The organism is Schaedlerella sp., assembly GCF_056796775.1.
This window is the reverse complement of record NZ_JBQIKP010000034.1, coordinates 1-54,185: the sequence shown is the minus strand read 5'-3', so window position 1 is coordinate 54,185 and position 54,185 is coordinate 1. Positions and strand designations below refer to the sequence as shown.

Below are 54,185 nucleotides of genomic sequence, written 5' to 3'. Positions count from 1 at the left end.
TCGCCCAACTGCTCGCTGTTTTTGAAATGGACATAGGCACGATACCCAGCCGGGTCAAACCCATTCCATTCTGTCAGGGCAGCTTTAGAGATAATGATAGCACAGGCATTCGCTTCTTTTTCATTTACGCTTTCCATAATGCCGGTAACGACATAATCGCCATGAAAACTCTCTGTATCTAAAGTCACAGTGTCCCCAATTCTGGCATTGTTTCCATAGGTGGAAAGAAAGTATTCGCTTACAACAACTTCATTTGCTTTTTCAGGAACCCGGCCCTCTAATAACTCCATCTGCGCCTTGGTAATCTCCATCATTTGCGCGTCACAATACACATAGGACGCATGATAGCCCTGTTCCGAAAGTTCCTCACCGAGCATATAGTAGCCGCCTACGCGCTCAAACTCCGGCAGTCCTTTCAGGGTTTCAATGTCGTTTTCCTCTACGCCCATCCAAACCGCCTCATAAGTATCGACAACCTGATTGCGCTGCATTTGTATCAGAGAAGTAGACACAATTCCCGTAAAACAGATCAGAAACGCCGCCAGCGCAACGGCGATCACCACCATCAGATTCCGGCGCTTCTCGCTTTGTAAACTTTTCTTTGCCAGCTTCTTTGTAATGGCGCTGGTATCATTTTCAAAAGGCCATGTCATAGCCTGCCACCTCCTTATTCCACAATCTTGCCATCCTCAATGCGGATAATCCGATCTGCAAGGCGGGCAATGTCATTGTTGTGGGTAATCATTACGACAGTTTGCCGGAACTCCGCGCTGGTGCGTTTGATAAGCCCCAGCACCTCGGCGCTGGTCTTGCTGTCAAGGTTGCCGGTCGGCTCGTCGGCCAGCACGATAGCCGGTTTGGTAATCAGGGCGCGGGCAATCGCCACACGCTGCTGCTGGCCGCCGGAGAGATTGTTCGGCATATTTTTCAGTTTATCTTCCAGCCCCAGCAGGTGAACGATCTCGTCCAAAAACTTCTGATCCACCGTGTCCCCGTCCAATTCCACCGGCAGGACGATGTTCTCATACACATTCAGGATGGGAACAAGGTTATAGTTCTGGAAGATAAAGCCGATGTTGCGGCGGCGGAAGATGGTGAGCTGTTCGTCGTTCTTCTTTGCCAGTTCTTCGCCTCGGACAATCACGGTTCCGCTGGTGGGAGTGTCCAGCCCGCCCATCATGTGAAGCAGGGTAGACTTGCCACTGCCGGAGGTTCCCACAACGGCCACAAATTCGCCCTCGTCTACGGAGAAGTTCACGCCGTCAAGGGCGCGGGTAATGTTCGGCTCTGCACCGTAATGCTTTTTTAGGTCAATCGTCTGTAAAATGCTCATATTCAAAACTCCTTTCAAGGCTTTCTGCCTGTTGATAAGGGTATTGTAAAACCCAAATGTCCGCGAAATGTTACAGCGGCCCAAAAAATTCATTGAAAATCGGGGTGAAATGTTACAACGCTCGGACATTTCAGCCGAAAACCTGCCACTGGCAGCTTTATCGGCACACTACTGCGAAAATTTTTATGACAATTCCCGTATTTGATCTACCAGAGATTGTTTTTTTATCTGCCGAATTGCCAAATACGAGAAAAGCATTTGGACGACAAGCATCAGTATAAAATAACTGAACATTTCAACTGTCGGAAAATGATAGCTTACGTTTCCAAAAATACTCATTGCACTAAAGACGGCGCAGAGAAGATACCCGATAAGAGTTCCGCATGATATGGAAAGAAGCAGCACCCCTAATGTATAGAACAAGCCCTCTATCAATAACGTTTTTGAAAGCTGTTTACTGCTCAAACCAACCGCTTGCAAAACACCCAATTCTCGCTTCCGTGTCAAGATGTTTGTTATCAGTGTGTTTAGCAGATTGATAATGCCAAAAACCCCGATAAACATAACAAAAATGTAAACTGGCATACGATAATTCCATAGTTTTTCGTTGTATGCCTCTACCCAATCATTCAAGGTACTAACATAGAAGCTGGAAGTCGGTGGAATTATCTTTTGGATTTCATCTTTTGCAGCTGCCCATTTACTGTCATCTGTATCTACAATAAATTGATAATCGAGGTTTTCAACAGGAACGATTTTTGACAGCATTTCTAAAGGAATAAATAGCGTATCATATCCGCCATACGGGATATTAGCGTCCACAATTCCCATTACTTTTACTACCAATGTTTGTCCGCCAGCTTCAATCAGAAGTTCGTCCCCAATCGCTGCATCCCACCCAAAAGTTTCTTTCCACTGTGGGCCATTTTCAATAATAATGCCATTATTATTCAGTAGTTCCTGCAAATCCGCTGTACCATCAATCAAATATTCTTCAAGCAATTTTTGAGAGCCTGGCATATATGCGTCTGAAACAATCGGTTCAATATCTCCCGTTGGCATACGAACATTCAAAACGGTGCCTTGGTATTCTTTTATTTCTTCCACACCATCTATGTCCAAAATGGATTCTCTAAAATCTTCTGTGAGCAGATTCGATTTTTGGAGTTCTGAATATTGTTCGCTGTTATGTGCCTGCGGCCCGTAATCGCCTAATTCAAGGCGAATTTCTCCGTAAGGAAAACTCCTACGCGCCATCGCTAAAGGATCAATGGAATTAAAATATGCAGAGCTTGCCATCAGCAAAATTCCACATACCCCTAACGACAGGAGCGTTAAAGCGGTTTTCTTTCTGTTCCTTGCAAAATTAAGGAAAGCTAAATTTTTCGCGGATAGAGAACGATGTAACACTTTTGTACTGTTGGACATTACATCATTATTGCCCGCCATATAACGGACTGCTTCAATAGGCGTAACGTGAGCAGCAATTTTGGCTGGCTTAATTACAGCAATCATAACGCATAGATACACAAACAGAGCTGTAACAGCGGCAATTACAAATACCATTAAAGTGTTCCAGCCTTGTGGGACAAGGACATATCCCGCTATTGCACCGGCTAATATTCCAATCGGAATACCAATTCTGGAAAGATGGAATCCCTCTCTAAAAACGATTTTTTTCATCTGTTTTCCAGTTGCCCCTATTGTCCGCAGTTTCCCATATTCTTTTGTTTTTCTGGCTATGGACACATAGAACAGACTGTAAATAACAAGGGTACAAGACAAAGCGATAATAATACTGATAAATGCTATTACAGCGATATATTGACTGCTTCTCTGTTCAATGAGAGAAAAATAATATGTTGAAAACTGCATTTGCTCCGGCTGTATTTCCAATTCTCTGCACAATGTTGATAATTCAGCTTGTATAGCGGCCTTAGACCAACCATCAGATTCATTCAAACGGATATAAGCGGAGTATGCCGGTTCGCTGATCTTGTTTTCAATATAGGACTGTGACACGAATACGGAATAATTTGAATTTTCGACAGGCAAAATACCACATAAGGTATAATCTTTTTCTCCATCTCCCAGATTTAACGATATCGTATCGCCTATGGATTTGGACAATCCAGCTCTGTCAAGAAACGCCTTTGTGATAGCAATTTCATTTGTAGATTTGGGCAATTCTCCCTCTAAATCAGGATATTTTGCTAATTTCATCAGCGTTTCGTCCATTGAACGAACGGTTAATTTGTAGTCCCCATAAGATACTAAACCCAATAAATGACTTACACCCACTTGAATCCTATCGTCATTTACTAATTTCGTAATGGTATCATTATCGACTTCATTGATAATTGCCTGATAACGCCCAGCCGCATCATTTAATGATTTTCGCTGCGAAGCAAAAAAATACAAGGTCGTTGTCATTATCAAACAGGCAGCTAAGGCAATCGTAATGATAATGAGGATGTTTCTGCTTTTATCTGCTTTTAAGTTTCGTTTTGCCAACTTTTTTGTAATGGCGCTTGTATCGTTTTCAAAAGGCCATGTCATAGTTGTATCACCTCCATATTTGATAAGGCTATTGTAAAACCCAAATGTCCGCGAAATGTTACAGCGGCCAAAAAATTTCATTGAAAATCGGGGTGAAATGTTACAAAGCTCGGACATTTCAAAAAAATTTCCACCTGTACGGTTGCAATCCGAAGTCACATTTTTATGCAATTTATTGCAATGAAAATGCGACTGCGGATTAGCATCCAACCGTACAGATGGAAAAATTTCTATTTATCCTTATTATTTTCTTGTTTCTTTTTATCCCGATATTTCCGTATGAGTTTATTACGGATAGGAACAACAACACCGATCAAAAGCACTACTGCTAAAATTGTGAAATCCATACAATCACCTCACATTTCTTTCTTCTTCATAATCCGAATGGACAAGATGATGGAAACCGTATACATCACGACAATAGCAAAAACTGCAAGGAAAACGAGAAGGATCGGGGAAGATTCAATGACTGAAATAATTGAGTTTCCGATAGCCGGCATTTTAGAGAGAAGAAGTAAAGTCACCAAAAAACCGGCCACTGGGATATACATAAATACCCGGCCTTTGATTGAACCGTACTTGTAATATCCCGGAATCTGGAACACCGTATAGAGTGCAAATAAGAATACTCCTGCAATAGCGGCAGTCACAATGTCAAATACACCAACTGTTTCACCCAGCACTTTCAAGACAAGCGGCTGTACAATCAAAGAAATAATCAGGGAAAGAAGCCCCATTGCAAGGACGAAAACATATCGTCCGATTACAAGCTCGCTTTTACGAACAGGTAAAATACCAAACAGACGATCCATGCTGTTTTTTTCTGTGATGGAAAAGGGATATCCCGTTGTCATGGCAATAAAGCACATAGCGAATGATACCCCTGTCAGCAAAGAACGGTTGATTGCAGCAAACACAATCGGCAGGAGCAGGGTAAAGCAAATTGTCTTAAAATATGGTTTTACCAATGCAATATCTAATTTTGTGGATTTCAAAATATTACTCATAATCGTCACCTTTCTTGCTTGTAAATACTACAATTTCATCAATAGTGGCAGGCTCAACGGTCATGTTTGAAAAACCGCTAATATCTTCAGTTTTCATCAGAGCTTCAAATCCCGTAGGGAATGTACGAATACCAGCCGCCTTATTTTTCAGATCATCGGACAGTTCTTCGATTCCACCTTTTACAATGCGGAATATATCTACAAAATCATCTTTGCTACCAGTAAAGAACAGCTCGCCATAACTGATGTAGGTAATATAATCGGCTGCGCGCTCCAAATCGCCTGTGATATGGGTGGAGAACAAAACACTATGCTCGCCATCTTCAATATACTCTGAAAGAATTTTCAAAAGTTCATCTCTGGAAACCGGATCAAGTCCACTGGTAGGCTCGTCGAGAATCAGCAGTTTAGCGTCGTATGAAAATGCACAGGCAAGCATTAACTTCATCTGCATACCTTTGGAAAGCTCTTTTACCTTTTTGGTGGGTGCAATGTGAAATTTCCGCAACATATCCGCAAATTTCTGCCTGCTCCAATTTGGATAAAATACCGAAATGGATTTTTCAACCTGCGACACTTTCCAATCATCACTGAAATAATTTGTATCGAAAACAACGCCCAGCTCTGATTTTACTTTTTGTTCTTCTGTGATATGATCCAGCCCCATCACTTTGACTGTGCCGCCGGTGCGCCCCAGCATATTCAAAATCAGTTTGATTGTCGTCGTTTTGCCAGAACCATTCGGACCGATCAAGCCCATAATATAGCCCTTTGGCAAAGTAAAGCTGATATTGTGAAGCTGAAAGGAATCAAAAGATTTTGAAAGGTTCGTTACCTCTAAATAATTAGTCATCTGTTTTTACCTCCGTTAAAATGTCCAAAAGCCGATGTAATTCCTCTGTGGATAGATTTGCCATTTTTGCTGCTTTTATTGCTTCGGTAAGATTGTTTTCTACTTTGCAAATAAGCTGCTCCTTAATCAGTTCTGAACCAGACCCCATTACGAAACATCCGCGTCCCTGCACATTTTTAACAAAGCCTTCTTGTTCTAATTCTGTGTATGCCTTTGTCACTGTTAAGACACTGATTTTTAAGTCTTTGGCAAGTGTTCTAAGAGAGGGCAAAGTTTCTTCGGCTTGAAGCTCGCCAGATAAAATAGCCGCCTTGATCTGCTGTTTAATCTGCTCGTATATGGGGACGCCAGATACATTTGAAATAATCAGTTTCATTGCTGTATCCTCCGTGTGTTTTAAGTGTTATACTGTTATGCATAATAGTATAACACAAAGAAAAAATAATGTCAATGAATGGATGTTTGTATTGTCAAGGTTCAAGAAAATATAACGGAAATAAAATACTACTTTACATCAAATTTCATTACATCCTCATAATCTGACATGAAATGTACAATGATATAGGGTGATATGAGAAGGAACCAAGATGAAAGAAGGTTTGACTTTCATGGCCTCGGGACGGCACTCAAACGAGCCAGAGAAGAAAAGGGCTGGACACAAGCCTACGTTGCGGAATTCGTAGACCGTGACTCCCGTACCGTTATGAATATTGAGAACAAAGGTCAGTATCTCAGCTTCGACCTTTATGTCATTTAACAACTTGTTCGGGTTTCATCACGGCAAATTTAAAAAGCAAGATTTGTTCTATATTGGCTTTTCGCGCAAATTCGGTTTTTGTTGCTCCGGGACAAAGCAAAGTGATTTTTATTCCTGTATGTCTGTATTCTCCATAAAGTGCCCTTGATTTTGCCAGCATATTGTTTTATCATAGTGTACATGGAATCAATCTCCTTTGCTCTGGTAGGACTTTTAGCCGCTGCCGATTATTGATTATATGTGCATTATAGTGCGTTAGCAAGGAGATTGGCTCTTTTTTGGTTGTGGTCGAAGATCTGCGCTATGAATTGCCTGGAAAATGATGTGAAGCTGGTTTATGAGATTGTTGAAGGACAAAGGATATAAGCAGGTATCCCTGTCCGTACAGAAAGCAAATTATGCTGTAAAAATGTATAGAAAAGCCGGGTTTGAAGCAGTGGATGAAAAGGAAGAGGAATACATCATGGCCTGCCGATTGCAGGGGAGAGACTTATGGTGATACAAGAAATCGACAAAGTAAAATTCAGGCTCAGAACACCTCGTGATCTCACATGGATCAAAAAGTACGGAACCGTATTTTCTGTGATTGACACGACTGGTTCAGGATGCATCTGTTTTGGTGTGGAAGATGAAAATGACAGGTATTTCATCAAAGTGGCAGGCGTGGATACTGTGGATGCGGAAATCTCGCCGGAGGAGTCGGTGGAAATCCTGAAAAATGCCGCAGGCCTGTATCAGACCTTAAAGCATCCCAGCCTGGCAGAGCTGATCGAGCATTATCCGGTTTCTGACTATTATGCGGTAGTGTTTCGATGGGCTGAGGGCGGCTGCCTGTTCGATTACTGGAATTTTGAGAAATACGGCAGGAACCCGGGGCTGACCAGCCCTGCGGAGAGGTTCAAAGGCCTGCCGTCCGAGCGGAAGCTTTCTGCGGTAGAATGCCTTTTCTCTTTTTTGGAAACCGTTGCGGCTAACCAATATGTGGCTGTGGATTTTTACGATGGGAGTCTGATCTATGATTTTGAGACAGACAAGATGACAATCTGTGATATTGATCTGTTCCGGAAGCAGCCTGCCCGCAATGATATGGGAGAGGCATACTGGGGGACAAAAAGACTGAAAGCTCCGGAAGAGTATATCCTGGGGGCCGTGATTGATGAGACGACCAATGTATTTACATTAGGGGCGCTGATCTTCGATTTCTTTGGAAAGTATACCCGGGAGGAAATTGAAAGGAGATATACGGAAAATCGATTTCTGCCATGCGATGCAGAAAATTGGACATTGGACAGAGACTTATATATCTCGGTGCGAAAGGCTGTTGAGCCTGACAGGACAAAAAGGTACAAGACGATCTCTGATTTCCGAAGAGCATTTATACGGCAGGAATGACAGAGATACGAGATTGAGTATGATCTACATTTTTATATTCGGCAAGGCACCATTTGAAGCAGGGACTGCGGGAATAAAAAAATTCCTTTGATTTCCTTTCTTTGATTATCATTCAGAACAAAAATGCCGAAATATCATAAGAAGGCATCAGCCTTTTCAACAAAAAAGGTATTTACCATACCGGAAAGGAGATGACATTATGGCAGTTGGTTCAGTATCCAGTTATAGTCCTATGTTTAACTATCAGGGCTGGGTTGACAATGCAAACTCTCGGACAGAAGCTTTGTCGGAGCAGATTGGTTACGATCCTGCAGAGAGTACGGATAAGACATCAAGTTCCAGCAGTACTTCAAGCACAAATAAGACATCCAGCAGCTACAGCAACAGCAGCGCTGCTACGAGCGCGTCTTCATTTTTGCTGAATTATAAGCAGTCCCTTATGGATCTGGAGTCCGCTTCTCAGAAGCTGCAGGTTGGCGCCAAGGACAATGTGTTCTCAAAGTATGAGAGTGCTGTTTCGGCATTATCCAAAGCAGGAACCGAGGACGAGAGAAAAGCAGCGCAGGCAAAGGTGGATAAGGCACAGGAAGATATCATATCCGCAATCACTGATTTCGCGGATAAGTACAACAATACAATATCTTTCCTTGAGAGCAATTCAAACCGCAGTGCGGGCGCAGCGCGTCAGCTGGAATCTCTGAAGAGATCCCTTCCGACCGAAAATGCAATGAAAAAAGCACTGGGAATGAGCCTCAGTACCACCGGCAGGCTCCAGGTGGATAAGGACGAATTAAAGAAGTCGCTGGATCGAGGCTATGATCTTGCAAAGGACGTGATGGGCGGCCAGTATGGCATTGCGCAGCGTACCGGTTCAAAAGCAAGCACAATCCTGGATTCATCAATTGACACTGTAGTGGGGAGTTCTAAGACACAATCTTCTTCGACATCTAAGGACAAGAATTCTTCCGCGGCAGGTGTTGACTTCTCCGATCTCTCATCGGATGATTCTATGTCCGCATACTTTACATCTTTTGCAAGCTTTGCAAAGAGCGGAGCTTACAACCTCAGCAATTATTATGCGGTTGGTATGCTTCTGAATACTTTGGTATAGGGATGTGGAATCAAAAACCCACGTAAATGATGAGTTTGCGTGGGTTTTTCATATACAAAAACTGCAATGATGAGAGACTTTATCTGCAGATCGGATCAAAGCATAACCGTATCAGCAGGAAAGGGACGAAGTGTTCAAAGGTGTTCAAGCGACAAAGTACGAAAAAGTGGAGGAAGCGCCCATTTTACAGCGCTTCCTCCACTTTTGAGAACTGCCGCAGACCGGAATCGAACCGGTACGGGTATCACTACCCACGGGATTTTAAGTCCCGGGCGTCTGCCAGTTCCGCCACTGCGGCATATGGTATGGGGCCTATAGGGCTCGAACCTATGACCCTCTGCTTGTAAGGCAGATGCTCTCCCAGCTGAGCTAAGACCCCATCAACCTTTAAAAATATCAGATAAAATATAAATAACAATAATCTTATCTGATGAACGACCCAGAAGAGACTCGAACTCTCGACCTCCGCCGTGACAGGGCGGCGCTCTAACCAACTGAGCCACTGGGCCGTATGAAAAAGATACAATACATTATAATAGATTATCCTGTACTGTGCAACATATAAAATATCGAATCTTGTCAATATTCAAATACTTTATATGAAAATGGACCTTCGGGGACTCGAACCCAGGACCGATCGGTTATGAGCCGATTGCTCTGACCAACTGAGCTAAAGGTCCAAATTATGTCCCTTATAGGAACAAAGCCGATGATCGGACTCGAACCGATAACCTGCTGATTACAAATCAGCTGCTCTGCCAATTGAGCCACATCGGCAAATAATATCATACAAGCAAAAACCGGATCATACTCTGCGTATCATATTATGTAAATAGAACACAGAAACAAGATGATCTGATGACTCCGACGGGAATCGAACCCGTGTTACCGCCGTGAAAGGGCGATGTCTTAACCGCTTGACCACGGAGCCAGTATTATGCGCCTTGACAAGTGACATCGTAGCGACAATTTGAATAATAGCATATATTTTGTCGGTTTGCAAGCATTTTTTTATTTTTATATTGCTGATTTTTTGGAAGCGAAGTATAATCGTTACAGGTCACGCAGGTTTTCATTTATACTCACGGCCCATTTATCTGGCGCTCAGTATAGAACAGCGGTATCTCCTACAATAAATATAGAAAGAACAGAGGACAGAGTTATGAATGTGGATGCGGAGAACGCCAAGGCTGTAGAGGGAGGGGACACATTTCCCGAGCAGTTGACAGAAGAACATAAATTAGACGAAGAGCTTCATATACATATGCATGAAAACGGCATCGCCCACAGCCATGGGAAGGGGCGCAGGCATGTTCACAGCAAGGCGGAAAAGAAAGCGGTACTGAACCGGCTTTCCAAGGCGATCGGCCATCTGGAAGCGGTCAAGCGTATGGTGGAGCGGGATGCGGACTGCAGTGAGGTCCTGATCCAGTTGGCGGCAGTCCGTTCCGCGATCAACAATACAGGGAAAGTCGTTTTGAAAAATCATATGAATCACTGTATCGTGGAAGCAGTGGAAGAAAACGACCAGGATGCGATCACAAAGTTGAGCGAAGCGATCGACAAGTTTATAAAATAGCGTAATGAAAACCAGCCGAATCGGGCATACTGTTCATGCAGGAAGATAAGGAGGCTGGTTTTTATGATAGAAGAAGATACAATAAAGCTGCTCAGAGAGTGTGACGCGGGAATCAAGATGGGGGTGGCATCCATTGACGAGACGCTGCAGTCCGTAAAAAGTGAAGATCTGAAAAAATATCTGGAGCAGTGTAAAGCAAAGCATGAAGTATTGAAGGAGGAGATCCAGGTGCTTCTGGAGAAGTATCATGATGAGGGGAAGGAACCCGGCGCGATGGCAAAGGGAATGTCCTGGATCAAGACCAACGCAAAGCTTGCCATGGATGAATCAGACAAGACGGTTGCGGATCTGATGACCGATGGCTGCAACATGGGAATCAAAACTTTAAATAGGTATCTTAATCAATACGAGGCGGCGGATGAAAAATCGAAGGACATCGCAAAACGACTGATCAAGCTGGAGGAAAAACTGGTGGAGGAGATCCGGCAGTTTTTATAAATGCACAAAGACAGCGGTGCTTCTATCAATACAAAAATCCGGCAGCGTTGACTTTTGACCGCATTTCCTATATCATTACCATATAAAACAGACAGAGGTTCAGAAGCGGGCCGTGTCTGACAAGGCATACCCGGAGGGAATCCCATAACTCATATCCTTTTCGGGACGGACTTCGTCTGATAAAATATGGAAAGGCGGATCACGGTGTATCGGATTTTAATTGTAGAAGATGAGGAAGGAATCGCGCAGGCAGTCAAAGAACAGGCGGAACTGTGGGGGCTGGAGGCGGAATGCGTCAGAGATTTTCGAAATATCATGACAGCATTTGCGGAATATGCCCCGCATCTGGTCCTGATGGATATTGGACTGCCTTTTTTCAATGGGTACCACTGGTGCGGCGAGATCCGCAAGATTTCCAGCGTACCGGTTATGTTTATCTCTTCGGCATCGGACAGTATGAATATTGTCATGGCGATGAACATGGGGGCGGACGATTTTATTGTCAAGCCCTTTGACGGCAGTGTTCTGATCGCCAAGATTCAGGCATTGCTCCGCAGGACATATGATTTCGCGGGATCGGTTCCGGTGATGGAGCATCGGGGGGCTCTGCTGAATCTGGGCGACAATACACTGGTCTTCCAGGGGGAAAGGATCAACCTTTCGAAAAATGAGTACCGGATCCTTCTGGCGCTGATGGAGAACAAAGGAAAGGTAGTCAGCAGGGAGCGGCTGATGGAACGGCTCTGGGAGACGGACAGCTTTGTGGATGAGAATACACTGACCGTCAATGTGAACCGGCTGCGGAAAAAGCTGGACGGCGCCGGACTGGAAGGCTTTATAACGACTAAAGTGGGCGTGGGATATATCATCACGGTTGATTAGGAACTGTATCGGCTATTTTCTGTAGATCCTTAGCAGAGCCGTGCCAGTGAAAAGGAGTTTTATGAATTTTATCATCGGATATTTCAGACAGCGGAGAAAAGGGATTTTTGTATTTTGTTTATTCTGCCTTGTGTTTTTATGTGCATTTTTACTTTACCATCTTCCGGCCGGGGCGGTTCTGTATCCTGCATTCGTGTGTACAATGCTGGGGCTGCTTTTTCTGATTTGGGATATGCGCCGGGCACGGCAGAGACACCAAAGGCTGGAAGAACTCAGCAGGCTTCCTTCCGCGCTCCAGAACGATTTCCCGGATCCGGTTTCGGCGGAGGAACGGGACTATCAGCAGATCATCAAACGGCTGTGCGGGGAGCAGAAAGAGTTGGAGACGCAGATGAACCTCCGTTATTCGGATATGATTGATTATTATACGGTGTGGGTGCATCAGATCAAAACTCCGATTGCATCCATGCGGCTGAACCTGCAGAATCAGGACTCGGAGTTTGCAAGGAGGATTCTGGAGGACCTGATGCGGATCGAACAATATGTAGATATGGTGCTGGGGTATCTCCGACTGGACTCTGATTTTACAGATTATGTGATTCAGGAGTATGATCTGGATGAAATTGTAAAGCCTGCTGTGAAAAAATTTGCGGGACAGTTTATACGGAAAAAGCTGCAGCTGGATTACCGTCCCTTACATACCAAAGCAGTGACGGACGAAAAATGGCTCCAGTTCGTTCTGGAGCAGGTGATCTCCAATGCGCTGAAATACACGGAATCCGGGCGGATCACGATCGAGATGGAATATGAGCCGGACACAGAGGAAAACAGCACGGTTCTGTGTATCCGGGATACGGGGATCGGGATCGCGCCGGAGGATATTCCCCGTATTTTCGAAAAGGGATATACCGGATATAATGGAAGGAGCGATAAAAAGGCAAGCGGGATCGGCCTCTACCTGTGCCGCAGGATCTGCAGCAATCTGGGACATACGATCACAGCCAATTCGTCCCTGGAAAATGGAACCGTCATCCGGATCCGGTTTGGGAAGCATCTTACAAAACTGTAAGATGAACAAAGAGAAATGTAAGTCAATTCGATGGCAGTACATTTCTCTTTTTTGTATGATGATGGAGAAACAAATGATATAGAAAAAACGGTTTCCACGAAAGCTCTTTCGTATCTGCCGCAACCGGTGGACATTCGGCGGAGTACAGAGAGATTATGGGACAGGATTGAAAAATATGGAGGGATTGCAATGAGTATCTTGGAAGTCAATGGATTGAAAAAAGTGTATGCGACCCGTTTCGGCGGGAACAAGGTGGAAGCTTTGAAAAAGGTGACCTTCAGCGTAGAGGAAGGCGAATATGTGGCGATCATGGGGGAAAGCGGTTCCGGAAAGACGACCCTTTTGAATATCCTTGCGGCATTGGATCGGCCTACCGGCGGTGTGGTCAAGCTGGATGGCTGGGATTTTTCACGGATCCGGGAGTCCGCCGTGGCCGCGTTCCGCAGGGATAACCTGGGATTTGTATTTCAGGACTTTAACCTGCTGGATACATTTTCACTGGAGGACAACATCTATCTTCCTCTGGTGCTGTCGGGAAAGCATTATGCGGAGATGAGCGAGAGACTTGCGCCTATCGCGGTACAGCTTGGGATTACCGACATTTTGAAAAAATATCCCTATGAGGTGTCTGGCGGACAGAAACAGAGGGCGGCTGTGGCAAGGGCGCTGATCACCAATCCCAGACTGGTGCTGGCGGATGAGCCCACCGGGGCGCTGGACTCCAACGCGACGGAAGAACTGCTCAAGCTCTTCAGCGAGATCAACCGGAACGGGCAGACGATCCTTATGGTGACCCATTCCGTAAAGGCGGCTAGCCATGCGGGAAGAGTATTGTTTATCAAGGACGGGGAGGTATTCCACCAGATCTACCGGGGCAACAGCACAGATGAGCAGCTCTATCAGAAGATTTCTGACACACTGACCGCGCTGGCGTCAAAAAAGTTTCAGGGAGGTGAGGGGCGATGAAAAGTATGTTTTATCCAAAACTGGCCTGGATGGGAATCCGGAAAAACAGCCGCCTGTATGTTCCCTATATCCTGGCATCCATGGGTATGGTCATGATGTACTATGTTGTGGCGTTTTTAAATACCAGCAGCGCCCTGCAGTCTGTTCCGGGCGGGGAGGTCATGCAGTCCATGCTGGGATTCGGGATGTATGTGATCGTTGCGTTTTCACTGCTGTTTTTGTTCTATACCAATTCCTTCCTGAACCGCAGGAGGAAAAAAGAATTTGGCCTTTACAATATCCTGGGCATGGGGAAATGGAATCTGGCCAAGATATTGGTGAGCGAAAGCGTGATGAGCGCCATGATCTCTATGGGCGGCGGCCTGCTGGCCGGGATCACATTTTCCAAGTTCGCGGAGCTGGGAATGGTCAATCTGCTGAAGGGCGAGGCGGAATTTTCCTTTTCGCTGGGAGCAGGGGCGATTTTGGAAACGTTAAAATGGTTCTCCATCATTTTTCTGGTGATCCTGCTCCAGACCTTATGGCAGATCCGGGGAGCCAGTGCGATGGAGCTGCTGCGCAGTGAGAATGCGGGGGAAAAACCGCCTAAAGCAAACTGGCTTCTGGCGCTGGCGGGCCTGGTGATTCTGGCGGCGGCTTATTATCTGGCGGTTACCATTGAGAATCCGATCGAGGCGCTGCTCTGGTTTTTCGTGGCGGTCATCATGGTCATCGTCGCGACGTATTTACTGTTTATCGCAGGCTCTGTGACGATCTGCAGGATTTTGCAGAAGAACAAAAGCTACTACTATAAGACCAGCCATTTTGTGTCCATTTCCTCCATGGTTTACCGCATGAAGAGAAACGGCGCGGGCCTGGCGTCCATCTGCATCCTGTGTACCATGGTGCTGGTGATGCTCTCGGGAACCGTGTGCCTGTATGCGGGGACCGAGGACAGTCTGCGAAACCGCTATCCGAGAAATATCATGATCGATGCAAGCTTTCGAAGTATGGAAGCCATGGAATCCGGGGTGACGGATCGTGTTCGGGAAGCTGCCGGGCAGGCCGTTTCGGCAGAAGGGGACGGGACTCTGATCGCAGAGAATGTGCTGGATTATCCGCTTGTGGATTTTTCATGTATCTTGGCGGAAGGTCGGTTTCGTACCTATGATGAAAATACCTCTGTGCTTCAAGTGAGCGACTATGCCGATACATGGCAGATATTTCTCGTGCCGCTGGAGGATTATAACCGTATGATGAACCAGAAGGAAGCGCTGGCGTCGGGAGAGGTCCTCATCTATACGACGAAACGTGACTATGAGAAGGATACCATTACAGTCAATGACGGAGAGGCGATGCGGATTAAAAAGGTAGTTCCGGAGTTTATACAAAACGGTGTGGATGCAGAGCAGATCATCCCATCCATGTTTATCTTCGTCCCGGATCTGGCGGAAGCGGCGCGTCCGCTGGAAGGGCTTGTGAATGAATGGGGAAATCCGATTCTGGGACTCCACTGGAATTATGGATTTGACCTGGACTGCGGGGATGAGATGCAGATGCGGATCCACGACAGGGTCCAGGCAGCGCTGGAGCAGGAAATGACGCGGATGAAGGCAGAGCAGGACACGCCGGACAGTACGGGGGAAAGTGACGGCGCAGAAGAAGCTTCTCCTTTCCTGGCATACAGCCGGTGCGCGGCAGAAGAACGGGCGACGTTCTACGGCCTGTACGGAAGCCTGTTCTTCCTGGGAATCCTGCTGGGTGTGGTGTTCGTCTTTGCCGCGGTGCTGATCATTTATTATAAGCAGATCTCGGAAGGCTATGAGGATCAGGCCCGGTTTGAGATCATGCAGAAGGTGGGCATGACGGAAACAGATATCCGGCGGAGCGTCAATTCTCAGGTGCTGACGGTGTTCTTCCTTCCCCTGATCATGGCGGGAATCCATCTGGCTTTTGCGTTTCCGATGGTCCATAAGCTGCTGATCCTGTTCAGCCTGACCAATCTGAAGCTGCTGCTGATCGTTACGGTCTGCTGTTATCTGGCATTTGCGGTATTCTACATGCTGGTATACCGGATCACCTCCAGAGGATACTATCATATTGTAAGTATGTGGGCGGAGAAGAAATAAAATGCACTCGTCTTCTGTGGAAACTTCCGTAAGCAGGAAATCCTGCAGATTGACAAACGTGCGCTTGTGGGATAATATAATGATGAAGCTACAGTCCGGTTCCGTAACGGGACTGGAATCCGGCCTCTTGCCGTAAGGCGGCTTCCCATGGGCCGGATTTTGCTGCTGTTGGATACTGCAGGTGAAAATGGCAGTATAGAGTGATGATAGGACAGACGACCATCACGTTAATAAAAATTCGGCTGGATATCACAAGTGCCGCATGTGCGGCGGAAGGAGAGAGAAGAAATGAGTAGCGAAATCAGAGACATCGGCCTGGCGGAGTCAGGCGAACAGAAAATCGAATGGGTGAAGAGAAACTGTGACCTGCTGCGCATGCTGGAAGAAGAGTTCAGCCGGACGAAACCATTTATAGGGAAGAAGATCACCCTTTCCGTACATTTGGAGGCAAAGACGGCTTATCTGTGCAAGGTGCTGGCAGCAGGCGGGGCAGAGATGTATGTAACGGGTTCCAATCCGCTTTCCACCCAGGATGATGTGGCGGCCGCGCTGGTGAAGGCGGGGCTGGAAGTCCATGCATGGTACGGGGCGACGGAGGAGGAGTACAATTCCCACATCCGCGCGGTGCTTTCCGCGGGACCCAATATCATCATTGACGACGGCGGCGATCTGGTGCATATGGTCCACACAGAGATGCAGGAGCTGATCCCAGCCATCCTGGGAGGCTGTGAGGAGACCACAACGGGCATCATCCGCCTGGAGGCGATGAACAAAGCCGGCGATCTGAAATTCCCCATGATCCGGGTAAATAACGCGCAGTGCAAGCATTTCTTTGATAACCGGTACGGCACGGGGCAGTCTGTGTGGGACGGTATCATGCGGACCACAAACCTGATCGTGGCAGGCAAGATCGTGGTGGTAGCCGGCTACGGCTGGTGCGGAAAAGGTGTTGCCATGCGGGCAAAGGGCCTGGGCGCGAGGGTCATCGTGACAGAGATTGATCCGGTGAAGGGCATTGAAGCTGTGATGGACGGATTTGACGTGATGCCGATGAAAGAGGCTGCGAAGCTGGGCGACTTTTTCGTGACAGTGACCGGCTGCGACAAGGTCATTGATGAAGAGGACTTTGTGGAAATGAAAGAGGGCGCGATCCTCTGCAACGCAGGACATTTTGACTGCGAGATCAATATGGCGGGCCTGCGTGCCATGGCAGCGGAATCGAAGGAAATGCGGAAAAACATCCAGGGCTACAGGCTGCCGAACGGACGGTGGATCTTCGTCCTGGCGGAAGGGCGTCTTGTGAACTTGGCCGCAGGGGACGGACATCCGGCGGAGATCATGGATATGAGCTTTGCCATCCAGGCGCTTTCCGCAAAATATCTGGTTGAGCACGGAAAAGAAATGACGGAGATGCTGGTGGATGTGCCGGAGGAGATCGATAAAGACGTTGCGGTGAGAAAGCTCCGTTTCCTGGGGAAGGAGATCGACACGCTGACTGCGGAGCAGGAGGCTTACCTGAACCAGTCCCTGGTATAAGGAAGAAGATAAACTGCCGCTTTGCGGATATATATTAAGAAAAAGAAAAGCTGCCTCAGGCAGCTTTTCGTATGTATGGATTCTATCTGTTCGCCAGCGCGCTCAGCTCTTCCAGCATCTTGGGCAACTCCGTATCCATCGTTTCGTTGCTGAACTGGCAGGTGCCGACCTTCTTGTGTCCGCCGCCGTTATATTTCAGCATCAGGCTCCCGACATTCACATCCGACGTTTTGTTCAGGATGCTGTAGCCTACTGCGGCGGAACAGCCCTGTCCGCCACGGCCGCTGACGATCCATGCGGAGATGTTCTGCTCCGGATACATGCTGTAGATCATAAAACGATTGCCGGTATAGATCGGGTCCACGTGTCTCAAATCGGTGATGATCAGATTGCCGTCCACCCTTGTATGCTCGGACACCATCTGTTTGAACTTTTCAGTCTGCTCATTATAGATCTCGATCCGCTCCCGCACATCCGGAAGGGCCAGGATCTCTTCGGTAGTCATGGTCTGGCAGGCTCCCATCAGCTTTTCCATTAACTGATAATTGGAAATAGAAAATTGTCTCCAGCGTCCCAGCCCGGTCCGGGGATCCATCAAGAAGCCGACCAGGATCCAACCTGTGGGGTTCATGACCTCATCAATGGTCAGATTGCCGGAATCTACCTTATCGACTGCTTCCATCAGATCATCGAACTGGGGGAACTGTTCCTTTCCACCGTAGTATTCGTAGATAATCCGCGCGCAGGACGGGCAGATGCGGCTCTCTCCTTTATATTTGCCTTCCAGCTCCAAGCGTTCGTGCTCGCTGGAGTGATGGTCAAACCAGAGTCCGCAGCCCTCTACAAATGGTACGTTGGCAAGGCAGTCATTCTCATCAATCTCCAACAGGCCGTCCTGGATATCCTTGGGGTGGGCAAATTTCCAGCTGTCGATAATCCCTGCCTCCAGAAGCAGCGCGCCGCATGCAAGACCGTCAAAATCAGAACGTGTTACTAATCTCATCAATAACTCCTCCTTGTATCTTTAAATTTATAAAATTTCTGAAATCAGACACAAAAACTTATGCCGTTTTCCGCTGCTGTTAGTATAATTTGTCACCAATTTCCGCAGGAAATTGATGACCTGCTTGCGCCTCAGCGTAATTCTTATTATAGCATATCCCTTGTTTTTCAGCAAACATAAATTGCAGAGAAGACAAAAAATGAGGACAGAAAGAATTTTCAAAACATAAAAAAAGATTGCATTCTTTGGAAAATCATGTATAATGATAGCGTAACTCAGAAAAAGTTAGAAACAGAAAATAATATTTTTTGAGGAGGTCTTTGAATTATGAAAGTACAGAATATTACAGACATAGAAGGATTTTTCAAGGTGGTTGATCAGTGCAAGGGGAAGGTAGAGCTGGTGACAGGAGAAGGGGACAGACTGAATCTGAAGTCCAAGCTTTCCCAGTACGTATCTATGGCGAATATCTTTTCCAATGGTGAGATTCCGGAGCTGGAGATCCTTGCTTATGAAAAGGAAGATACAGACAGGCTGATCGGATTCATGATGAACGGAAGCAACTAATACGGAGCAGGCTGGGTGGTTCTTGTGGGAACCACCTTGTTTTTTTACACAGGAAGTAAATATTTACAAAACGGCAGTCATTTTTGGCGGAAATAGAAAAGCGGCTGCGGGCGGGAGGTGAAGCATGGGGTTTGTGCATTTACACGTCCACACGGAGTATAGTCTCCTGGATGGTTCAAACAAAATATCGGAATATGTGGCAAGGGTAAAGGAACTGGGCATGGACAGCGCGGCGATCACGGACCACGGAGTCATGTACGGGGTGATCGACTTTTACCGGGAAGCAAAAAAAGCAGGGATCAATCCCATCCTTGGATGTGAGGTCTATGTGGCGCCGGGCTCCAGGTTCGACAGGGAGATCACGGGCGGGGATGACCGTTATTATCATCTGGTCCTTTTGGCGGAGAATAATACCGGCTATGCCAATCTGATGAAGATTGTGTCCAAAGGGTTTGTGGACGGGTATTATTATAAGCCTCGTGTGGACAAGGAACTTCTGCGGGAGTACCATGAGGGGATCATTGCATTGAGCGCCTGCCTTGCCGGGGAGGTGCAGCGATACCTGGTTCGGGGGCTGTACGAAGACGCGAAGGAACAAGCGCTGGAGTATCAGGACATTTTCGGGAAGGGCAATTATTTCCTGGAGCTGCAGGACCACGGTATTCCGGAGCAGAAGCTTGTGAACCAGCGCCTGCTGCAGATGTCCGAGGAGTTGGGGATCGAGCTGGCGGCCACCAATGACGTGCATTACACCTATGCGGAGGACGAGAAGCCCCATGACATCCTGCTCTGCATCCAGACGGGAAAAAAGCTGGCGGATGAGAACCGGATGCGCTATGAAGGCGGGCAGTACTATGTCAAATCTCAGGAAGAGATGACAGCGCTGTTTCCTTATGCGCGGCAGGCAGTGGAGAATACACAGAAGATTGCTGACCGCTGCCATGTGGAGATTGAGTTCGGCGTGACCAAGCTGCCTAAGTACGACGTGCCGGATGGGATGACCTCCTGGGAATATCTGAACAAACTGTGCTATGAAGGGCTGGATCAGCGTTATGGCGAAGAGGCTCAGGAGAATCGGGAACGGCTGAAATACGAGCTGGATACGATCCAAAATATGGGGTATGTGGATTATTTCCTGATCGTGTGGGACTTTATCAAATATGCCAAGGACCACGGGATCGCTGTCGGGCCGGGAAGAGGCTCCGCGGCGGGCAGCATCGTGTCTTACTGCCTGGGGATCACTGATATCGATCCCCTGCGGTATCAGCTTCTGTTCGAGCGGTTCCTCAATCCGGAGCGTGTGTCCATGCCCGATATCGACGTGGACTTCTGCTTTGAACGAAGGCAGGAGGTCATTGATTACGTGGTCCGCAAATACGGCAAGGACCGGGTGGTGCAGATCGTGACCTTCGGAACGCTGGCGGCCCGGGGCGTGATCCGGGATGTGGGCCGGGTCATGGACCTGCCCTACGCGTTTGTGGACTCCATCGCGAAGATGATTCCGAAGGAGCCGAACATTACCATCGCGAAGGCGCTGGAGATGAACCCGGAGCTGAAAAAAGCCTATGAGACGGATGAGCAGGTGAAAAATGTCATCGACATGTCCAAACGTCTGGAAGGACTGCCCAGGCACAGCTCTATGCATGCCGCCGGCGTGGTCATCAGCCAGGAGCCCGCGGATGAATATGTTCCGTTATCCCGGGCCCAGGATGGTTCCATTACGACGCAGTTCACGATGACCACGCTGGAGGAGCTGGGGCTTTTAAAAATGGATTTCCTGGGATTGAGGACCCTGACCGTGATTCAGAACGCAGTGCGGATGGTGAAGCAAAAAGCGCCGGAGCTGGATCTAAATGCCATTGATTATAACGACCAGGCCGTGCTGGACTACATCGGAACCGGAAAAACAGACGGGATCTTCCAGATTGAAAGTCCGGGTATGAAAAGCTTCATGAAGGAATTAAAGCCTCACAGCCTGGAAGATATCATTGCGGGGATCGCCCTGTACCGTCCGGGGCCGATGGATTTTATCCCCCAGTATATCAAGGGGAAGAACGGGGCGGGATCCATTGTATATGACTGCCCCCAGCTGGAGCCCATCCTGTCGCCCACCTATGGCTGCATCGTCTATCAGGAGCAGGTCATGCAGATCGTCCGGGATCTTGCTGGCTACACCATGGGGCGGAGCGATCTGCTGCGGCGGGCCATGTCCAAGAAAAAAGGGGATGTGATGCGCAAGGAGCGGCAGATCTTTGTCTATGGCGATGAAGAGACCAATGTACCGGGGTGTGTTAAGAACGGGATTGACGAGAAGGTTGCAAATAAGATCTATGACGAGATGATCGATTTTGCAAAATACGCGTTCAACAAGTCCCATGCCGCCGCCTATGCGGTGGTGGCCTATCAGACCGCATATTTAAAATATTATTATCCGGTGGAATTTATGGCGGCGCTGATGACCTCCGTCATTGAAAATCCGTCCAAGGTGGCGGAATATGTATATGCCTGCCGGGGGATGGATATCCAGATCCTTCCGCCGGACATTAACCGGGGCTATTCGGATTTTTCGGTGGATTCCGGACAGATCCGTTACGGACTTGCGGCGATCAAAAGCATCGGGAAGCAGGTGATCCAGGCTATCGTATCGGACAGGGAGGAATTTGGCAGCTTTAAAAACCTGGAAGATTTTATTAACCGGATGTCTATTAAGGAAGCATTGAATAAAAAGGTGATCGAAAACCTGATCAAGTCCGGCGCGCTGGACTGCCTGGGAGGAACAAGGAAGCAGTTTATGAGTATTTACCTGCAGATCCTGGATCATGTGAACCAGGAAAAAAAGTATGCCATGACAGGGCAGATGACTCTGTTTGATCTGGTGGAAGAGGAGGAAAAGAGCCAGTTCGAGATCCGGCTGCCGGATGTGGGGGAATATACGAGAGAGAACCAGCTCGCATTTGAAAAGGAAGTGCTGGGGATCTACATCAGCGGACATCCCCTGGATGCTTATGAAGCGGCATGGAGAAAAAATATTTCTGCCGTCACGCCGGATTTTCAGCCGGATGAGGAAACAGGGCGTTCCAAGGTTCACGACGGAGCCAGGGAAACCATAGGCGGACTGATCACGGACAAAACAGTAAAATATACGAGAACAAACCAGATGATGGCATTTGTGACCGTTGAGGACCTGCTGGGAACCGTGGAGGTGGTCGTATTCCCGCGGGACTATGAGAAGAACCGGGAGCTTTTGGAGGTGGACCAGAAGGTATTTATCCGAGGAAGAGTGTCCGAGGAAGACGAGAGGCCAAGTAAGCTGATCTGCGAGAAAGTGATCCCCTTTGACCGAAAAAAACGGGAGTTGTGGATCCAGTTTCCGGACAAGGCGGACTATCTGGAACAGGAACAGACATTGTTCGGACATCTGAAGGATTCCGACGGGGAAGACGAGGTGGTGATCTACTGTCAGGCCGAGCGCGCGGTAAAAAGACTGCCCAGAAACCGGAATATCCTGATCACTCCTCAGGTATTAAGCAGATTGATGAATCAGTTTGGGGAAAAGCGGGTAAAAGTAGTCGAAAAGACTATTGAAAACCGTATATAAATAGTATAAAATAAATCATTGAAGAATGTACAAAATCAGGCGGTGTAATTCCTGAATCCTGGTTCCTTGTTTCAGGCGCGGAGGCAGCCGGGAACAGATGTGCCTGGTAAATTCTGATGCTGCAGAAATTCTGCCGGCGGCAGAGTTTTTGCAGGGTACTTACTTTTAATTATATGATATTGAGCGGCAGATTTTTCTGGCGCTCAATACACCTGAGGAGGAAGGAAGCATGGGAGAAATGGAAAACAAACAGGTATTGGATGAAATGGAAGACACGATCCGTACGGTCGGTGTCCTGACAAGCGGAGGCGACGCTCCCGGAATGAATGCTGCGATCCGCGCAGTGGTAAGGACGGCTTTGTCACACGGCTTAAAGGTACGCGGGATCCGCAAGGGATATCATGGTCTTCTGAAGGAAGAGATTATTGATCTGTCCGCCCGTGATGTGTCGGATACCATTCAGCGGGGCGGAACACTTCTCCAGACTGCGCGCTGTAAATCCATGCGTACAACGGAAGGACAGCAGAAAGCAGCGGCGATTTGTAAGAAATACGGTATTGACGCGCTGGTGGTCATCGGCGGCGATGGTTCTTTTGCGGGCGCGCAGAAGCTTGCCAATTACGGGGTGAAGACCATTGGGCTTCCGGGAACCATTGATCTGGACATTGCATGCACAGAGTATACCATCGGGTTTGATACGGCTGTGAATACGGCGATGGAAGCCATTGATAAGGTCCGTGATACTTCTACATCCCATGAGCGGTGCAGTATCATCGAGGTTATGGGACGTGACGCGGGATATCTGGCTCTCTGGTGCGGTATTGCCAATGGCGCGGAGAGGATCCTGCTTCCCGAGGAGAAGGAGAACTTCGATGAAGCGGCGCTGATCCAGGATATCATGGCGAACAAGAGACGCGGCAAGAAGAATTACATCATCATCAATGCAGAAGGTGTAGGCGATACGATCAACCTGGCAAAGAGGATTGAGGAAGCGACCGGAATCGAGACCAGAGCGACGATCCTGGGACACATGCAGCGCGGCGGAAGCCCGACCTGCAAGGACAGAGTCTATGCGTCTACCATGGGGGCTATGGCAGTGGAGCTGCTCCTGGCCGGCAAGTATAACCGTGTGGTAGGCTACAAGGAAGGCGAGTTCGTTGATTACGATATCAACGAGGCATTAAGCATGAAGAAGAAGATCTCCAATCATCAGTATGAGATCTCCAAGGTGCTGGCGCTGTAATCGAAAGGCTGCCGCACCGGATACCATCATGTGCAGAAAGGCTGCCAGTGGCAGGCTTTCTGTATTATTGCGAAAAAGTAAAGACCCAGGGGATAAAACAGTATGGAGTGTAAAAAAGGGGCACCGGTCGGTGTATTTGATTCAGGAGTAGGCGGCCTGACCGTAGTGCGTGAGATCATCCGGCAGCTCCCGAATGAAAATATTGTATATTTTGGAGATACTGCCCGGGTACCTTACGGCAGCAAGTCTCAAAAGACAGTGATCCGCTTTTCGGAACAGATCATCCGTTTTCTGAAGACCAAACAGGTCAAGGCGATCGTCATTGCCTGCAATACGGCCAGCGCTCTTGCGCTTGAGGCGGTGCGGGATGAATTTGATATTCCGATCCTCGGAGTGGTAGCACCCGGAGCGAGGGCCGCTGTGAAGGTGACCCGGAACCGGAAGATCGGTGTCGTGGGTACGGATGCCACGGTCCGGAGCGGGGTATACACAAAAGTTATCCAGGGAATGGACCCGCAGATCCAGGTCATTGAAAAGGCATGCCCGCTGTTTGTTCCTCTGGTGGAAGAAGGCTTCAAGGAGCATGAGGTGACCCGGGAGATCATTGAGTATTATCTGGAATCCCTGCGTGCTACGGATATAGATGCCATGATCCTGGGATGTACCCATTATCCTCTTCTGCGTTCCCGGATTCGTGTTTATATGGGCGAGGATATCCAGATCGTCAATCCGGCCTATGAGACGGCGCTGGATCTGAAAGCGCTCTTGGAGGAGCGGGATATGGCCAATGGAGACAGGGAGACGCCGGGGAGCCGATATGAATTCTACGTCAGCGATACGGCTGAGAAGTTTCGGCATTTTGCCAACACGGTGATGCCCTTCGACGTACCGGAAACGAATGTGGTGAATATAGAAAGCTATTAAGGATGTCAGGACTGTGCATTCACTGTGCGGTCCGTACAGTGTAAGACGGCTGCAATACATGGAGGATGGAGTATGACAAAAGATGTGCTGGTGAGTATCTCAGGTCTGCATCAGGACGCAATGTCCGATCTGACGGAAGAGAATGAACCGATTGAAGTGGTGACTCCGGCGAGCTACTACTGCCGGAACGGAAAGCACTATGTGATCTATGATGAGCTGATGGAGGGGACTCCCGGAGTGACCAAAAATCAGATCAAGATATCGGGGGATGACAGCCTGGAGATCATTAAGCGGGGGCTTTCGAATTCACATATGGTTTTTGAAAAAAACAAGAAGAACCTTACTTATTATCAGACGCCGTACGGACAGATGCTTGTAGGCGTCAATACGAAGAATATGGAAGTGAAGGTGACAGACAAGAAGATTGATGTTTCACTGGACTACGAGCTGGATGTCAATCATGAACCGATGGCGGACTGCACGATCAAAATGAACATCATGTCCAGAACTGCCGGCGATTTTTCCTTGAATCTGTCATAAAAATCAGCACACATCCTGGGGAATGTGTGCTGATTTTTTTCAGACGGATTATTTCTTTTTGTCATCCTTCTTTTCTTTTTTAAAACGGTCCATGAATTTTTTCTTGGGCTGCGGCTTCTCCAGGGAACCGCGGATGCCCTTTACACTGGTTATGTAAATTCCGCTTAAGACTGCCTTGATGGGCTTGCCGCCTACCGGAATTAACGGATAGACCTGCGCGTCGCACATCAGAGACATGATCTGCGGACCGATCTTGGCCTTTACGACCGGAACCTTGGAGCGCCGGAGGTACTTGGGGGTATTCTCCACAACTACAGCCGGGAAACCGGCATCTTTCAGCTTCATTTTTTTCTTATCGATCACCATCATGGTAACCGTCTGCGCAATGGCATCCATCTGCTCCTTCTGCGCAGCCTGCTTTTTTTCCATCTTCTTTCCAAAAAAATAAAGTGCAATAAATGCTGCGATTAAAATCGCTAAGATCACCAGCATTACGATCGTTACTGTACTCACGGCAAATCCTCCTGTTTACTCTTTTTCCGTAATCTATTGTAACATTGTTTTCGGTGAAGTGCAAGCAGACATTGGACGAACTGCTTACTTTTTGCGCATGGCGGTGTGAATACGAACAGAAACTTGACAAACAATACATTAAGAAGTATTCTTGTTACTGTTCACGGTGCCCTGCGTCTTGCTGCAAGGCATCCGGCAATCGCTGCTTTCGAATGATGGAGGATTTTTTTATGGCGGAAACGATCTGGAACGGGACTGCGGTCACATATCATTTTATTATGGATCATCTGGTGATCATCAATATCTTACTGTCTCTGGTGATCATTTTTTTTCAGCGAAGGTCTCCGCAGACGGTGTGGACGTGGCTTTTGATCTTATATTTTATCCCGATTCTCGGGTTTGTCATGTATCTTATGATCGGACAGGATTTTCATAAGAGCCGGATGTTCAAGGCAAAGGAGATTGAAGGGGAATTGAAGTACGCGGTCCGCCGGCAGGAAGAACGGATCTACCGGAAGCGGCTTCGCCTGGCCAATCCGGAGCTGCGGCGTTTTGAGGATCTGATCCTGTATAATCTGGAAGCCGGTCAGGCAGTGCTGACAGACAACAACGACGTACGCGTCTATGCGGACGGAAAAGAGAAGTTCCGGGCATTGATCGATGAGATGAAGCAGGCAAAATGTTATATACACCTTCAATATTATATCATCCGGAATGATGAGCTGTGGCAGAAGATTGAGCCGGTGCTGATCCAGAAGGCAAGGCAGGGAGTGGAAGTGAGGATTCTCTTTGACAGTATGGGCTGCCGTACGATGCATAACCGGGACTGGCACCGTCTGGAACGCGAAGGAATCCAGGTGGCGGAATTTTTTCCGGCACTTCTGGGGCAGTTCCAGCTTCGGATGAATTACCGGAACCACAGGAAGATCGTCGTCATTGACGGCAGGATTGGTTTTGTGGGCGGCTTCAATGTGGGCAGGGAATATCTGGGAAAGAATAAAAAATTCGGCTATTGGAGGGACACTCATCTGTGTATTGAGGGGGCGGCAGTAACCTCGCTTGCGGTCAGATTTGTGCTGGACTGGAACTATGCCGCGAAGGAAAATCTGTTTCAGCAGGATAATCTGTTTGAGATTCCCACATATGTCAGGAAGGGGCGCGACCCGGTGCAGATCATTTCCAGCGGACCGGACTCCAAGACCAAGACCATTCATGACAATTATCTCAGGCTGATCCACAGTGCAAAAAAGCATGTCTATATCCAGACCCCATATCTGATCCCGGATGACTCGATTCTGGATGCGCTGATGATCGCCAGCCGTTCCGGGATTGATGTACGGATCATGGTGCCCTGCAAACCGGACCATCCGTTTGTGTACTGGGCGACCTATTCCTATCTGGGCGAGCTGGTTCAGGCCGGAGCGAAATGCTACGTCTACAACAACGGTTTTCTCCATGCGAAGACGCTGAGCGTGGACGGGATGGTGGCCTGTGTCGGGACGGCAAACATGGATATCCGCAGCTTTGAACTGAACTTTGAAGTCAATGCGGTGATCTACAGTGAGCCCACCGTACAGCGTCTGGAGCGGATCTTTGAGACGGATATGACGAAATGTACTCATGTTACCAGGAAGGTCTATGACCAGAGAGGATTTATCATCCGGGTGAAGGAACAGTTCAGCCGGCTTTTGTCCCCCCTGCTTTAAGCCGCGGGATTTATAAATTGGAAGCGAATACCGGAATTAAATCTAAAAATGACTTTTTTTCAATCATGGAATATGGTATACTTGAACAGTAATCGGCAGACCATACCGATTTGCCGAAAAAGCTTTTGCAAAGAATTATGAGGTGAAAAGATGAAGAAAAAATGGATCGCAGTGCTGGTAAGCAGTATGCTGGCTGTGTCTTTGGCCGGCTGCGGCTCGACATTATCGGATGAATACATCACGATAAACAAGTACAAAAAACTGGAGATTCCCAAGCTGGAGAATACGGAGGTGTCGGATTCGTCAGTTGAGAGTTCGATCAGCAGTCAGCTGGCTACATCTCAGGAGCGTAAGGAGATTACGGGCCGGGCAGCCAAGGACGGAGATACCGTTGACATTGACTATACGGGCACCATCTTCGGAGAGGAATTCGACGGAGGCAGCGCTGTCGGCGCATCCCTGATCCTGGGCTCCGGACAGTTTCTGCCTGCTGAGGGAGAGTACAAGGGTTTTGAAGAACAGATCGTGGGGCACGAGCCGGGCGATAATTTTGATATTACTGTAAAGTTTCCGGCAAACTACCGGAATGAGGAAGTAGCAGATAAGCCTGCGAATTTTAACGTTACACTGAATGGGATCTACGAAGTGATCACGCCGGAGCTGACGGACGAATGGGTCAAGGAGCACAGCGAAGAATCCAAGACAGTAGAGGAGTATAAGGAGGAGATCCGGAAGCGGCTGCAGGAAAACAGCGAGCTGCAGGTGAAATCTACTCTTGAGAGTAATGCGCTGATGGCTATGCTGGATGAGACGGAGGTGAAAAAGCTTCCGGAGGACCAGGTAGATGCGGAGTATCAGACGACGGAGGATACGTATAAAAGGCTGGCGGAGGGATATGGCCTGGAATTTGAGGAATTCCTGAGTACATATATGAAGCAGACGGTCGAGGAGTTTGAAAAGGAAGCCCGGGAGTCTGCGGAGACGATCGTCAAGGCGAATCTGGCATGCAGCCTTCTGGCAAAGGAAAAGAAGCTGGAGCCTTCCGAATCGGAATATGAGAAGCTGATCGAGGAATATGCAAAAGAGGCAGGCTCTGATGATGTGGAGGCTTTTAAGGAGCGTGTCGGAGAAGACCTGCTTCGCAAGGCCATTCTCCAGAGAAAGGTGGCGGAGTATCTGGTAGACAAGTGCGTGCAGGTGGAACAGGCAGACTCGGAGGAATAAAGCCGCAGGCAAAACCGTGATATACAGCGGAAGCTTTCAAAGGAATGCACTGGCATGGGAAAAGGAGGAGAAGACGATGAAATTGGAAAATGAAGTCCTCAGCGTAGAGATCGCGGAGCTTGGCGCAGAGGTTACAGGAATTTCTGACAGAGAGAAGAACACAGATATTTTATGGGAAGGGAATCCTTCCTTTTGGAAGCGCCATTCTCCGGTCCTTTTCCCGAATGTCGGAAAAACATATGGGAACGAGGTGCTGATCGAAGGAAATAAATTTCCTACAGTGCAGCACGGATTTGCAAGGGACAGCGTATTTACCTGTGTATCATCTTCTGCGGATGCGGCATCATTTCGTCTGGCCTCTTCGGAGGAGACGAAAAAGGTTTATCCATATGATTTTGAATTGTACATCACTTATACTCTCAAAGGAAAGAATCTGAAGGTGGAGTGGAAGGTGAAAAACTGTTCCGAAAAGATCATGTACTTTACCATCGGCGGGCACCCGGCTTTCCGTTTTGCTGAAAAGGGAGAAAAAAAGGAAGATTATCTTTTGAAATTTCCTGGAAAAGAATCTCTTACTTACATATTGGTGGATCCGAATACAGGAACCGGTGTGCCGGATCAGACGTATACACTGGAGCTGACAGACGGGATGTGTCCGGTCACAGAGGAGATGTTCCTGAGGGATGCGCTGATCTTTGACGGCGGACAGTTTGAAGAGGTATGGCTGTGCAGAAAGGATGGAACACCTTATGTGGGCATGCGGTGTGAAGGATTTCCGAATTTCGGGATCTGGTCGGTCAAGGACGCGCCCTTTGTCTGCTTGGAACCATGGGAAGGAAGATGCGACAATTTTGGCTTTGCGGAGGAGATTTCAAAGAAGCCGGGAATCATTCGGCTGCCGAAAAATGAAGTCTTTATAAAATCATATGAGATAATTTTGGCATAGGATTTGACCTTTTACAGAAAATGATGTATAATAGACCCGTCATAGAGTGTTTTACTACTCAGTATATTAAAAGTAACGTAATAGTGCGACAAACGGACTTTGTGGCAGCAGTTATAAAGGAAGTTGATACTTGAGTGTTTTTAGGAGGGAGCAATTATGGCATCGAGAACAAAATCAACTAAATCAACAAAAGCAGCGGAAAGTACGTCTGCAAAGGAAGTAAAGGCAACAGAAGTAACCGAAGAAAAATCAGAGGCGAAAGCGGCTGAGGTGAAGACAACGGAAAAGAAGACAGCGGAGAAGAAGGCAGCAGCGGAAAAGACATCGGAGAAGAAGAAAGCAGAGCCGAAGCCGGTACCAAAAGCAATCGGAACAAAAAAAGATACTACAAAAGCAATTGAGACCAAGGCAGGAGTCCTTGTAGAAGAAAAGCCTGCAAAGGCAGAGAAGAAACCGGCAGCAAAGAAAACTGTGGAGAAGAAGACGGCAGCAAAGAAGACTTCTGCGAAGGCGGAAGTGAAGACCGAGATGTTCCTTCAGTTTGACGGCAAGGAATTTACTGAAAAAGAGATCTTCCAGAAGGTCAAGGAAGTATGGACCAAGGTTCTGAAGAATAAGGTCGGTGACATGAAGGAAGTGAAGATCTATCTGAAGCCGGAGGAATCAGCTGCTTACTATGTAGTAAATGACGATACAAGCGGTAAGATAGAACTGTAACAATTGGGCGAACAGGCTGAAAAGGCCTGTTTTTTCTATACAGAGGGAAAAATGTTCGGGGGTACGTTAAGGAGACCGGACGCTACATACCGGTCAGTATTTTTGAATATGAAGGAGAGAGAGATGGAGAAAAATCAGCAGCTGGAAAGGCTGGAAAAGCAGATCCGTTTTATTGTAGAGATTGATAAGGTGAAGAATATCTTCCGTCAGACCTATCTGGCGGACGCGGGACGAAAGGAAAATGATGCAGAGCATTCCTGGCATATTGCATTGATGGCATATCTGCTCCAGGAATATGCGGAGAAGCCGGTGGATGTCAGCAAGGTCATGCTCATGGTCCTGATCCATGATCTGGTGGAGATCGACGCAGGAGATACCTATGCATATGATGATGCGGGAGCAGAAACAAAGCGGGCACGGGAGGAGGCCGCAGCTGACCGGATCTTCGGCCTTCTGCCGGAGGACCAGGGGAAGTATTTCCGTGAGCTCTGGGAGGAATTTGAAGCCTACGAGTCTCCGGAAGGAAAGTACGCGCATCTGCTGGATAACTTCCAGCCTCTCCTTTTGAATGACGCTTCTGGCGGGCTCAGCTGGCAGGAGCATCAGGTGAGAAAATCTCAGATCTATAAGAGGAATGAAAAGATTGAAGAAACTTCGGAAACTATATGGAATTGTATGAAGGAGATCGTTCAGAAGCATATCGAGTGCGGACATGTGGAAGAGGACTGCCGGGAGGAATGAAAATGTATGATCAGGAAATAGAGCAGCTGCAGAAAATGATTGATGAAAGCTCAAGCATCGTATTTTTTGGCGGCGCAGGAGTATCGACAGAGAGCAATATCCCGGATTTCCGGAGCGCTGACGGCATTTACCATCAGGCATATAAGTATTCTCCGGAACAGGTCGTGAGCCACAGCTTTTTCATGGCCCACACGGATGCCTTTTTTGAATTTTACAAAGAGAAAATGATGATATTGGATGCAAAGCCGAATCCGGCGCATTTAAAGCTGGCAGAGCTGGAAAAGGCCGGAAAGCTTTCCGCCGTTGTGACACAGAATATTGACGGGCTGCATCAGGCGGCAGGCAGCAAAGTGGTATACGAGCTGCACGGAAGTATTATGCGGAATTACTGTATGGATTGCCATACGTTTTATGATGCCGAATATGTAAAAAACGGAGACGGTGCTCCAAGATGCGAGAAGTGCGGAGGACTGGTCAAGCCGGATGTCGTACTTTATGAGGAAGGGCTGGATTCCCAGGTGATACAGGGAGCGATCCGCGCGATCACGGATGCGGATATGATGATCATCGGCGGAACGTCGCTGGTCGTTTATCCGGCAGCCGGATTTATTGATTACTTCCGGGGAAAATATCTGGCGGTCATCAACAAATCTGATACAGGCCGTGCGGTGAGGGCGGACCTGTCGATCTCTGCGCCGATTGGGCAGATCATGAGCCGGATCGAAGTAAAATAGCTGCGTCAGGTTTTCCGCATATGACCTATATAAAGGGCGGCCGGAAAATGACTGTATATCTGCAATCCATTGCTGCGATCCGTAAGATTTCACAACAATAGATTGCGGATAAACAGGATTTTCCGGCCGCCCATTTGCATACTGCAGATCAGTCTTCGTAGAGCTTCATCCCGGTCCAGGATTTCATATGATCCAGCATCTTCCGATCCGGTTCCATATAGATACAACTGACACCCTGTTCCAGCGGGATCATGACTGCGTAAACCTTCGCGTCCGCATTGCCGGAAGAGAAGTCCTGAGTCTTATTGGGGTGATAAGAATTCAGTCTGGGAGAACCCTTCGGTGCAATGATCTCGGCCTGACGGATATCAAAGGATGTGATATTTTTCCGCTTTTCCTTGCTGAAAATGGCGGCAACATCAATGTCGTAGTTTAAAAGAGTATACTCATATTCGACATTGAGACGCGGGAAAATAAAATAGTATGCGCCCATTGCCAGAAGTACGGCAATGAAAAAAGCGAGAAAACCAATGAACAAAGTCCCTACAACTGCGACCGCAGCAATGAAGACAATGATCAGGATGCGGATCAATATATCCAGAGGCTTGGTTTTCCTGGTTACAAGTTGTTCATAAAAAGCATCATTCATGTTCTGAGTTCCTTTCTGTCTGTAAATAATTCATCACCAGGGACGCGATCTTAAAGGTCATGGCATCCTCAAATCTGCGGAGATCCAGTCCCGTGCGTTTTTCCACCTGATCCAAACGGTAGATCAGTGTGTTGCGGTGCATATGGAGCTGACGTGAGGTCTCCGCGATATTCAGATTATTATGAAGAAAGCGGTTGATAGTCGCCATAGTTTCTTCATCCATGGAATCCGGTATATCGTTTCCAAACAGTTCTTTTAAAAAGCCCTCGCAGATCGGAACAGGAAGCCGGTAGATCAGCCTTCCGATCCCCAGCCGATTATAGGGGAATACGGTCTGCTCTGAATAGAAAAGCTTTCCCACCTTCAATGCCAGACTGGTTTCCTGCCAGGCACCGGCAAGATCGGTAAGATGGCCGATCACGCCGCTGTATGCCACCCACACCTGAGTCAGGGCTTCCGCATTCAGCGTATCCACGATCATGTGGGCAAGCTGTGAGATCTCCTGTTCGGATTCCGCGGCTTTTACCGGGCGGAGTATGGCAACGCCGCATTCTGTCATGGGAATCAGATACGCCTTAGTCTGAGAAGGAAACAGATTCTTCAGAATCTCCTTTACCGTATCATTCAGCGGACCTTTCTTCTCCAGGAGAAAAAGGATACGCGGTTCCTCCGGAGCGATATGCAGACGCAGCGCGTCCTCCATTGCTTCTACGGGAGAAACACTTCCGGTCATGAGGTTTTTCAGAAAATGATTTTTATTAAATTTTTCCTTGTAGGCATTGCACAGGCATCGGAGCTGCTTTAAAGCACGTTCCTCATCCTGGGCGGAGTCTGCCGAAACTTCCAGTCTGATACCGGTGATCCGCTGCAGTTCATTGACAGCGGAGTTCAGCTGTGTCGTATATTCCATGATCCTCCTCCGTGAGTTCGTCATAGGGCAGCTGTTCGGCGCGGCAGGTCTGCGGCCTGCCGGGAACAATTCGTAATATGAAAAAGGCTGTACACTGTACAGCCTTTTATTTTGCCACGCCGAAGCGTAAGCTGCTATTCTTATTTTAAACTACTAGTTTGTAATAGTCAACTCTGTTTCTTTGTCAAAGAGATGGATCCGATCCATTTCCAGTGCAAATACAGCCTTGTCGCCGGTTCTCAGCGGTGTACGTGAGTTAACACGCGCGGTCATCTGAGTTCCTGCTACATCGAAATACAGATATACTTCTGCGCCGAGCAGCTCGTAAACCTTAACGGTAGATTCCACAACACTGTCAGGATTTGCAGCAATAAATTCTTCGGAATCATGTACATCCTCCGGACGGATACCAAGAACAACGGTCTTTCCATTGTAATTGCCCTTGATCAGAGCCTGCTTCTTATTCTCTGGTACCTTCAATACATAATCGCCGACCTTCAGAGAAACGTCATTGCCGGAAATGTTGACAACTGCATCCAGGAAGTTCATCTGCGGTGATCCGATGAAGCCTGCTACGAACAGGTTGCAAGGTGTATTGTAAAGGTTCTGAGGAGTATCTACCTGCTGTACGATACCGTCCTTCATAACAACAATCCTGGTACCAAGGGTCATAGCCTCTGTCTGGTCATGCGTTACGTAGATGATGGTTGCGCCCAGGCTCTCATGGATCTTGGAGATCTCGATACGCATCTGAACTCTCAGCTTAGCATCCAGGTTTGAAAGAGGCTCATCCATCAGGAATACCTTAGGATTACGTACAATGGCACGTCCCATGGCAACACGCTGTCTCTGACCACCGGAAAGAGCCTTCGGCTTACGGTCAAGCAGCTTATCCAGGTCAAGAATCCTTGCGGCTTCACGAACCTTCTTGTCAATCTCATCCTTCGGTACTTTACGAAGCTTCAGACCGAAAGCCATGTTGTCATATACTGTCATATGCGGATACAGAGCGTAGTTCTGGAATACCATTGCGATATCACGATCCTTCGGCTCAACGTCGTTCATAACCTTGCCGTCGATCGTAAGAGTACCGCCGGAGATATCTTCCAGACCAGCTACCATACGAAGTGTGGTAGACTTTCCACATCCTGAAGGTCCTACGAAGATGATAAATTCCTTATCTTCAATCTCAAGATTAAAATCCTGCACTGCATGAAATCCGTTAGGATAAATTTTCTGAATCCCCTTTAATGATAAACTTGCCATTTTAAATAGCCTCCTTAAGAAAATGTTTTTCGTTTGTTTCTGGACTTAGTATATCGGAGAATGGAAAAACAGGCAATATAACAAGTAACTAAAAAAAAGAAAAAGATATGTACATTTCAACCAGAGCAGGCAAAAATCATGAAGCGGATTGTTTTATTTGAAAAACATAAATTGACGCGGGGCAGATTTTTCGTTACAATAGGTACGGACTGTTCAGCAAAAATCAAAGAAAACATAAAAAGGAAAAGAGGACAAGACTATGGCGAATCCAGTTGTTACATTTGAGATGGAGAACGGCGATATCATGAAAGCAGAGCTGTATCCGGAGATTGCGGCCAACACGGTTCGGAATTTTATTTCCCTTGTAAAGAAAGGGTATTACGACGGATTGATCTTTCACCGCGTGATCAGCGGCTTTATGATTCAGGGCGGATGTCCGGACGGAACCGGTATGGGTGGTCCCGGCTACAGCATCCGGGGAGAGTTTTCACAGAACGGATTTGAGAATCTTCTGGAGCATGACGCAGGAGTGCTGTCCATGGCACGTGCCATGCATCCGGATTCCGCAGGCTCCCAGTTTTTCATTATGCATAAGAAGTCATCCCATCTGGACGGGGCATATGCGGCATTTGGAAAAGTGACGGAGGGAATGGACGTGGTCGATCGGATTGCGGAGACCGCGACGGATTATCAGGACCGGCCTCTGGAAGCGCAGGTAATGAAAAAAGTGACTGTGGAGACCTTCGGTGGAGCATATCCGGAGCCGGAGACTCTGGCGGAATAAAGATGCCGGCAACTGCTACTTACTGGCCGGATGCCCGCCTCATCACTGAATTGGCCGGATGACGTGCGGCAGTGCGCGACACCGTGTGAACAGTAACACAGTAACTTTAATTTACAGAAATTTAAAAATGTAAGCATTGCATTTAGAAATTGCCTGCTATATACTAGAATGACAGAAGGACAGAATATGAAATGCGAGGGAATGAAAGTGGATGCGATTATTCGGGCAAAATTAAAAGAAATAGAACAGCGGGAGCAGGTCAGGATCATCTGGGCTGTAGAGGCCGGAAGCAGAGCCTGGGGATTTTCCTCCCCGAACAGTGATTATGATGTGCGTTTCATATATGTAAGAGATCCGAAGGAATATCTACGACTGGAGGAGATCCGGGACTCGATCGACGCGCAGCAGGACGACCTCCTGGATATGGAAGGGTGGGATCTGCGCAGGGTCCTGCGTCTCGTATACCGGTCCACGCCGGAGGTGCATGAGTGGTTCGCGTCGCCGACGATTTACCGGTCTACTCCGGAGGGGCTTGAGCTCCAGAAGATCCTGCCGGAATATTTCTCTGTGAAGAAGTGTGCCCGCAATTATCTTCACACGGCATCTCTGGACTTTCGGACGTATTTCCGGGATGACGAAGTCTGGCAGATCAAGTATTTTTACCTGCTCAGGCAGATGCTTCTGGCGAATTGGCTGCTGGAGGAGGGCAGTATGCCGCCCATGCTGTTTGAAGAACTGGTGAAGCGGAAGCTGGATGAGCAATGGAAGGATTACATATTAGAGCTTCTTCAAGAGAAGAGAGCTACATCAGAGCTGGGCAAGGCACAGAGAAATAAAAAACTGATCGACTATATAGAACAAAGCATCAGCAGGATGGATGAGGATGTTTCAGCGCTGAAGGACGAAGAAAAGAAATCATGGGAAATGCTGAATCAGTATTTCTACAGCGTATTGAAAAAATGAGGTCTATCATAGAGAAGAGATATAAAAAAGCATCTCCCGTGAATGACGCGGGGATGCTTTTTTTATCAAATTCATGCTTTTGTATGTAGAAAACCGTCGATGACAGCCTTTTTATATAGTATGAAGAAAAGCTGTCAGGAGCAGGTTTTCCACAGGTTTTCCTGTCATGAGGTCTGCGCCTCCTGTGCGGAAACCAGATAGTCGGCATAGCGTGCCGCTACATAAAGGTAATCAGACAAACGGTTCAGATACTGCATTGCCTTCGGATCTGCTCCGTAATTCACGGCTGCCTTCCGGAACCGCCGTTCGGCCCGTCTTGCGACTGCGCGTGCCATATCCAGGCGTGCGGACTGTTCACAGCCGCCGTACAGGACAGAGTCCTTGATTCTTGGAAACAAGCTCTCCATATGATCAATGCCTTCTTCCAAAATCAGAGTTTCTTCCTTACTGAAACGATGGTCGGGATTGCGAGGATCGGCGATCCCTGACATCATCTGCATCAGCTCCTGCTGTCTTCTGGCAAGTTCGTCATAAAGCGGATGATCGGCAATGACCTTTGCCAGCCCAATGGAACTGTTCAGCTCATCAATGGTGCCCAGAAGTTCGATCCTGTCATCGGACTTGGACACGCTGATGCCGTCCATCAGCGAAGTCTTCCCGCTGTCCCCCTTCTTGGTATAGATGCTCATAGCCATATCCCCTTATGGTACTTTATAATGATTGCAGACCACATCATACAGCGGTCTGTTTTATGTTTTGTATTGTATACCCAAAGGGTATCACATTCTGGCCATTCGGCCGTCTCGCAAGGTATACACAAAGGTATCCCGTTCTGGCCATTCGGCCTTATACAAGGTATACCGTCGTATCCAACATGACCTGTCAGCCGGACTGCTGGTGACGGTCATAAAATTTTCATAATTCATCGTCCCCCTTTTGTAATAATATAGTTTCTAAAAATTGATATACAAGCAACCATTTCATCAAAGAGTGAAACAGTTACTTATGTATATATTATATATCAAAGTTCTGCGGATGGCAATGTGGTTTGTAAAAAATACACAAAATTTTAATAAATGGTGAGGAATATATACAGGCATTACCTTCATATGAAGCGCGAAGCAGATTCACTTTTTCTTTAATTTTCTTAAGAAATTCTTTTGTTTGTTCTAACAGTCCGCTTTAGATATGTCCGGTAGAATAAGGATAATCAAAGAAAGGGGGCTGGCATTATGACGATCCAGACATTGACACAATTTTTTCTGCAGTACGGCGCGTTTTTTATATTCGTGATCGTGTTCCTGGAATACCTGAACCTTCCGGGCTTTCCGGCAGGGGTGATCATGCCGCTGGCGGGAATCTGGGCGGCAAGGGGAGAGATCAGCTTTCCGCTTGTACTGCTGATCTCCGTAGGCGCGGGACTGGCCGGGAGCTGGGTGCTGTATTTTCTGGGGCGGCTGGGAGGTCAGAAGCTGCTGGAATTCTACTTCAAAAAATTTCCAAAGCAGCGGCCCCTGATCGAGGACAAGATAAAAATGCTGCGGGAAAAGGGCGGCGCGGGTGTGTTTGTAAGCAAGCTGCTTCCCATGGTTCGTACACTGATCTCGATTCCGGCAGGAGTGGTGCGGATGGATTTCCGCGTGTACACGGTAAGCTCGGCTATGGGGGTATTCCTCTGGAACCTGGTATTTATCGGGGCAGGGTATTTCTTTGGGGAGGCGGCGATCAATGTACTGTCGTGACAATGATTGAACGATTTGACAATCCGGCAGTTTATTCGTATCATACTGGTATCGGCAGATGCGTGAATTTGATAAACAGTTCTGCCGGCTTATATAAAATTTTAGAATATTATTGACGGAACTGTTCAGTGAAAAAATACAGATGACAGCAGAGAGGACGGGCGAGATGGAGATTAATCATGTGTTGGTAGTAGAGGATGACAAGGAGATTCGGGAAGGGGTGCAGATCTATCTGCAGAGTCAGGGATACCAGGTTTTTCAGGCGGCGGACGGCGTGGAAGGGCTGGAGGTCCTGGAAAAAGAAGAGATCCATCTGGCGATCGTAGACATTATGATGCCCCGGATGGACGGAATCCGTATGACGATGAAGCTGCGGGAAAAGTACGATTTTCCGGTGATCATGCTTTCGGCGAAATCAGAAGAAGTGGATAAGGTCATGGGGCTCAATATCGGGGCGGACGACTATGTAACGAAACCGTTTACCCCGATGGAGCTGATGGCAAGGGTGAACTCCCAGCTCCGTCGTTACCGGAAATTTATGGAAAAGCTGGAACCCAAGGAAAATGTACATGTGATCGGCGGGCTGGAGATCAATGAGGATACGGTGGAGGTAACCATGGACGGAAATCCAGTGAAGCTGACGCCGATCGAATATAAGATCCTTCTGCTCCTGACAAAGAATCCGGGGCATGTATTTTCCGCGGAAGAGATCTATGAGCGGGTGTGGCAGGAAAAGGCCATCAATACAGATACGATCATGGTGCATGTCCGCAATATCCGTGAAAAAATCGAAGTAGACCCGAAAAATCCAAAATATTTGAAGGTGGTGTGGGGCGTTGGCTATAAAATTGAAAAACAGTCCTAGATTTGGAATTCTGTTGGCTGGAATCGTACTTTTATTTTCTTCATTTGCCATGATATCCTCCTATCCGGTGCTTGCGGATCTGATGGAACCGGAGCTGAAAGGCGACTTTGCGGCAGGCATCATGGAAGATTCTATGGATGAACTGCTGCGCGGCGGGTATTATCTGTATAATGAAGTGCATGAGAATCTGGAGCTGAATGAAGTGATGCAGCGTTTCGGGAGCGACAACTTTTTCCTGATGCGCAAATATATGGATTATGAAGTATTTTCCGGGGATTCGGAGGACGCGGACGGGGAAAAAGGCCTGCTAGGCAGAAGCAGTTCCGCTGACACGAAAAAGCTCCTGGAGCAGAATACGGATTATGGGCTTCGGATCGTGCTGGAGTATGATCGGAACGAAAACCTCAATACCGTGGAAGTGGATGGAACCTGCGCAAACGAGGATGAGCGGTACCGTCTGGAGCAGGGAGTATTTAACTGCCTGGATGAGCCCTATGATTATGTGAAAGGGGAGCGGATACAGTATTTTCTGACGGATCCCTCTTCGGTAAAGATCATTTATGCGTTTACGGAACAGAATCTGCAGAGATTTCTGCAGAATAATTATTTTTCCGGCGGCGTATACAATGCCAATGTGGAGATCCTGTCCAATATGAAGCCCTATCTGGTCTTTGAATGGGGCTTATGCTTTCTGGTCATGGCGGCCGCGCTTCTGATTCCCTGCAATAAGAATTGGGATTTGGGAAACTTCCCGGTTTTTAAAATGCCGTTTGAGGTGGTATTGCTTGCGGGCGCGTTTGCCGTTTCCATGGAACAATCCTTTGCTTCCGTTGTGTGGAATACACTGAACCATCGCCTGGCAGGTTTTATAGGCGATATGGGGATCCCGGAGCAGCTGAATTACGGTGTGGAAAAGCTCTTGAATCTGCTGATGTGGTTCTGTATCTTTGGAATGGCCTATTGGGGAACGACCTGTCTGCGGGCGATATTTACGATGAAGGGAAGGTATTGGAAGGAGCGTACCCTGACCGCGCGGATCCTTTATTGGGCGGAGGGACGCAAGGATGAGCTTGGCGAGCAGGTGCGGCAGGGCGCAGGAGAGGCTACGGGGCTGTTCAGGAGAATGTGGAAGGGAATCCGCGGCCTCCAGAAACGGATTTACGACGGTTTTCTGCATGTGGATATTACGGAGCAGGCGAATCATGTGATCTTTAAGATCGTCCTTGCGAATTTCATTGTCCTGACATTGATCAGCTGCTTCTGGTTTTACGGGATTTTTGCGCTTCTGCTGTATTCCGGGATTCTGTTTTTGTTCCTGCGCCGATATTTTTTCGATATCCAATGGAAATATCGGCTGCTGCTGGCATCCATGAACCTGCTTGCGGAGGGGAACCTGGATGCTCCGATCGAAGGGGATCTGGGAGTATTCAATCCGATGAAGACGGAGATCCAGAAGATTCAGAGAGGATTCAAGAAAGCGGTGGATGAGGAAGTGAAGAGCGAACGGATGAAGACCGAGCTGATCACCAACGTTTCCCATGACCTGAAAACACCGCTGACTGCGATCATAACCTATGTGGATCTGCTGAAAAAGGAGGAGGATCCGCAGAAGAGGAAGGAATATCTGGCAGTGCTGGAGAAGAAATCCCTTCGGCTGAAGGGATTGATTGAGGATCTGTTTGAGATCAGCAAAGCCACCAGCCGGAATGTGACGATGAATTTTATGAGAGCGGATGTGATAGAGCTTTTAAAGCAGGTGGGCCTGGAAAATGACAGCAGGATCCGGGAGGCGCGTCTGGATATCCGGTGGAGCCTGCCCGAGGAAAAGGTTGTGATGCTGCTGGACAGCCAGAAGGCATACCGTATTTTTGAAAATCTGATCGTGAATATCACAAAGTACGCAATGCCCCATACGAGAGTTTATATTGAGGTGAAGGATGAGGGGAATGAGGTTTTGATCTCCATGAAAAATGTGTCTGCGGCGGAGCTGGATTTTGACGCAAATGAGATCACGGACCGTTTTGTCCGCGGGGACGCGTCCAGAAATACGGAAGGTTCCGGCCTGGGGCTGGCGATTGCGAAGAGCTTTACGGAGCTGCATTACGGGACGTTGGAGGTGACAACGGAGGCGGATCTGTTTAAGGTCAATATCCGGCTTCCGAAGCGGACAGAGGAGTTTTCAACACGGAATCAACAGAAAAATGATGGGAAATCAACAAAATAGACTGACTTATCCCCCGCCTTTTTCTTGACTTTCCCGGCAATTGCGAGCACAATGGAGGAGCAGCAAGAAATGGAACGATTCAGAACGGCAGCGGACAGGTCTGCGGTCTGCCGTTCTGCATCGTTACCAGAAAATGAAAAAAAGAGGGAAGGAGAGTAGTTTATGCGCTATGAGATTAAAGGTGAGACACTTCCGGTTGTTCTCTGCTATCTGGACAACGGAGAGAGGATGATCACGGAGAGAGGATCCATGAGCTGGATGTCCCCGAATATGAAGATGGAGACAACATCCAACGGAGGAATCGGAAAGGCAATCGGGAGGATGTTTGCGGGAGAGGCCCTGTTCCAGAATGTGTATACGGCAATGGGCGGTTCCGGAATGATTGCGTTTGCCTCCAGTTTTCCGGGCAAGATCGTGGCTTATGATATCGGACCGGGCAGGGAACTGGTCGTTCAGAAGTCCGGATTCCTGGCATCGGAGGCAGGGGTAGACCTGTCCGTATTCTTTCAGAAGAAGTTCGGAGCCGGACTGTTCGGCGGGGAAGGCTTTATTATGCAGCGTCTGACCGGGCAGGGAACGGCATTTCTGGAATTTGACGGGCACATCGTGGAGTATGACCTGGAGCCGGGGCAGCAGATCGTGGTGGATACGGGATATCTTGCGGCGATGGAATCGACCTGCGGCATAGATGTCAGATCCGTGCCGGGTGTGAAGAATATGGTATTCGGCGGAGAAGGGATCTTTAATACGGTTATCAGCGGCCCGGGGCATATCTGGCTGCAGACCATGCCGATCTCCAATGTGGCGGGAGAGATCGCGCGGTTTATTCCGTCGAAGTAGGAAGACGGCGGGAGACTGTCCCTGAATGCGGACAAAGGATGCGGGAAGGGACGGATGGAAGGGCTGCCGTATGGATTTTGGACGGTCACCAGGCAGATCGGCCGGAAAGCTTTATGGCAGCACTGATTCATATACCATGAGAAAGAGCGCAGAACATACAGGAAGTTCCACGCTCTTTTCATTTTACCGATGTTCTAAGTGCAGATATTTTTCTCTGGTAGCAAGTCCGCCCCGGATATGCCGTTCGGATTTGTTCGTGTCCAGCACCCTGCGGGTCTGCGCCGCGAGTGCAGGATTGATCTGAAGGAGCCGCTCGGTAACATCTTTATGTACCGTACTTTTGCTGATCCCAAACTTCTTTGCCGTCTGCCGTACAGTGGAGTTGCTTTCTATGATATAATTGGCGATTTCTACGGCTCGTTCTTCAATATAATCTTTCAAGAAAATCCCCCTGCAAACCTTGTTTTTACAATGTATGAAAAACGGGGGAGGTTTATTACTCTATTCTTCCTTAGCTAGCAGGGCAGTTCCTCGTTTGCGTATTATTTTAGCTATAAAGGAAGAGCCACTGGATATAATTTATTGTATACACAGAAGGGGGAGTTGTGTTACGATAGGAAAGAGGTTACTGAGGGAAAGGAAGGATGAAATCATGAGGCGTATAGAATTGCCTGGATATGTATGCGGGGCAAAATGGATATGGATGAGTGCGGTTTTTCTGATCTGTGTCATGCTTTTTGGAGGGCATGCATCGGCAGAAGAGGAGATTCAGAGCACAGGAGCAAAAAAGGACGGCCCAGTGTGGTATATCGCTCTGGGGGACAGCATCCCGAACGGATACTATGGGACAGGTGAATCAGAAGTTACAAGTTACCCGATCCTCATTGCAGGTGATCTGCATAGCGTCAGCGGGAGAGAGATCTGGATCAGCCGGTTTACCAAAAACGGGCTGACGGCAAAAAAGCTCAATTCGACAATGCTTCTGGAGCCGGATGTTCAGCAGATGCTTTCGCAGGCGGAGCTGATCACACTGACGATCGGCTCCAATGACCTGATGAATGAATTTAAAAAGGTGTCCAGGGAGATCTTGAACAATCAGACTCGTTTTTACACGGCGGATGAAGCTCTGGCAGCCCTGCAGGATGGGATTGAGGAAAATCCTCTTCTCCTGATGAACATTGCTTCGGCAATAGGAAGCTGGGATTACTCCTCATTTGAGGATCAATGGGTACTTGCCATGGACACGATTGCCCTGTGCCGCAGAGAGGATGCCCAGATTGCGGTTACGACAATCTATAATCCGATGAAAGGGCGGGAGCTGCCTGGTACATTGAACGCGGTGGTAGAGAGTGTGATCTCCGGAATGAATGAGATCATATGGAAGTATGCGGAAGAATATGGATATCATGTGGTGGATCTCTTTGACTCGGGAATTGAGGACCTGACTCAGTCTGACGGGCTGCATCCCAATCAGGAGGGGCAGGATATGATCCGGATGTTGATGGAGAATGAACTGGATCTGAGCTTGTTCCAGAATCCGGAATCCGATGAGGAAGTGCTGAGAATGCAGAAGGAGCTGGAGGAGGCTGCCCAAAAGAAGGCGCGGGAAGCAGAACAGAAGCGGCAGCAGCAGCGCGGGAAGAGGGTTCTGATCGGAGTCGGGATCGGAGCAGCCGTATGCCTGGTGCTTGCGGGGATCCTCCTGCTGGTAAGAAGAAACCGGCGTAAGAAGGCTGTAACAGGAGAGCCGGAAGCGCAGGAAAAGTCAGAATTATCATAAGAATTTCATGTGCGGGAAAAGTACGGAAAAAAGAGCAAATTTTTATGCGGGCTTTTGCTTGACAGAACAGGAGCAAAGTGATAACATACAGATTCGATTGAGGAAAGAAGGGAATATTTGGAAGATTCATTTTAAAAGAAAGTAACTGGCTCCTTCTGTCCGCTTGGGCGGACGGCCCGGAGCATGATGAAGATGCAGCTTTTCAATGGAAGCGTAGGAGGGCATTATGGGAAGTGAAGATTACAGCAAGGCGTATCGATTGGGAAAAAAGGACTATCAGTCGCGGATGCTCCGCGGCGTGAGGCCTACTTTGCAGGTTTTGGATGATTTTATGCCGGAGAAGGGCTCTTATTCGGAAATGCCCCTCGGGCTGGTACAGATTCCCGCAGACCAGATCGTGGGGACGAAAACCGTCGGAAGAAGCAACTCCTTTGCGGGAAATTTTATGCCGATTCTGCGTGAGACCACGGAGTTTGCTTCGAAATGGGCTTCTTTAAGCACCAGCCATGTGGAGGAAGGAATCCGGGAGCCGATTAAGGCATATGAATATATGAACAAGTTCTACGTGGAGGAAGGAAATAAGCGGGTCAGCGTTATGAAATATTTCGGTGTTGTGTCCATTCCGGGCAACGTCACGCGGATCATTCCGAAGCGCACAGAGGAAAAGGAAAATAAAATATATTATGAATTTCTGGATTTTTACCGGTGCGCGCCCATTAACTATATCTGGTTTTCCCAGGAGGGCAGATTCGCGAAGCTGCAGGAAGCTGTCGGGAAAGAGCCGGAGGAAGAATGGACGAAGGATGAGCTGCTGAAATTCAGCTCCATTTATTCCAGGTTTTCCGGGGAATATCAGACGCAGGGCGGGAGCAAGCTGAGGATCACCGCAGGAGACGCGTTTCTGGCGTTCATCACATTATATGGATATGAGGACATCGACGAGAAGACGACCAGCGAATTGAAGGAATTGATGACAAAGAGCTGGGAGGAATTTGAGCTTCTTCAGGAGGAGCAGGTGGTGGACCTGAAGATGAAGCCCAATGAGGAAAAGAAGCCGCTCTTAAGCATCCTCCTGCCGCTGAGTATGCCGAAGCTCAAGATTGCGTTTATTTATGAAAAGACACCGGGAACCTCGGCGTGGGCCTACGCCCATGAGCTGGGGCGGCTGCATCTGGAGCAGGCATTTTCAGACGAGGTGCAGACGGTCAGCTATGAGAATGCGACCCTGGAAAATATCGAAGCTCTGCTGGCGGAGGCCATTGATTCAGGCTGCAACCTGATTTTTACGACTACGCCGTCCTTCGTACAGGCAAGTGTAAAGGCGGCCATTGCCAATCCGGAGATCCGAATCCTGAACTGCTCCTTGAACACATCTCACCGGTATATCCGTACATACTATTCACGGATGCATGAGGCGAAGTTTTTGATGGGGGCCATTGCCGGGGCGATGGCGGAAAACAACCGTATGACCTATATCGCGGATTATCCGATCTGCGGTTCCATTGCAAATATCAATGCGTTTGCCCTGGGAGCAAAGATGATCAACCCGCGGGCGGAGGTATTTCTGGAATGGTCCACATTGAAGGACGTGGACATTGATGAAAAGATCAGGAGCAACGGATCTTCCTGTATATCCGGACGGGATATGGTAATCCCGGAAGAAGCTTCCCGGTTCTACGGACTCTACCACCAGGAAGGAGGCTGGATGCGGAATCTTGCCATGCCGCTGTGGCACTGGGGCAAGTTTTACGAAAGGCTGATCCGGACGATCATGGACGGAACCTGGAAATATGACGACAACCCGGCATCTACCAAGGCCATCAACTACTGGTGGGGCATGTCGTCAGGGGTGATCGACGTGATCTGTTCCAAGAACCTTCCGATTGGAACAAAGCGCCTGGTTGAACTGCTGAGGGCGACCATCAGTTCCGATCTGTTTAACCCGTTTTCCGGTATTTTGTATTCCCAGACAGGGATCGTGCAGGGAGAACCGGACCGGATCCTGGCGCCGGAGGAGATCATGACCATGGACTGGCTGGCAGAGAATGTGATCGGTTCCATTCCGAAAAAGGAAGAGCTGAAGGAAGAGGCAAAACCTGTCATTGAGCAGCAGGGAGTACAGAAAAAGGAAGGTTAACTGACGTATGAAGATACTGGCGATCGCGGATGAAGAGTCCAAGTATCTGTGGGATTTTTACGAAAAAGGAAAATTGGACGGGATCGACCTGATCATCTCCTGCGGGGATCTGGATCCGAATTACCTTTCCTTCCTGGTGACTCTTTCTTCCGTACCGGTTCTGTATGTACACGGGAACCATGACAGCAAATATGAACGCATTCCGCCGGAGGGCTGTATCTGCATTGAGGATCAGATCTACGTCCATGAAGGGGTACGGATCCTCGGGCTGGGCGGCTCCATGCGCTATTGCTCCGGGCAGCATCAGTACACGGAGCGGGAGATGAAGCGCAGAGCCGCAAAACTGTGGTTCAAGCTGTTTCGTCATGGGGGCTTTGATATCCTGGTCACACACGCGCCCGCCTATCAGTTAAATGATGGGCGGGATTTGCCGCATCAGGGTTTTCAGGTATTTAAGACATTGATTGAAAAATACCGTCCCAAATTTTTCCTCCACGGGCACGTACATATGTCCTATGGAAGAAACCATAAGCGGTATGATAAATATCAGGATACCCATGTGATCAATGCATTTGAGCGGTGCGTGTTTGAATTTGAGGATGAAAACCCGAAGGAACATATTTTTTAAGCGCTGATTGAAACAAAAAGGAGAAGAACGCGTGATTCTGACGGAAAAATTGATACGTGATCACACTCTGGCCAGGGAAGAGTACGCGCGGCTTCTGGAAGCGTCCGGCGATCCGGAAGTACGCTCCAGGCTGTCGCGGGAAGCGGTCCGGCTCCGTAAGCTGTATTACGGAGATAAGGTCTTTACCAGAGGGCTGATCGAGTTTACCAATTATTGCAAAAATAACTGCTATTACTGCGGGATACGGTGCCAAAATCCGCATGCCAAAAGATATCGTCTGAGTCGGGAGGAGATCTTGGACTGCTGTGAAAACGGATATGGGCTGGGATTCCGGACCTTCGTGCTTCAGGGCGGGGAGGATCCTTTTTTTACAGATGAAAGGATGACGGAGATCATCCGGGAGATCAAGACACGCTATCCGGACTGCGCCCTGACCCTGTCCATCGGGGAAAGATCCTTTGAAAGCTACCGGAGGTTCCGGGAGGCGGGGGCGGACCGTTATCTGCTGCGGCATGAGACGGCGGATGAAGCGCACTACCGGAAGCTGCACCCGGAGAATCTGACGCTTGCCAATCGGAAGCGCTGTCTGAGGGATCTGAAAGCACTGGGATACCAGGTGGGCGCCGGTTTCATGGTAGGCTCTCCGGGACAGACCAGTGCAGAGCTTGCAGAGGATCTGTGCTTTCTGGAAGAGCTGCAGCCGGAGATGGTGGGGATCGGACCGTTTATTCCGCATCATGAAACACCGTTTGCGGAGGCGGAAGCGGGAAGCGTGGATCTGACGCTGTTTTTATTGTCGGTGATCCGGATCCTGCTGCCGAAGGTATTGCTCCCCGCAACCACCGCGCTGGGAACATTGGATCCCCGGGGCCGGGAAAAAGGGCTGCTGGCCGGAGCCAATGTGGTGATGCCTAATCTGTCTCCGGTAAAGAACAGGAAGCAGTATGACCTGTACGACAATAAGATCTGTACCGGAGAGGAAGCGGCAGAGTGCAGGGAGTGCCTGGCGCACCGGGTAGAGTCGGTGGGATACCGGCTGGTCACAGAGCGGGGGGATGCGGTTTCATAGCATTATACTGAGCGCAGCTCCCTCGGCGTCATGAGAAACTGCTTTTTAAACAGGCGGTTGAAGTTGGAGAGATTGTCAAACCCGGTCTCCTGGGAGATCTCCAATACCGTTTTATCCGTATGCTTCAATTCCAGAAAAGCCTTTTCCAGGCGGAACCGGTTGAGATAGCGGATAAAACTGGTCCCTGTCACCTGGCGGAACCAGCGCATGAAGTGGCTGGCGCTGTAACCGCATACATCAGCGGCTTCCTCCACTGTGAGGGGCCGCTGATAATTTTCTTCAATAAAATGAAGGATGGATTTGAGCCGGTCGATATTGGCGGGGAGCGGATGCTCCTGCTCGGCCGGGGCTGCCATCCGCAGCAAAATGGAAAATAATTTCATCATATCCGCTTTGATCTCCAGTTCATAACCGACCGGGCGGAGGCCGCACAGCATGTCGGCATTGTCGAGACAAGCGGAGATCTTATCATAACATGCATCTGCCGGGGTAATGCGCAGAGGCAGATGCAATTCATTTCTCAGCAGGGGGATCAGATATTTCTGGCTGCACAGGTCGATCACGCCGCTTCCTAAAAACGTCATGTCAAAAATAATATTTTCATATTCCATCCGAAACCCGTGCAGATGCCTTAACCCGTGGAGATGCCCGGGCGGTGCAAGGATAATATCACCTGCCTGGACTTCAAAAACAGACAGGTCCGCCTGCGCCGTGCCCCGTCCTTTTTTGATGTAGATGATCTCCATGGTATCCTGCCAGTGCAGCGGGACGGACGGAAAATCATCCGGGATCGTACAGGGATAGACGTTGTAGGGGAACAGAAAATCCGTGTGCTTTTTTGTCTCATGATATCCGTTTATGGAATTGTCTTGAATCGGGAAATATGTATCACTCATGATCGTATTGTATAATATGTTGCGTCAAAAGTACAAGTATTTTGTGACGGAATGTGGTAAAAAATAATCACAGGCTAAGGAACTGCGCAAAAATAACTTGCCTTTTTGCGCAGTTCCGAAAGTCCGCTGTAGATTTTGCCTGGAAAATCTGATGACAATACATGAGAGTTGAAAAAGATGATTTCATATGCGAAAGGAGTTTTGAGCCATGAAGACAAGATTGGAAGCAATTTGTAAAAAGTCGATCGCAGAGAGCAGTTATGAGGAAATTTATAAAGCGCTGATGACCATTATAAAGGAAGAGAGCAGGGCAAAGGAGAAGGCAGTCAGTGGCCGGAAGCTGTATTATATATCTGCGGAGTTTTTGATTGGGAAGCTGCTGAGCAATAACCTGATCAATCTGGGGATCTATGATGAGATGGATGCGCTCTTGAAGGAATCCGGAAAATCTCTGGCAGAGCTGGAAGAGATCGAGCCGGAGCCCAGTCTTGGAAACGGGGGACTGGGACGTCTGGCAGCCTGCTTCCTGGATTCTCTCGCAACGCTGGACCTGCCGGGGGACGGTGTGGGGCTGCGTTATCATTGCGGGCTGTTCCACCAGAATTTCCGGAATCATTTTCAAAATGAGACACCGGACTACTGGCTGAACGGCGCTCAGTGGGCCGAAGATACCGGGAAGACCTACCCGGTCAGCCTTGCCGGCAGGGAGTATGAGGCGCATCTGTACCGGCTGGATGTGACCGGCTATGACGGACGGACCAATAAGCTGAATCTGTTTGACCTGGATACGGTGGACGAGGGCATCATCTCGGAGGGGATTGATTTTGATAAGACAGAGATCGGCAAGAACCTGACCCTGTTTTTGTACCCGGATGACAGCGATGAGGAAGGCCGCAAGCTGCGTATCTACCAGCAGTACCTGATGGTCAGCGCCGGGGCGCAGATGATCCTGGAGGAATGCGAGGAGCGGGGCTGCAAACTTCACGACCTTGCGGATTACGCGGCCATCCAGATCAATGATACCCACCCGTCCATGGTGATCCCGGAGCTGATCCGGCTGCTTGAGGAAAAGGGGATCGAATTTGAAGAGGCGGCGGAGATCGTGACCAAAACCTGTGCGTATACGAATCATACCATTCTGGCGGAAGCATTGGAGAAATGGCCCGAAAGCTACCTGGAAGAGGTGGTTCCGCAGCTCATGCCCGTGATCCGCAAGCTGGATGAAGCGGTCAGGGAAAAAACGGACAGGGAAGATCTGGCGGTCATTGACAAGGGGCATCTGGTCCACATGGCGAATATGGACATTCATTTTACCCACAGTACAAACGGTGTGGCGGCCCTTCATACGGAGATCCTGAAGGAAAGCGAGCTGAACCAGTTTTATCAGCTTTATCCGGAGAAATTTAACAATAAGACCAATGGAATCACGTTCCGGCGGTGGCTCCTTTCCTGCAACCACGAGCTGGCAGATTATATCGAGAGCCTGATCGGGCCGGGCTTCAAGAAGAACGCGTCGGAGCTGAAAAAACTGGCTTCCTTTGCGGAGGATCATGGAGTCTTAAAGCGGCTGATGGAGATCAAGACTTCTAATAAAAAGAAGCTCTCCGAGTGGCTGTACAAAAAGCAGGGGGTTAAGCTGAATCCGGATTCGATCTTTTCCATTCAGTCCAAGCGCCTGCATGAGTATAAACGGCAGCAGTTGAACCTGCTGTATCTCATTCATCAGTATTTTGAGATCAAGAGCGGACACCTTCCGGCGGCGCCGATCACCGCGGTGTTCGGGGCAAAGGCGGCTCCGGCCTACATTACGGCAAAAAATATCATCCATGCGCTGCTGACCTTGTCGAAGGTGATTGAAAAGGATCCGGAGGTTTCCAAGTGGATCCAGATCGTGCTGGTCGAAAACTATAATGTGACTGCCGCGGAAAAGATGATCCCGGCCTGTGACCTGTCCGAGCAGATCAGCCTTGCTTCCAAGGAGGCGTCCGGCACCGGAAACATGAAGTTCATGCTGAACGGAGCGGTCACGCTTGGAACGCTGGACGGGGCAAATGTGGAGATCTCGGACTGTGTGGGAGGAGAGAACATCTATATCTTCGGGCAGAGCAGCAGGCAGGTGATCCGGCTCTATGAGAAAGGGGATTACTGTGCACGGGAATGGTATGAGACGGATCCCAATCTCCGGCGCGCGGTAGACTTTATCGACGGAGAGCGGATGCTGGCAGAAGGAGATGCGGGGAGTCTTAAGAGCCTGAAAAACGAACTGGTTGGAAAAGACTGGTTCCAGACATTCCCTGATTTTAACGCTTATGTTGTGCGCAAAAACCAGGCGGTCACGGACTATGCCGTGAACCCGGAGAAATGGGCGAGGATGGCGCTGATCAATATCAGCGAGGCGGGATACTTCTCTTCGGACCGGACGATCGCGGAGTATAATGAGGATATCTGGCATCTGGGATGACAAGGGTACCTGTTGTAACGGCCGCGGCCCATAAGGAAAGATTGCAAAAATTATGACGACTGCCATGTAAATGGCAAAAATAAAAAATGCTATGTAAGAGGTCTGCAATAGGGGGATAGAATTAGATCCCCCTATTATTTTTTTGAAAAATGCATTGACATTCAATCTTAATGGGAAAGAGCCGGGAATCAATGAACGGTTTGATTATGTCGCCAGAACCCAGGAGAGGCTTGCATCTTGTAGCAGGCTGCATTTATCGGAAGAGGCTGCGTGGAATAAAAAGGATTTGGATTTTGTGCTCGGGTTCACGGAAAATCATGCCGGGGCGGATCGGATTGGAACCTACGCCTTGTCCTGACAAAAATATCAGGCACATTATTCACCATTATATACGCAATGCTGTACTAGCCCGAGTTTTTGGCAAATTTAAGGCATCAGCCTGACCGCAAATAGAAAGACGCCAAAAATTCAGTTCGGATTTTTGGCGTCTTTTTTGGCCTTGTATATTATTTTTCTGAAAAATGGTATTGACTATTCTTTTGTGTTCATATACAATTTATACTAAGAATATTTAATACAAAAAGAGGCGATGGAATGCTAACTAATTTTTTGCTGATTATGTCACTTTCGGGAAGTGTTATTTTGCTCTTGTATCTACTCGTATCTCCAATTGCGAAAAGGTATTTTTCATTGGCATGGAGATATCGTATTTTAAAGATCGCGCTCGCTTTTTATCTGATTCCGTTTCCGGCTGTCTTACCTGAAATCAGGGATTCGATATTTGGCTTCTGTCCGCTGGCGGTTAATCTGTTAAGCCGGCCGGTCAGCCTTATGAACACAAGCTATGCAATTTATGCAGATGGTGGTTCCTTATATGTATCATCAGGGTTGGAAAAAATGCTCATATTCATACTGGGTATGGGAGTTCTCTCATTTGCGGTTATTTCGTGGTATGCCCTTCGATATTGGAAAATGAGAAAAATATGTCTGAACTATTCAGATATACCAGTAGGGCAGGAGCAGCAGGATATGTTTCATGCGATAAAAAATGAATTGGACATCAGAAGGAACGTAAAGCTTTTATGCTCTGAATACTGTAAGGCACCAGTCACGATGGGAATCTCTTCCCCAACGGTCATAATACCTCCATGGAACCGGGATGAGGCTGGCCAGGACTTATATCGTGATGTGCTAAAGCATGAGCTGGTACATATTAAGAATAGGGATGTCCTTATAAGATTTTTAGGTATGGCGGCTATAGCAGTCCATTGGTTCAATCCGTTTACATATATCCTGTACAATGAGATTTTAAATATCAGTGAGATATATTGTGACAGTATTGTGTTGAGAGGAAAAGAAGAACAAGAGCGCAAAGCATATGGCGAATTGCTTCTGAAGCTTGCGGTACAGAAAAGTATGGCCAGTAATGAGTTTGCCGCTGGAATTTTAGGTGGAAATAGTAAGAGAGCTTTCAAAAGGAGGATTGTAGAAATGAAAACGGTTAGAAAAAACAGAAGAATTTTGTCTGCGCTGATGACGGCATTGATCTCTCTAATGGGCGGGCTTACAGTCTGCGCGTATGATCCGCCGGTGAATATAACGGATCATGGGCCTGTCTACGCTGAGCAGGGATTTGATTTCCAGTTTACCGTGGGGGAATTAAAGCTGGAGGTTGAAGAACTTCCATATGAGCAGTTCTTTGTTGACGATGCCGGAAATGTATATGAGATAAAGGGCGATAGCAATGATACAAGGGCCGCCTGCAAACACAAATATGTTGCGGGGACAACAACATCCCATAGTAAAAACAGCAGCGGAGACTGTTCGGCGACAATTTATGAAGCGCAGAGGTGTACTTCTTGCGGCTATGTAAAAACAGGTGATGAAATTATGCTGAAATGGTATGGAAAATGTCCGCATTGATGAAGGAAAGGGGAAGATTGTATGGGAAGAAATTACGGATTGTCTAATACGGAAATGCTGATTATGGAGCTGCTGTGGCGGACGGGGGAACCTATGTCTTTTAAAGAGATCATGGACGTAGCACAGAATGAATGGAAAAAAACATGGAAAGCGCAAACTTTAAACACGTATTTGATCAATTTGCAAAAAATCAAAATGGTAGGAACAGACCGGAGCTCTACACATTATATGTATTATGCATTGTGTAGCAAGGAGGAGCTGATCCATAACTGGACGCGGCATTTGGTAGAGGAATGCTTTGACAATTCCATCAGCCGGCTATTTGCTGCCTTTATAGGCGACAAAAAACTCTCCGAGGAAGAGGCAGAGGAATTGAGAAGGATGATATGAAAGATTTTGCAGAGAGTTTGAGAGGAAATTAAGAAAGAGGGTGATGTGAATGAGATATGCTATAGAAAATCGAGACAAGACATATGGAGTTGCAGACTCAGGTTTTCTATGAAAAAATGTGGCAATAAACGAACAGTTTGATTTTATTTGTAAACTTAATAATATTATTTAAAAGCATAGAAAAATTAGGAGTGATAATTATGACCAGAAATATTACAGAAAATCTATTAATAAATAACGTTTTATATAAGCAAGTTTTTCAGAAAGAAGATGTGGCAGAGAATACAACACAGCAGGAAAAGGCTTCTGATTTGTCACAAATGCAGAAGCGATACGACATAATAGAATATCAAGATAGTGAAGATTCAGCCGGAATTTATGAATTGAAAAAAGATGGAAGCGGGGTATTGCAGATCAGATTTAATCATCCCGAAGACGAAGATTCTAATGTATCCTAAACTCCCGATAAATTATACACATAATCTAGTATAAAAGTGTTGAGAACCCGTATAAATACTGATGTTTTTTACTTTTTTCTATTTACAAATCCGT

At 48.0% G+C, this 54,185-nt stretch carries 48 protein-coding genes, 6 tRNA genes and 2 pseudogenes; 36 read left to right on the top strand and 20 right to left on the bottom strand.

Features of this window, described 5'->3' with window-relative positions:
- The 6 genes from ACTOY7_RS14975 to ACTOY7_RS14950 all read right to left on the bottom strand — a co-directional run.
- Positions 1–653: ABC transporter permease (locus tag ACTOY7_RS14975; protein ID WP_482672707.1), on the bottom strand; the 653-nt coding region annotated here is incomplete at its 3' end.
- Positions 654–667: 14 nt separating this feature from the next.
- Positions 668–1,333: an ABC transporter ATP-binding protein gene (locus tag ACTOY7_RS14970; RefSeq protein ID WP_016222139.1), complete on the bottom strand. Its 666-nt coding sequence runs from the start codon at positions 1,331–1,333 to the stop codon at positions 668–670.
- A gap of 183 nt (positions 1,334–1,516) precedes the next feature.
- Positions 1,517–3,892, bottom strand: a complete 2,376-nt coding sequence (locus ACTOY7_RS14965; protein ID WP_482672706.1) for an ABC transporter permease — start codon at positions 3,890–3,892, stop codon at positions 1,517–1,519.
- Positions 3,893–4,248: 356 nt separating this feature from the next.
- Positions 4,249–4,899 carry an ABC-2 transporter permease gene (locus tag ACTOY7_RS14960; RefSeq protein WP_160281642.1) on the bottom strand — a complete coding sequence of 217 codons (651 nt, stop codon included), beginning with the start codon at positions 4,897–4,899 and terminating at the stop codon, positions 4,249–4,251.
- Positions 4,892–5,752 (bottom strand): ABC transporter ATP-binding protein, encoded by an 861-nt coding sequence (locus tag ACTOY7_RS14955; protein ID WP_160281641.1) that lies wholly within the window; start codon positions 5,750–5,752, stop codon positions 4,892–4,894. The genes ACTOY7_RS14960 and ACTOY7_RS14955 overlap by 8 nt, the downstream gene beginning before the upstream one ends.
- Positions 5,745–6,128, bottom strand: coding sequence for a GntR family transcriptional regulator (locus tag ACTOY7_RS14950; protein ID WP_482672476.1), 384 nt, complete (start codon positions 6,126–6,128; stop codon positions 5,745–5,747). The genes ACTOY7_RS14955 and ACTOY7_RS14950 overlap by 8 nt, the downstream gene beginning before the upstream one ends.
- Positions 6,129–6,323: 195 nt before the next feature.
- Between ACTOY7_RS14950 and ACTOY7_RS14945 the strand changes: the two are divergent.
- From ACTOY7_RS14945 to ACTOY7_RS14930, 4 genes and pseudogenes are all read left to right on the top strand, one after another.
- Positions 6,324–6,503 (top strand): annotated as a pseudogene (locus ACTOY7_RS14945) (helix-turn-helix transcriptional regulator); the annotation flags it as partial.
- 343 nt (positions 6,504–6,846) lie between these two features.
- Positions 6,847–7,008 (top strand): annotated as a pseudogene (locus ACTOY7_RS14940) (GNAT family N-acetyltransferase); the annotation flags it as partial.
- On the top strand, positions 7,002–7,901 hold the full coding sequence (locus ACTOY7_RS14935) for a protein kinase family protein (protein WP_482672293.1): 900 nt from the start codon (positions 7,002–7,004) through the stop codon (positions 7,899–7,901). The pseudogene ACTOY7_RS14940 and the gene ACTOY7_RS14935, both read left to right, overlap by 7 nt.
- Before the next feature lie 199 nt (positions 7,902–8,100).
- Positions 8,101–9,012 carry a hypothetical protein gene (locus tag ACTOY7_RS14930; protein ID WP_160281637.1) on the top strand — a complete coding sequence of 304 codons (912 nt, stop codon included), beginning with the start codon at positions 8,101–8,103 and terminating at the stop codon, positions 9,010–9,012.
- Positions 9,013–9,224: 212 nt separating this feature from the next.
- On the opposite strand, the gene ACTOY7_RS14925 is transcribed toward ACTOY7_RS14930, so the two are convergent.
- From ACTOY7_RS14925 to ACTOY7_RS14900, 6 genes are all read right to left on the bottom strand, one after another.
- A tRNA-Leu gene (locus ACTOY7_RS14925) sits at positions 9,225–9,310 on the bottom strand.
- Positions 9,311–9,318: 8 nt separating this feature from the next.
- Positions 9,319–9,391, bottom strand: a tRNA-Val gene (locus ACTOY7_RS14920).
- A gap of 56 nt (positions 9,392–9,447) precedes the next feature.
- Positions 9,448–9,521, bottom strand: a tRNA-Asp gene (locus ACTOY7_RS14915).
- 97 nt (positions 9,522–9,618) lie between these two features.
- Positions 9,619–9,692: transfer RNA gene (locus tag ACTOY7_RS14910), tRNA-Ile, on the bottom strand.
- A gap of 24 nt (positions 9,693–9,716) precedes the next feature.
- Positions 9,717–9,789, bottom strand: a tRNA-Thr gene (locus ACTOY7_RS14905).
- Between the two features lie 82 nt (positions 9,790–9,871).
- Positions 9,872–9,943: transfer RNA gene (locus ACTOY7_RS14900), tRNA-Glu, on the bottom strand.
- Between the two features lie 333 nt (positions 9,944–10,276).
- On the opposite strand from ACTOY7_RS14900, the gene ACTOY7_RS14895 reads away from it, so the two are divergent.
- The 7 genes from ACTOY7_RS14895 (at position 10,277) to ACTOY7_RS14865 (ending at position 17,650) form a co-directional block, all read left to right on the top strand.
- Complete coding sequence (locus ACTOY7_RS14895) at positions 10,277–10,591, top strand: metal-sensing transcriptional repressor (RefSeq protein ID WP_482671489.1); 315 nt, start codon at positions 10,277–10,279, stop codon at positions 10,589–10,591.
- Positions 10,592–10,654: 63 nt separating this feature from the next.
- Positions 10,655–11,089 carry a hypothetical protein gene (locus ACTOY7_RS14890; protein ID WP_160281635.1) on the top strand — a complete coding sequence of 145 codons (435 nt, stop codon included), beginning with the start codon at positions 10,655–10,657 and terminating at the stop codon, positions 11,087–11,089.
- Between the two features lie 204 nt (positions 11,090–11,293).
- On the top strand, positions 11,294–11,971 hold the full coding sequence (locus tag ACTOY7_RS14885; RefSeq protein ID WP_160281634.1) for a response regulator transcription factor: 678 nt from the start codon (positions 11,294–11,296) through the stop codon (positions 11,969–11,971).
- 61 nt (positions 11,972–12,032) lie between these two features.
- Entirely contained in the window at positions 12,033–13,040 is a 1,008-nt protein-coding gene (locus tag ACTOY7_RS14880; RefSeq protein ID WP_160281646.1) for a sensor histidine kinase, read from the top strand.
- A gap of 189 nt (positions 13,041–13,229) precedes the next feature.
- A complete protein-coding gene (locus ACTOY7_RS14875; RefSeq protein ID WP_160281633.1) occupies positions 13,230–14,006 on the top strand; it encodes an ABC transporter ATP-binding protein in 777 nt (258 codons plus the stop codon).
- Positions 14,003–16,114, top strand: coding sequence for an ABC transporter permease (locus tag ACTOY7_RS14870; protein ID WP_482672292.1), 2,112 nt, complete (start codon positions 14,003–14,005; stop codon positions 16,112–16,114). The genes ACTOY7_RS14875 and ACTOY7_RS14870 overlap by 4 nt, the downstream gene beginning before the upstream one ends.
- A gap of 288 nt (positions 16,115–16,402) precedes the next feature.
- Positions 16,403–17,650: an adenosylhomocysteinase gene (locus ACTOY7_RS14865; RefSeq protein ID WP_160281631.1), complete on the top strand. Its 1,248-nt coding sequence runs from the start codon at positions 16,403–16,405 to the stop codon at positions 17,648–17,650.
- 82 nt (positions 17,651–17,732) lie between these two features.
- Here the strand turns inward: ACTOY7_RS14865 and ACTOY7_RS14860 are convergent, their stop codons facing one another.
- Complete coding sequence (locus ACTOY7_RS14860; protein ID WP_482671487.1) at positions 17,733–18,653, bottom strand: exopolyphosphatase; 921 nt, start codon at positions 18,651–18,653, stop codon at positions 17,733–17,735.
- Between the two features lie 327 nt (positions 18,654–18,980).
- On the opposite strand from ACTOY7_RS14860, the gene ACTOY7_RS14855 reads away from it, so the two are divergent.
- The 5 genes from ACTOY7_RS14855 to ACTOY7_RS14835 all read left to right on the top strand — a co-directional run bounded on the left by ACTOY7_RS14855 (position 18,981) and on the right by ACTOY7_RS14835 (position 25,525).
- Positions 18,981–19,220, top strand: coding sequence for a polya polymerase (locus tag ACTOY7_RS14855; RefSeq protein WP_160281629.1), 240 nt, complete (start codon positions 18,981–18,983; stop codon positions 19,218–19,220).
- A gap of 124 nt (positions 19,221–19,344) precedes the next feature.
- A complete protein-coding gene (locus ACTOY7_RS14850) occupies positions 19,345–22,818 on the top strand; it encodes a DNA polymerase III subunit alpha (protein WP_300884099.1) in 3,474 nt (1,157 codons plus the stop codon).
- A gap of 229 nt (positions 22,819–23,047) precedes the next feature.
- Positions 23,048–24,061, top strand: coding sequence for a 6-phosphofructokinase (gene pfkA, locus ACTOY7_RS14845; protein ID WP_160281627.1), 1,014 nt, complete (start codon positions 23,048–23,050; stop codon positions 24,059–24,061).
- A 102-nt stretch (positions 24,062–24,163) separates the two neighbouring features.
- Positions 24,164–24,985 carry a glutamate racemase gene (gene murI, locus ACTOY7_RS14840; RefSeq protein WP_160281626.1) on the top strand — a complete coding sequence of 274 codons (822 nt, stop codon included), beginning with the start codon at positions 24,164–24,166 and terminating at the stop codon, positions 24,983–24,985.
- Positions 24,986–25,057: 72 nt separating this feature from the next.
- Positions 25,058–25,525: a YwiB family protein gene (locus ACTOY7_RS14835; protein WP_160281625.1), complete on the top strand. Its 468-nt coding sequence runs from the start codon at positions 25,058–25,060 to the stop codon at positions 25,523–25,525.
- A 48-nt stretch (positions 25,526–25,573) separates the two neighbouring features.
- Here ACTOY7_RS14835 and ACTOY7_RS14830 read toward each other — a convergent pair whose 3' ends face one another.
- On the bottom strand, positions 25,574–26,038 hold the full coding sequence (locus tag ACTOY7_RS14830; RefSeq protein WP_160281624.1) for a hypothetical protein: 465 nt from the start codon (positions 26,036–26,038) through the stop codon (positions 25,574–25,576).
- 230 nt (positions 26,039–26,268) lie between these two features.
- Between ACTOY7_RS14830 and cls the strand changes: the two genes are divergently transcribed.
- From cls to ACTOY7_RS14800, 6 genes are all read left to right on the top strand, one after another.
- A complete protein-coding gene (gene cls, locus ACTOY7_RS14825; RefSeq protein WP_160281623.1) occupies positions 26,269–27,744 on the top strand; it encodes a cardiolipin synthase in 1,476 nt (491 codons plus the stop codon).
- A 150-nt stretch (positions 27,745–27,894) separates the two neighbouring features.
- Entirely contained in the window at positions 27,895–28,968 is a 1,074-nt protein-coding gene (gene tig / locus ACTOY7_RS14820; RefSeq protein WP_160281622.1) for a trigger factor, read from the top strand.
- A 76-nt stretch (positions 28,969–29,044) separates the two neighbouring features.
- Entirely contained in the window at positions 29,045–29,914 is an 870-nt protein-coding gene (locus ACTOY7_RS14815; RefSeq protein ID WP_160281621.1) for an aldose 1-epimerase family protein, read from the top strand.
- A gap of 156 nt (positions 29,915–30,070) precedes the next feature.
- A complete protein-coding gene (locus ACTOY7_RS14810) occupies positions 30,071–30,631 on the top strand; it encodes a DUF6465 family protein (protein ID WP_300884107.1) in 561 nt (186 codons plus the stop codon).
- Positions 30,632–30,754: 123 nt separating this feature from the next.
- Positions 30,755–31,372: an HD domain-containing protein gene (locus ACTOY7_RS14805; RefSeq protein ID WP_160281619.1), complete on the top strand. Its 618-nt coding sequence runs from the start codon at positions 30,755–30,757 to the stop codon at positions 31,370–31,372.
- Positions 31,373–31,374: 2 nt separating this feature from the next.
- A complete protein-coding gene (locus tag ACTOY7_RS14800; RefSeq protein WP_300884110.1) occupies positions 31,375–32,106 on the top strand; it encodes an NAD-dependent protein deacylase in 732 nt (243 codons plus the stop codon).
- 148 nt (positions 32,107–32,254) lie between these two features.
- Here the strand turns inward: ACTOY7_RS14800 and ACTOY7_RS14795 are convergent, their stop codons facing one another.
- The 3 genes from ACTOY7_RS14795 to ACTOY7_RS14785 form a co-directional block, all read right to left on the bottom strand.
- Entirely contained in the window at positions 32,255–32,755 is a 501-nt protein-coding gene (locus ACTOY7_RS14795; protein WP_300884112.1) for a DUF6106 family protein, read from the bottom strand.
- The gene (locus ACTOY7_RS14790) at positions 32,748–33,665 is read right to left on the bottom strand and encodes a PucR family transcriptional regulator (RefSeq protein ID WP_160281616.1); all 918 of its coding nucleotides are present in this window, start codon (positions 33,663–33,665) and stop codon (positions 32,748–32,750) included. The genes ACTOY7_RS14795 and ACTOY7_RS14790 overlap by 8 nt, the downstream gene beginning before the upstream one ends.
- Positions 33,666–33,818: 153 nt before the next feature.
- Entirely contained in the window at positions 33,819–34,931 is a 1,113-nt protein-coding gene (locus ACTOY7_RS14785) for an ABC transporter ATP-binding protein (protein ID WP_160281615.1), read from the bottom strand.
- Between the two features lie 259 nt (positions 34,932–35,190).
- Here ACTOY7_RS14785 and ACTOY7_RS14780 point away from each other — a divergent pair, with 259 nt between their 5' ends.
- Positions 35,191–35,715, top strand: a complete 525-nt coding sequence (locus ACTOY7_RS14780) for a peptidylprolyl isomerase (RefSeq protein WP_160281614.1) — start codon at positions 35,191–35,193, stop codon at positions 35,713–35,715.
- Between the two features lie 186 nt (positions 35,716–35,901).
- Positions 35,902–36,678, top strand: a complete 777-nt coding sequence (locus tag ACTOY7_RS14775; RefSeq protein WP_482671664.1) for a nucleotidyltransferase domain-containing protein — start codon at positions 35,902–35,904, stop codon at positions 36,676–36,678.
- 164 nt (positions 36,679–36,842) lie between these two features.
- On the opposite strand, the gene ACTOY7_RS14770 is transcribed toward ACTOY7_RS14775, so the two are convergent.
- Positions 36,843–37,367 (bottom strand): cob(I)yrinic acid a,c-diamide adenosyltransferase, encoded by a 525-nt coding sequence (locus ACTOY7_RS14770; RefSeq protein WP_160281613.1) that lies wholly within the window; start codon positions 37,365–37,367, stop codon positions 36,843–36,845.
- A 543-nt stretch (positions 37,368–37,910) separates the two neighbouring features.
- Between ACTOY7_RS14770 and ACTOY7_RS14765 the strand changes: the two genes are divergently transcribed.
- From ACTOY7_RS14765 to ACTOY7_RS14750, 4 genes are all read left to right on the top strand, one after another.
- A complete protein-coding gene (locus tag ACTOY7_RS14765) occupies positions 37,911–38,420 on the top strand; it encodes a DedA family protein (protein WP_160281612.1) in 510 nt (169 codons plus the stop codon).
- A 166-nt stretch (positions 38,421–38,586) separates the two neighbouring features.
- Positions 38,587–39,285, top strand: a complete 699-nt coding sequence (locus ACTOY7_RS14760; protein WP_160281611.1) for a response regulator transcription factor — start codon at positions 38,587–38,589, stop codon at positions 39,283–39,285.
- Positions 39,257–41,509, top strand: coding sequence for a sensor histidine kinase (locus ACTOY7_RS14755; protein WP_482672474.1), 2,253 nt, complete (start codon positions 39,257–39,259; stop codon positions 41,507–41,509). Before ACTOY7_RS14760 ends, ACTOY7_RS14755 begins: the two co-directional genes overlap by 29 nt.
- 162 nt (positions 41,510–41,671) lie before the next feature.
- Complete coding sequence (locus tag ACTOY7_RS14750) at positions 41,672–42,349, top strand: TIGR00266 family protein (RefSeq protein WP_300884123.1); 678 nt, start codon at positions 41,672–41,674, stop codon at positions 42,347–42,349.
- A 183-nt stretch (positions 42,350–42,532) separates the two neighbouring features.
- On the opposite strand, the gene spoIIID is transcribed toward ACTOY7_RS14750, so the two are convergent.
- Positions 42,533–42,790 (bottom strand): sporulation transcriptional regulator SpoIIID, encoded by a 258-nt coding sequence (spoIIID, locus tag ACTOY7_RS14745; RefSeq protein WP_160281608.1) that lies wholly within the window; start codon positions 42,788–42,790, stop codon positions 42,533–42,535.
- Positions 42,791–43,001: 211 nt separating this feature from the next.
- On the opposite strand from spoIIID, the gene ACTOY7_RS14740 reads away from it, so the two are divergent.
- The 4 genes from ACTOY7_RS14740 to hydE all read left to right on the top strand — a co-directional run bounded on the left by ACTOY7_RS14740 (position 43,002) and on the right by hydE (position 47,963).
- Positions 43,002–44,129 (top strand): SGNH/GDSL hydrolase family protein, encoded by a 1,128-nt coding sequence (locus tag ACTOY7_RS14740; protein WP_482671622.1) that lies wholly within the window; start codon positions 43,002–43,004, stop codon positions 44,127–44,129.
- A gap of 226 nt (positions 44,130–44,355) precedes the next feature.
- Positions 44,356–46,266, top strand: a complete 1,911-nt coding sequence (locus tag ACTOY7_RS14735; RefSeq protein ID WP_482671621.1) for a BMP family ABC transporter substrate-binding protein — start codon at positions 44,356–44,358, stop codon at positions 46,264–46,266.
- Positions 46,267–46,273: 7 nt separating this feature from the next.
- Entirely contained in the window at positions 46,274–46,894 is a 621-nt protein-coding gene (locus ACTOY7_RS14730; protein ID WP_160281605.1) for a metallophosphoesterase family protein, read from the top strand.
- Between the two features lie 31 nt (positions 46,895–46,925).
- The gene (gene hydE, locus ACTOY7_RS14725) at positions 46,926–47,963 is read left to right on the top strand and encodes a [FeFe] hydrogenase H-cluster radical SAM maturase HydE (protein WP_160281604.1); all 1,038 of its coding nucleotides are present in this window, start codon (positions 46,926–46,928) and stop codon (positions 47,961–47,963) included.
- Between the two features lie 2 nt (positions 47,964–47,965).
- Here hydE and ACTOY7_RS14720 read toward each other — a convergent pair whose 3' ends face one another.
- Positions 47,966–48,859, bottom strand: a complete 894-nt coding sequence (locus ACTOY7_RS14720) for a helix-turn-helix transcriptional regulator (RefSeq protein WP_482671620.1) — start codon at positions 48,857–48,859, stop codon at positions 47,966–47,968.
- A gap of 208 nt (positions 48,860–49,067) precedes the next feature.
- Here ACTOY7_RS14720 and ACTOY7_RS14715 point away from each other — a divergent pair, with 208 nt between their 5' ends.
- From ACTOY7_RS14715 to ACTOY7_RS14700, 4 genes are all read left to right on the top strand, one after another.
- Entirely contained in the window at positions 49,068–51,320 is a 2,253-nt protein-coding gene (locus ACTOY7_RS14715; protein ID WP_482671619.1) for a glycogen/starch/alpha-glucan phosphorylase, read from the top strand.
- A gap of 594 nt (positions 51,321–51,914) precedes the next feature.
- The gene (locus ACTOY7_RS14710) at positions 51,915–53,243 is read left to right on the top strand and encodes a M56 family metallopeptidase (RefSeq protein WP_482671618.1); all 1,329 of its coding nucleotides are present in this window, start codon (positions 51,915–51,917) and stop codon (positions 53,241–53,243) included.
- Between the two features lie 21 nt (positions 53,244–53,264).
- Entirely contained in the window at positions 53,265–53,633 is a 369-nt protein-coding gene (locus tag ACTOY7_RS14705; protein WP_160281599.1) for a BlaI/MecI/CopY family transcriptional regulator, read from the top strand.
- A 200-nt stretch (positions 53,634–53,833) separates the two neighbouring features.
- Positions 53,834–54,091, top strand: coding sequence for a hypothetical protein (locus ACTOY7_RS14700; RefSeq protein ID WP_482671617.1), 258 nt, complete (start codon positions 53,834–53,836; stop codon positions 54,089–54,091).
- Positions 54,092–54,185: the final 94 nt, after the last annotated feature.

Excerpts from the sequence above, each read along its gene's own strand:
- ACTOY7_RS14970 (WP_016222139.1), bottom strand. The coding sequence starts at position 1,333 with ATGAGCATTTTACAGACGATTGACCTAAAAAAGCATTACGGTGCAGAG.
- ACTOY7_RS14965 (WP_482672706.1), bottom strand. The coding sequence starts at position 3,892 with ATGACATGGCCTTTTGAAAACGATACAAGCGCCATTACAAAAAAGTTG.
- ACTOY7_RS14960 (WP_160281642.1), bottom strand. The coding sequence starts at position 4,899 with ATGAGTAATATTTTGAAATCCACAAAATTAGATATTGCATTGGTAAAA.
- ACTOY7_RS14955 (WP_160281641.1), bottom strand. The coding sequence starts at position 5,752 with ATGACTAATTATTTAGAGGTAACGAACCTTTCAAAATCTTTTGATTCC.
- ACTOY7_RS14950 (WP_482672476.1), bottom strand. The coding sequence starts at position 6,128 with ATGAAACTGATTATTTCAAATGTATCTGGCGTCCCCATATACGAGCAG.
- ACTOY7_RS14935 (WP_482672293.1), top strand. The coding sequence starts at position 7,002 with ATGGTGATACAAGAAATCGACAAAGTAAAATTCAGGCTCAGAACACCT.
- ACTOY7_RS14930 (WP_160281637.1), top strand. The coding sequence starts at position 8,101 with ATGGCAGTTGGTTCAGTATCCAGTTATAGTCCTATGTTTAACTATCAG.
- ACTOY7_RS14895 (WP_482671489.1), top strand. The coding sequence starts at position 10,277 with ATGCATGAAAACGGCATCGCCCACAGCCATGGGAAGGGGCGCAGGCAT.
- ACTOY7_RS14890 (WP_160281635.1), top strand. The coding sequence starts at position 10,655 with ATGATAGAAGAAGATACAATAAAGCTGCTCAGAGAGTGTGACGCGGGA.
- ACTOY7_RS14880 (WP_160281646.1), top strand. The coding sequence starts at position 12,033 with ATGAATTTTATCATCGGATATTTCAGACAGCGGAGAAAAGGGATTTTT.
- ACTOY7_RS14875 (WP_160281633.1), top strand. The coding sequence starts at position 13,230 with ATGAGTATCTTGGAAGTCAATGGATTGAAAAAAGTGTATGCGACCCGT.
- ACTOY7_RS14870 (WP_482672292.1), top strand. The coding sequence starts at position 14,003 with ATGAAAAGTATGTTTTATCCAAAACTGGCCTGGATGGGAATCCGGAAA.
- ACTOY7_RS14865 (WP_160281631.1), top strand. The coding sequence starts at position 16,403 with ATGAGTAGCGAAATCAGAGACATCGGCCTGGCGGAGTCAGGCGAACAG.
- ACTOY7_RS14860 (WP_482671487.1), bottom strand. The coding sequence starts at position 18,653 with ATGAGATTAGTAACACGTTCTGATTTTGACGGTCTTGCATGCGGCGCG.
- ACTOY7_RS14855 (WP_160281629.1), top strand. The coding sequence starts at position 18,981 with ATGAAAGTACAGAATATTACAGACATAGAAGGATTTTTCAAGGTGGTT.
- ACTOY7_RS14850 (WP_300884099.1), top strand. The coding sequence starts at position 19,345 with ATGGGGTTTGTGCATTTACACGTCCACACGGAGTATAGTCTCCTGGAT.
- pfkA (WP_160281627.1), top strand. The coding sequence starts at position 23,048 with ATGGGAGAAATGGAAAACAAACAGGTATTGGATGAAATGGAAGACACG.
- murI (WP_160281626.1), top strand. The coding sequence starts at position 24,164 with ATGGAGTGTAAAAAAGGGGCACCGGTCGGTGTATTTGATTCAGGAGTA.
- ACTOY7_RS14835 (WP_160281625.1), top strand. The coding sequence starts at position 25,058 with ATGACAAAAGATGTGCTGGTGAGTATCTCAGGTCTGCATCAGGACGCA.
- cls (WP_160281623.1), top strand. The coding sequence starts at position 26,269 with ATGGCGGAAACGATCTGGAACGGGACTGCGGTCACATATCATTTTATT.
- tig (WP_160281622.1), top strand. The coding sequence starts at position 27,895 with ATGAAGAAAAAATGGATCGCAGTGCTGGTAAGCAGTATGCTGGCTGTG.
- ACTOY7_RS14815 (WP_160281621.1), top strand. The coding sequence starts at position 29,045 with ATGAAATTGGAAAATGAAGTCCTCAGCGTAGAGATCGCGGAGCTTGGC.
- ACTOY7_RS14810 (WP_300884107.1), top strand. The coding sequence starts at position 30,071 with ATGGCATCGAGAACAAAATCAACTAAATCAACAAAAGCAGCGGAAAGT.
- ACTOY7_RS14805 (WP_160281619.1), top strand. The coding sequence starts at position 30,755 with ATGGAGAAAAATCAGCAGCTGGAAAGGCTGGAAAAGCAGATCCGTTTT.
- ACTOY7_RS14800 (WP_300884110.1), top strand. The coding sequence starts at position 31,375 with ATGTATGATCAGGAAATAGAGCAGCTGCAGAAAATGATTGATGAAAGC.
- ACTOY7_RS14795 (WP_300884112.1), bottom strand. The coding sequence starts at position 32,755 with ATGAATGATGCTTTTTATGAACAACTTGTAACCAGGAAAACCAAGCCT.
- ACTOY7_RS14790 (WP_160281616.1), bottom strand. The coding sequence starts at position 33,665 with ATGGAATATACGACACAGCTGAACTCCGCTGTCAATGAACTGCAGCGG.
- ACTOY7_RS14785 (WP_160281615.1), bottom strand. The coding sequence starts at position 34,931 with ATGGCAAGTTTATCATTAAAGGGGATTCAGAAAATTTATCCTAACGGA.
- ACTOY7_RS14780 (WP_160281614.1), top strand. The coding sequence starts at position 35,191 with ATGGCGAATCCAGTTGTTACATTTGAGATGGAGAACGGCGATATCATG.
- ACTOY7_RS14775 (WP_482671664.1), top strand. The coding sequence starts at position 35,902 with ATGAAATGCGAGGGAATGAAAGTGGATGCGATTATTCGGGCAAAATTA.
- ACTOY7_RS14770 (WP_160281613.1), bottom strand. The coding sequence starts at position 37,367 with ATGAGCATCTATACCAAGAAGGGGGACAGCGGGAAGACTTCGCTGATG.
- ACTOY7_RS14765 (WP_160281612.1), top strand. The coding sequence starts at position 37,911 with ATGACGATCCAGACATTGACACAATTTTTTCTGCAGTACGGCGCGTTT.
- ACTOY7_RS14760 (WP_160281611.1), top strand. The coding sequence starts at position 38,587 with ATGGAGATTAATCATGTGTTGGTAGTAGAGGATGACAAGGAGATTCGG.
- ACTOY7_RS14750 (WP_300884123.1), top strand. The coding sequence starts at position 41,672 with ATGCGCTATGAGATTAAAGGTGAGACACTTCCGGTTGTTCTCTGCTAT.
- ACTOY7_RS14740 (WP_482671622.1), top strand. The coding sequence starts at position 43,002 with ATGAGGCGTATAGAATTGCCTGGATATGTATGCGGGGCAAAATGGATA.
- ACTOY7_RS14735 (WP_482671621.1), top strand. The coding sequence starts at position 44,356 with ATGGGAAGTGAAGATTACAGCAAGGCGTATCGATTGGGAAAAAAGGAC.
- ACTOY7_RS14730 (WP_160281605.1), top strand. The coding sequence starts at position 46,274 with ATGAAGATACTGGCGATCGCGGATGAAGAGTCCAAGTATCTGTGGGAT.
- ACTOY7_RS14720 (WP_482671620.1), bottom strand. The coding sequence starts at position 48,859 with ATGAGTGATACATATTTCCCGATTCAAGACAATTCCATAAACGGATAT.
- ACTOY7_RS14715 (WP_482671619.1), top strand. The coding sequence starts at position 49,068 with ATGAAGACAAGATTGGAAGCAATTTGTAAAAAGTCGATCGCAGAGAGC.
- ACTOY7_RS14710 (WP_482671618.1), top strand. The coding sequence starts at position 51,915 with ATGCTAACTAATTTTTTGCTGATTATGTCACTTTCGGGAAGTGTTATT.
- ACTOY7_RS14705 (WP_160281599.1), top strand. The coding sequence starts at position 53,265 with ATGGGAAGAAATTACGGATTGTCTAATACGGAAATGCTGATTATGGAG.
- ACTOY7_RS14700 (WP_482671617.1), top strand. The coding sequence starts at position 53,834 with ATGACCAGAAATATTACAGAAAATCTATTAATAAATAACGTTTTATAT.